The organism is Rhodoblastus sp. (genome assembly GCF_019449565.1).
In the GTDB taxonomy this organism is placed as follows: Bacteria; Pseudomonadota; Alphaproteobacteria; order Rhizobiales; family Beijerinckiaceae; genus Rhodoblastus.
Genome location: NZ_JAGRPM010000072.1, coordinates 1 through 56,944, shown reverse-complemented (window position 1 = coordinate 56,944; position 56,944 = coordinate 1). Strand labels below are relative to the sequence as shown.

The window sequence follows — 56,944 nt, the reverse complement described above, 5'->3', positions numbered from 1 at the left end:
CCCCGAGTTCCCAAGTTAGTGCAATCGGTATCGTGTCACCGTAATTACGCCAACGATTGAAACGGACCTCCGCCACGCCCAAATCATTTTAATCCCCTATCGCCGGAGCCCGCGTTATGGTCGCTCAATTCAATCACACCATCGTCTGGTGCTCAAACCAGAGCGCCTCAGCCAAGTTCCTGGCCGAGATGCTGGGCCGGGCGGCGCCGACCCGCTTCGGCCACTTTGACGTTGTCGAACTGGACAACGGCGTCTCGCTAGACTTTGCCGACGTCGAGGGCCCGATTCGGCCGCAGCACTACGCCTTCCTGATCAGCGAAGCAGATTTCGACGCCGTCTTCAGCCGCATCGAGGATCGCGGCCTAAAATACTGGGCTGATCCGAGGGGTAGCCGGCCCGGCGAGATCAACCACAACGACGGCGGGCGCGGCGTCTATTTTCGCGATCTGGACGGCCATTACCTCGAAGTAATCACCCGGCCTTACGGCAGCGGCTGAGCGGAGTTTCTATGACATTTTAGTCAACTCCCCGCAATTTCGGGCAGGAAGGGGCGGAAGCGCACCGTAACTCCAGAAAAATTTATGCAATTGGTATCATGTCAACGTAATAGGCACGCAAGCCACGACCGCCTATATGAGGCTCGCCGATTTGGGCGGACGCCCGGCGACTGCTTGATATAGCGCGTGGCCTTATGGGCGTGTCGCGGCGTTTTGGGCAGGCTGGAAATTCATGCAATTGGTATCATGTCACGGTAATTAACGGTAATTACGTCCACCCCATTATGGCAATTTGAAAAAGTTCAATATTTTGCAATCATATCTTTTCAAGTTTTCGAAGCACTACATGGATCGTGGAAAGGTAAAAATAGAACATCCAGCTCAGCCATAGCGCCTGATCGTAACCTGTTTTTTGTTTGTCGTTATGATGTCTTATGCCAAAGTTGTTTGCTATGTCAAAAAGGTCTCTCTCATCAGCTTTTGTAAGGGTAGCTTTCATTTTTGGACGGAGATTTTCTAGTACTCCGGCGAGATCGGTAACGGCATGCCTCCGATCATCGAGACTGGCTCCATGGCGACGAAATTTGGATATTGCGGCACTTATGAGCTTGTTGACACGTTTGTCAAAAGTAGGGATATCTGCTTGGAAAATAGTTTCAAATCCTTCGTCTGGTTTACTAAGGACTTCGCCATCTTGTGAAAGTTCGAATTTATTTACGTATAAATTAAGAAGTGCGTTAATTCTTGTCCGAAAGTATGATTCTCCATCAGATTTATTGAATGTTTCCCAGTGCATTCCGCAGTCGTCCCACGAATGCATGTAGCCATGAATTGGCTTTGAGACTGTAGTAAAAAGATATTCAATCATATCAAATAAATCATCTTCCACATAAAATTGGCATTTATTATGTATTGGCCATAATCCGTCCTTTCTCAATTTAACAAAAATGTCAAAACTTACATCTTTAATGTTTCCAGCGATAAATCCTTGGTCAACACAATGAAACCCGAAATTTTCTGAAAAATAACCATCGCTAATTAATTCGGCGTAAAGCCTTTCGAAGAGAACTAGTATTTCCTTTAATTGAAAACCGTTTGTGTTTTTATTTTTTCCTGTTCTGATGGAGTAAAATACCTTTTCCATGGGGCCTTGCTCTTGAAATAGGCGTTGCGCCGCCTCGTCGAGATTTTAGGATTAAAATTTATGTGAAAAACGAAAACGGCGGGCCTTAGCCCGCCGTCTTCAATCCCTGCCTTCGCCCTCAGCTACACCCCGTCGTGCTCCCGCACGTATCGCACTTCAAACACGTCCCGTTCCGCACCAGCGTAAAATTCGCGCATTCCGGGCAGGCTTCGCCGATATAGCCTTTCATCCGCGCTTCGGCGCGGCGGTCGAGGGCTTCGTCGGGCAGTTTGACCGGGGGCGTCCAGGTCAGGGTGTCGAGCAGGCTCGGCGCGGAGGGGTCCGCGAGGGCGTCGCTCTTCAGGGCCGTCGCGCCGACGCTGACCGCCGCCACGGTCGGCGTCTTGGACGGTTCGGCGGGCGCGAAGTTCTGGACCAGCATCAGCTTGTCGGACTTCGAGCGCACGAAACCGCGCGAGATGAATTTCGACGGCGTCGAAGGCTGGCCGGGCTGCGGCGCGCGGCTCTGGTCGTCGCCCTTGCCGAGCGCGTCATGGCCGATGTCGGAGGGGTCGACATGGGCGAGATCATTGCGGCCGAGATAGGAGATCGCCAACTCGCGGAACACATAGTCGAGGATCGACGTGGCGTTCTTGATCGCGTCATTGCCCTGCACGAAGCCCGCAGGTTCAAAGCGGGTGAAGGTGAAGGCGTCGACATATTCCTCCAGCGGCACGCCATATTGCAGGCCCACCGAGATCGCGATGGCGAAATTATTCATCAAGCTGCGGAAGGCGGCGCCTTCCTTGTGCATGTCGATGAAGATCTCGCCAATGCGGCCGTCCTGATATTCGCCGGTGCGCAGATAGACCTTGTGGCCGCCGACCACGGCTTTCTGGGTATAGCCCTTGCGGCGGTCGGGCAGCTTTTCGCGCTCGCGGCGGCGCTCGACGCGCTCGATGATGCGCTCGACGATGCGCTCGGCGACCTGGGTCGCGCGGGCCGGCTGGCTCTGCGCGATGAAGGCCTCGATCGCCTCATCCTCTTCATCGTCCTCATCGGCGATGAGCTGGGAGTTGAGCGGCTGCGACAGTTTCGAGCCGTCGCGATAGAGCGCATTGGCCTTGAGCGCGAGGCGCCAGGACAGCAGATAGGCCGCCTTGCATTCCTCGACCGTCGCCTCGTTCGGCATGTTGATGGTCTTCGAGATCGCACCCGAAATGAAGGGCTGCGCCGCCGCCATCATGCGGATGTGGCTCTCGACCGAGAGATAGCGCTTGCCCGTGCGCCCGCACGGATTGGCGCAGTCGAACACCGGCAAATGCTCGACTTTGAGATGCGGCGCGCCTTCCAGCGTCATGGCGCCGCAGACGTGAATATTGGCGGCGTCGATCTCGGCCTTGGTGAAGCCGAGGAAGGGCAGCAGCTCGAAGGACGGGTCGTCGAGCTTTTCCGGCGGCACCTTGAGCGTGTTGACCAGGAACTCCGCGCCCAGCGCGAATTTGTTGAACACGAATTTGATGTCGAAGGCGCCGGCGAGCGTGTCATGCAGCTCGGCGAGCTTCTCGGGCGTAAAGCCCCGCGCGGTGAGCGTCGCCTCATTGACGCCGGGCGCCTGCTTCAGGCTGGCGTGGCCGACGGCATAGGCCTCGATCTCGGCAAGCTGAGCCTCGCCATAGCCGAGCGCCCGCAAGCCTTCCGGCACGGCGCGGTTGATGATCTTGAAATAGCCGCCGCCCGCGAGCTTCTTGAACTTTACCAGGGCGAAGTCCGGCTCGATGCCAGTCGTGTCGCAATCCATCACCAGGCCGATGGTGCCGGTGGGGGCGACGACGGTGACCTGCGCATTGCGATAGCCGTGCTGCTGGCCAAGCTCCAGCGCCTTGTCCCAGGCCGCGTGGGCGTGGGCGACGAGGGTCTGGTCGGGGCAGGAGGCGCCGTCGAGCGGCACGGGCGCCACGGCGAGCTGCTCATAGCCTTCGTTCAGGCCGTAAGCCGCGCGGCGATGGTTGCGGATGACCCGCAACATGGCTTCCGAATTTTCCTCATAGCGGGCGAAGGCGCCGCGCTCGCCAGCCATCTCGGCCGAGGTCGCATAGCAGACGCCCGTCATGATCGCAGACAGAGCGCCGCAATAGGCGCGGCCGGCGGCGGAATCATAGGCAAGGCCCGAGGACATCAGCAACCCGCCGATATTGGCGAAGCCGAGGCCGAGGGTGCGGTAGTCGTAGGAGAGCTGGGCGATCTCGCGCGAGGGGAACTGCGCCATCAGCACCGAGATTTCCAGCACCACGGTCCACAGACGCACGGCGTGCTCATAGGCCTTGACGTCGAAGACCTTGGTCGTCGGATCGCGGAACTGCAACAGGTTCAGCGAGGCGAGATTGCAGGCCGTGTCGTCGAGGAACATATATTCCGAGCACGGATTGGAGGCGCGGATTTCGCCGCCCGCCGGGCAGGTGTGCCAGTCGTTGATGGTGGTGTGGAATTGCAGGCCGGGATCGGCCGAGGCCCAGGCGGCATAGCCGATTTTATCCCAGAGTTCGGCGGCGCGCAGGGTCTTGGCGACCGAGCCGTCGGTGCGGCGCGTGAGCTTCCAGTCACCGTCCTGTTCGACAGCCCGCAGGAAGCCATCGGTGATGCGGACGGAATTATTGGAGTTCTGGCCGGAGACGGTGAGATAGGCCTCGGAATCCCAGTCGGTGTTATATTCGGCGATGTCGAAATCGCGGAAGCCCTGCCGGGCGTATTGAATGACGCGCTTGATGAAGGAGTCAGGCGCCTGAGCGCGGCGGGCGAGCTTGATCTCGCGCTTCAGAGCCGGGTTCTTCTCCGGGTCGAAGCAATCGTCGCCGCTGCCTTCGCAATTCACGGCGGCCTTGAACACCGCCTTCATATGCTTGCGCAGGATCTTCGAGCCGGCGACCAGAGCCGCGACCTTTTCCTCTTCCCGCACCTTCCAGTCGATGAAGGATTCAATATCCGGATGGTCCGCGTCCACCACCACCATTTTGGCGGCGCGGCGGGTCGTGCCGCCCGATTTGATGGCGCCGGCGGCGCGGTCGCCGATCTTCAGGAAGGACATCAGGCCGGAGGATTTGCCGCCGCCCGAAAGGCGCTCGTTCTCGCCGCGCAGCGAGGAGAAATTGGCGCCCGTGCCGGAGCCATACTTGAACAGGCGCGCCTCGCGCACCCACAGATCCATGATGCCGCCTTCATTGACGAGATCGTCGCGGACCGACTGGATGAAACAGGCGTGCGGCTGCGGATGCTCATAGGCCGAATTGGAGGCCGTCAGCTCGCCGGTCTGGTAATCGACATAATAATGGCCCTGGCCGGGGCCATCGACGCCATAGGCCCAGTGCAGGCCGGTGTTGAACCATTGCGGCGAATTGGGCGCGGCGATCTGGCGCGCCAGCATGAAGCGCATTTCGTCATAAAAGGCGCGGGCGTCTTCCTCGCCGTCGAAATAGCCGCCCTTGAAACCCCAATAGGTCCAGGCGCCGGCGAGACGGTCGAAAACCTGCTTGGCGGAGATTTCGCCGACGATGCGTTCCTTTTCGGGCAGAAGGGCGAGGGCGTCTTCATCGGGGACCGAGCGCCACAGGAACGAGGGAACGGCGTTTTCCTCGACCCGCTTCAGGCGAGCCGGAACACCGGCCTTGCGGAAATATTTCTGCGCGAGAACGTCGCAGGCGACCTGGCTCCAGGCGGCCGGCACCTCGATCCCGCTCTGGGCGAACACGGTCGAACCGTCGGGATTGCGGATTTCGCTCTTGGTCTGCCGGAACTCAATGTCCTGATAAGGCGATTGATCCGCTTTGGTGTAATGCCGTTCGATCCGCATGTTCCGCCCCCCGATTGCGCCCTCGCGGCGCGCGCTATTCCAACGTCAGTTATCTGCGCCGAGGCGGAAGCGCCGCATGCGTCGGGAGGCGGGGAAAAGCTTCCCAGCCAGGCCAGACGAACGCGGCAAACGACACGCCAAGGAATGAAAAAAGCGCAAGACCGCCGCGCTGAAAGGCGCGCGTCCGTCACATCCCGGCGTGTCGCCGCTTTTTCCGCTGAACCCGCGAGGCTGAAATCGGTTGCGCCGATTCTTCAACCCGTGGGGAGCGCTGGCAGCGTCGCCGGGATGATTGAAGCTAACGCCGGCCCTATTGAGACGTCAAGATATAGTGTTGGATTTTATGCATCCCACTACAAATTGGGGATTCTGGGGACAAGTTCAATTAATTCTTAAGAAAATTTTGCATTTTGCCGCGACTTGGCCTAGCGGCCTCACAGCCCCAGCCAGGGCTGGAGAATCGGCAGAATGATGCTGGTCAGGGCGCCATTGAGTCCCATGGCGATTCCAGCAAAAGCGCCGGCCGTCGAATCGATATGAAAGGCGCGGGCGGCGCCAACGCCATGCGAGGCGAGCCCGGCGGCCATGCCAATGGCGGCAGGATCGTCGATTCGCATCAGCTTCATCAGCGGCGAGAGAATCATCGCGCCGAAAATGCCGGTCGCCATGACCAGCGCGGTGGTGAGGAAGGGCGCGCCGCCGAGTCGCTCCGACAGGCCCATGGCGATGGGCGAGGTGACCGATTTCGGCGCCAGCGACGCCGCGATCTCATGCGAGGCGCCGAGCAGCTTGGCGATGGCCACCACGCTGACGATCGCCACCACCGAGCCCACGCAGAGCGAGGCGGCTATGGGCAAGGCGGTCGCGCGCACGCGCTCGAAATTCCGGTAGAGCGGCACGGCGAGCGCGACGGTGGCCGGGCCGAGCAGGAAATGGATGAATTGCGCGCCGGCGAAATAGGTTTCGTAACTGGTGCCCGTCGCCTTGAGCGCGACAATGATGAGAAATGTGGCCAGAGCGACCAGATTGACCGCCGGATGGCGGTTGAACGCGATAGAAATGCGGTCGGCGACGATAAAGGCGACGAGGGTCAGCGTCAGCCAGGATAGCGGGCTGGTCGACAGATAGACCCAGACTTCCGGGTGGGGCGCGATGAGCGAGGGAATCATGAATTGGAGCCGGCGAGCAGGCGGAAGGTGAAGGCCGTCGCGGCCATGGCGAGAACCGTGGAGATCGACAGGGCGAGGATCAGGGTCAGCGCATTGGCGGCGAGCAGGTCGAAATAGCGCATCAGGCCAACCGAGGCCGGAACGAAGAGCAGCGACAAATGGCCGAGCAACCCATCCGCGGCGGCGCCGATTGGTTTAGGAACGTCGCCCGCGCCCTTGCCGCCCTCGCCGCCGCGCAGAACCAGAGCCAAGAACAGCAGGAACATGCCGAGCACGGGGCCGGGCAGGGGCAGGGCGAAGGCGCGGACGATGAACTCGCCCAGCAATTGGCAACCGAATATGCCGGCGAAAGCGACGATCATTTTTCCCTCCGGCGGCGGAATCAAATTTTGCTTGGGGCGGCGCCACTCTAGAACAATGAACGACTGGACAGAAGCGCCCGACGCGGCCATAGTCCGCCGCGATCGGAGTCAGGCCGGACTGAAACGGGATTTAGCGCGATGAAATGGCTCGTCCAAACATTCACCTGGTGGAATGAGCAGTCGCTCGGAACGCGGCTGCACACCTGGCGGCATGGCGAGCGCGTCGGCGAAGATCAGTTTGGCAATGTCTATTACCGCTGGCGCGACGGCAAGATCGATCCGGCGCTCGGCTTCAACCGCCGCTGGGTGATCTTCAACGGCGTGGCCGAAGGCTCCAAGGTTCCGCCCGGCTGGTACGGCTGGCTCCACCACATGACCGACGAACTGCCCACCGAGACGGATTACAAGCCGCGCGAGTGGGAAAAGCCCTATGTGTCCAACCAGACCGGCACGCCGAACGCCTGGCGCCCGCCGGGCTCGACCCTCGCAGCCGGCGCCCGGCCCCAGGCCACCGGCGATTATCAGGCCTGGTCGCCCGAGGCCTGATGCGCTTTTCCCGGTCCTTCGTTTCCCGGTCGCTTTTCTGCGCTCTGGGCGCGGCCCTGCTGGGGCCCGCCTGCGCGCGCGCGGATCAGGTGCGCCATCCGACCGCCATTTTCGCCGGGCTCGACAAGATCACGGGCCGCATCATTTCCTTTGACGTCGCGATCGACGAGACGGTGCAGTTCGGAACTCTGCAGATCACGCCGCGCGTCTGCCTGACGCGGCCGCAGACCGAGGCGCCGCTGACGGAAGGTTTCGTCGAGGTGGACGAGATCGACGCCGCCCGGACCTCGAAGCGGATCTTTTCCGGCTGGATGTTCGCCGCTAGCCCCGGCCTGCATGGCGTCGAGCATCCGGTCTATGACGTCTGGCTGAAGGATTGCAAAGGCGGCGTCGAAGTCACGGCCTCGCCGGCCAACGCGCAGCCCAATCCCAATGCGCCGCCGCCTGCCAACGCCGCTCCGGCGAAAGACGGCGCCGCCGCGAAAAAGCCCCGGCGCACGATCGAGCCGCAGGAGCCGGTCGAACCGACCATGGACAGCCTGCCGCCGACCAATCCCGACACGCCGCCGCCGCCCGCAGACGATCGCCCGGTCAATGGGAATGGTTCGCCGGAAGGTCTTGGCGCCCCGATCGAAGTGGGACCGCCGCCCGGCGCCCCGCGTACGAGGGCGCCCGCCAATGGCCAGAGCGCGCCCGCCGCGCCTGATCAGGGTTTTGGCGCCCCGGGCGACGCCCCGCCGCCTGCGCCCAAGCCGCCAAAGCCGAAACGCAAGCCGCCCGTTGATCCCAATGCCGCGCCCCCGGCCGGCGGAGCCGCCGCGCCGGCGGCCCCCTCTGCGGCTCCCGCGCCGCAGCCCCAGCAGCAAAAGCCGTCCGGCCCGCAAGAGCTGCTGGAGAAAATCCCCTTCTTCCGCTAACGATGGCGGCGCTCAGGCGCCATCGCGCACGAGGGTCAGCACCTGCTCGGGCGGAGCGAGCGGGTCAAGCCGCGCGAAATCGCCATGGATCATCAAGGCGACTTCGAGCTTGCGGCGATATTCGTCGCGGGAAATTTCCACCGCGCCGAGGCTCGCCAGATGCGGCGTGATGAATTGCGCGTCGAGCAGCGTAAAGCCCCCCAGACGCAACCGCGCGACCAGATAGGCGAGGCAGACCTTTGAGGCGTCCGTGACGCGGTGGAACATGCTTTCGCCGAAAAAGGCGCCGCCGAGCGCGAGGCCATAAAGGCCGCCGACCAGTTCGCCGTTGCACCAGGCTTCAACCGTATGGACGAAACCCAGCTCGAACAATTGGCCGAACAATTGGGCGATCGTCCCGTTGATCCAGGTGTTTTCGCGGCCCGGACGGCTTTCGGCGCAACCGGCCAGCACGCCGTTGAAATCATGATCGACCCTGATCTCGAATTTTTGCGCGCGAAGCGTCTTGGCGAGGCTTTTTGAGACGATCAGGCCGTCCAGCGGGAACACGCCGCGTTCCTTGGGGTCGAACCAGTACAGGGCGTCGTCGCCGGCATCTTCCGCCATGGGGAAGAGGCCCGCGGCATAGGCGCGCAGGAGAATGCGCGGCGTAATCGGTTCGGACTCGGGCTGGCGCGGGCGCATGGCCAAATTTAGGCCCCTCGAACGATTACGAACAAGCCTTTTCTTAACTGTGAAAATTATCACCTGAAAACGAGCGAGACGCGAGAGCCGCCATATTTTCTGTTCCCGTCATCTCCCACCGCGCCCCGTTTGGCGGCGGAAATTTTATAGTTCATTTTCCGGCCGCAGATTCCGATCCAGCCCGTTTCGGCTTCCGGGCTTAATGGCGGCTTATACGCGCCCTCAATTCGTTCCGCGTTACTTGCTTTCAGGCGCGGCCTGACCTTGGTGTGGAAAAAGAGATAGAAATCATGAGGCGTCGCCATTTCGCGGCAATTTTCTGGGGTTCCTAACGCCAAAAGGGCGGCTTCATACATATGCGCCGCGTGGTAATCATCCTCGGATTCGGCGGTTCCAGCTCCTTTGCGCAAGCTGAGCGAAATCTGTCTGATTTCGAGCGAGGGCGCATAGTCGATCGAAATCAGCTGAGGCGGTTCGGACTGCTCTGCAGAACGGATGTGATAGGCGACGCTGACAACGCCCTTGGCCTTCCCCCTCCCGGCGACGTCCCCGGTCAGGTATTTCTCAACGCTTCGTTGCGCCATATAGTAATCGGCAGAGCCAAGATATGGCCTTATCGCATCGAGGCAAGCCGTCACCGTCGCGCCAAGGCAGGCGTCAATGGCGAGGGCGGGCGATGCGAAAAATTGCGCGCCAAGGAACGCCAGCATGACGGCTAGAGCCAAACTCAACTTTCTCATTCGCGTCTCGAAAAAAGGGTGATGTTCGCGTTCGCTGGGACGGAGCGGTAGAGGTCGCAATCCTCTCAGGATATCGCCGTAGCCGCTTTTGTGTCATTGCCGCCATCGAAATTTGGGCGGGGAATTGATGTCGCGGGTCCGCTCCGCGGTCAGTTCGTCTTACTGATGTGGCCGTCGAGGAAAATGAGCTTGTCGGCGCCGTCGGCGCGCCAATAGACATAGGCGTCGGGCTGGCCCCAGCTCGGGCTCAGCCAACGGGCGCCCAGAACGCTCTCGTCATTGGGGCAGGGCGCGAATAGCGCGAAACCCTCCTGTTTCAGCCGCGCTTCCAGCGCGCCGGCGTCCGTGCCGAGCGGAAAATTCTTGCGCAAGGCCTCGCCCAGCGCGGCGGGCGGGCGAACGCCCTGTTTCCGTCGCGCGTCCTGTTCATAGAGCGAGCGCGCCGGACAGGGCGCGCCGCGCAGCCCGTCGTCGGGCAGACCGGCGATCAATGCTGGAACCGGCGCGTTCGCGGCGCGGAACAGCCAGAAGCCGGCGCCAGCCAGCGCGACAAGAGCGACGAGGGTCGCGATCAGGCGCACTCAGGTTTCCGGATCGTCCATGCCGCCGGCGGCGAGGAAGTGCTCCAGCCAATGGATGTCATAGGCGCCATCCTGGATATCGGCATTACGCACCAGGGTGCGGAACAGCGGCAGGGTCGTGTCGATGCCGTCGACGATGAATTCGTCCAGCGCGCGGCGCAGGCGCATCAGGGCCTCGATGCGGGTGCGGCCCTGGACGATCAGTTTGCCGAGCAGCGAATCGTAATAGGGCGGGATCGTATAGCCCTGATAGACCGCCGAATCGACGCGCACGCCGACGCCGCCGGGGGGATGATAATAGAGGATCTTGCCCGGCGAGGGTCGGAACGTGACCGGATTCTCGGCGTTGATGCGGCATTCGATGGCGTGGCCGCGCAGTTCGAGATCGGACTGAGCGAAGCCGAGCGGCGCCCCGGCGGCGATCTTGATTTGCTCCACCAGCAGATCCAGCCCGGAAATCGCTTCGGTGATGGGATGCTCGACCTGAATACGCGTGTTCATTTCGATGAAATAGAACTCGCCGTTTTCATATAGGAACTCGATGGTGCCGGCGCCGGAATAGCTCAATTTGCGCATGGCGTCGGCGCAGATCTCGCCGATGCGGTTGCGTTCGTCCTGGTTCAGCGCGGGCGAGGGGGTCTCCTCCAGCACCTTCTGGTGGCGGCGCTGGAGCGAACAGTCGCGCTCGCCGATATGGACCGCGTTGCCTTGGCCATCGCCGAGAATCTGAATTTCGATATGGCGCGGCTTTTCGAGATATTTCTCGAGATAGACCGCGTCGTCGCCGAAGGCCGCCTTGGCCTCCGTGCGGGCGACGGAAAGCGCATCGGGCAGATCGACAGCCGTGCGCGCGACCTTCATGCCGCGCCCGCCGCCGCCGGCGGCCGCCTTGACCAGCACCGGAAAGCCGATCTCCAGCGCGATCTTCATGGCCTCGTCGTCGTCGGTCACGCCGCCTTCCGAGCCGGGCACGCAGGGAATGCCGAGCGCCCGAGCGGTGCGCTTGGCCTCGATCTTGTCGCCCATGATCCGGATATGCTCGGCCTTGGGGCCGATGAAGGCGATGCCGTGATCGGCGAGGATTTCGGCGAATTTGGCGTTTTCCGACAGGAAGCCATAGCCGGGATGGACAGCGTCGGCCCCGGTGATTTCGCAGGCCGCCAGCAGGGCCGGAATGTTGAGATAGGATTCGCGCGCGGCGGGCGGACCGATGCACACCGACTCGTTCGCCAGCTTGACGTGCATGGCTTCCGAATCGGCGGTGGAATGCACCGCGACGGTGGCAATGCCCAGCTCCTTCGCGGCGCGAAGAATTCGAAGGGCGATTTCGCCGCGATTGGCGATCAGGATCTTTTCGAACATCTTGTTCTCATTTTTTCTCGCCGCCGCCCGGGCGATCTCCGCGAATCCCTCGCATCCTTGTCCCATTCCAATGCGGGCGCGCGGCCAGCGTCCTGGCTGCGCGCGGCCGTCAGGAAATGACGAGCAGCGGCTGGTTATATTCGACGGGCTGCGCGTCTTCGATCAGAATGGCGGTGATGGCGCCGGACTTGTGCGCGACAATGTCGTTGAAAGTCTTCATCGCCTCGATCAGCAGAACCTTCTGGCCCGCCGTCACATGCGTGCCGATCTCGATGAAGGGTTTGGAATCCGGGCTCGGCCGCAGATAGGCGGTGCCGACCATGGGCGATTTGAGCGCGTCGGCGTTGTCGGCGAGGGAGACCGGCGTCTCGGCGGGCGCGGCGGCCGGATGGCCGGGAGCCGCGACCGGCGCCGCCAAGGGCGCGGGCGCCGTCGCATAGACGGGAGCGGGGGCCGTGGCCTGACGCGCCACGCGAATGCGCAGATCGCCTTTTTCGACCTCGATTTCGGTGAGGTCGGATTCGCTCAGCAAGGTCGCTATTTCGCGGACGAGTTTGGCGTCGATCTTCTCGCCGGTCTCGCCGGAACGGGCGGGCTTGGTGGCGGAGGAGCTGGTTCTGCTCATTCTTAATCGGCCTTGGCTATGGGGCAGGTTTGAAATTTTGGCGCCACCAATCCGAAGCGCCGTCTCGGGCGGCCTCGGCGCGGGTCGGCCGGCCCCTGTTTCTATTCCTGGTTTCGATTCGCAGCTTCGTTTCGAAAATTGTGACGATTCTCAGCGCCCGGTCATAAGCTTTTTAGCATGGCTTTGAAAGAGTCATCGTTTCGGCGCCTTCCCGGCCGTAAATATCCCCATATTTCGGCGCCGCTTGTTTTTGCCGATGCGGCGCACTAGGTTTGCCGCAAGACGCGATCTGTCGCGCTCAATCGGGTTTCGAAAGGTTTTTGGTCATGGGCAGTTTCTCCTTGCCCCATCTGCTCCTTCTGGGTGTCGTTGTACTCATCCTGTTCGGCGGCAAGGGCAAAATCTCCGAAATCATGGGCGATGTCGCGAAGGGCATCAAATCCTTCAAGAAGGGGCTGTCCGACGAGGAGGCTCCAGCCAAGCCCGGCGAGCCGCCGCGCACCATCGAGCACCAGGCGCCCGCGACCGTCGACGCCTCGCGCGACGCCAACAAGGTCGGCTGAGCCATAGCGCCCCAGAGCCCCCCTCTTGAGGCGATCTCATGAGGCGATCTCTTGGAAAATCGTGTCAAACATTTGATTTGACGGTTATTTACCCCTGAGCGATCGGCAGGCGCCGCGCGATTGCCAGAGAGGGCTCGATGTTCGATTTCGATGTGGGCAAGCTACTGCTGATCGGCGTCGTGGCCCTGATTTTCATTCCACCCAAGGATCTTCCCAACGCCCTGCGGCAACTTGGCCGAATCATTGGGCAGGCGCGGCGCATGGCCTCGGATTTCCAGGGCCAGTTCAGCGAGGCCCTGCGCGAGGCGGAGCTGTCGCAAATCAAGGACGAATTGCACAATCTCAAGCAGAAGGCCTCCGTCGAGGACGCCTTCTCGCATGTCGCAGACATGCTGGAGACCAAGGTCGAGACCCCGGCGGCGCCTGAAGCGGCGGGACCGGAGGCGCCTGCCGTCGAGGCGGCGTCGCCGGAAACCGCGCCCACTTCGGCGCCAGTTCCCATGCCCCAGCTCGCGCCTTTGCCTGAGCCCTTGCCCTTGCCCGAAGCCTCCGAGCCCCAAGCCTCCAAGCCCGGTCCGGGGAGCGCGGCATGACCCAGGCCGATATCGACTCGACCAAGGCGCCGCTCATCGAGCATCTGATCGAATTGCGCGCGAGGCTGATCAAGGCGCTGCTCGCCTTCCTCGTCGCCTTCGCCTTCTGCTTTTATTTTTCCCACCACATCTACAACATCCTGCTCGGGCCTTATGTCTCGGTGGTCGGCGCGGAAAACGCCAAGCTGATCGCCACCCATTTCCTTGAGCAGTTCTTCACCCAGCTCAAATTGTCGATGTTTGGAGCGGCCTTCATCGCCTTTCCGATCATCGCCCTGCAAATCTATAAATTCGTGGCCCCGGGGCTCTATTCCCACGAGCGGCAGGCCTTCGCGCCTTATCTGCTGGCGACGCCCGCGTTTTTTTTCCTGGGCGCGCTGCTGGTCTATTACATGGTCATGCCCTTTCTCATCCGGTTCTCGGTGAGCTTCCAGCAGCTGGGCGTGAAGGGCGAGGCGACCATCGAGTTGTTGCCCAAGGTCAGCGAATATCTCTCGCTGATCATGACGCTGATCTTCGCCTTTGGCGCCGCGTTCCAGCTTCCCGTCATTCTCACGCTGCTCGGTCATATTGGCATCATCGACCGGGCGTTCCTGCGGGAAAAGCGCCGTTACGCCATTGTGCTGATCACGGTCGTCGCGGCCATCCTGACGCCGCCGGACCTGATTTCCATGTGCGCCCTTGTCGTTCCGATGCTGCTTCTTTACGAAGGGGCGATTTTCGTGGTGGGCCTGATCGAGAAAAATCGTCCGGCGCCTTCCGAAGATTAAATTTCTTGCCGTTATTTCCGACTTGTCGGTAATAACGGCGCCCGGCCGCGTCAGCGGCCGCCGCGCCAGTCGGCGTGGACGCCATAGGCCGTTTTCAATGTCCATTGGCGCGACCTTTTCGCTGGAATTTCGAGCCGACCATGCATGACATCAAAGCGATCCGCGACGACCGCGAGGGCTTTCGCGCCGATCTTCTGCGCCGCAAGCCTGACGAGATTGCCGCCGACGCGCTGCTGGACCGCCTGATCGCGCTGGACGACGCCCGTCGCGCCGCTATCGCCAAGGCGCAGAGCGCGCAGGAGCGCCGCAACGCCGCGTCGAAAGAAATCGGCGCTGCGATGAAGGCCAAGGACGCGGCCCTCGCCGATAGGCTCAAGCAGGAAGTCGCCGAGCTGAAAAGCTCGATGGGCGCGATCGAGGCCGAGGAGCGCAACGCGATTCTGGCGCTGGAGACGGAACTCGCGGCCATTCCCAACCGTCCGCTAGCCGAGGTCCCGCCCGGCGCCGATGAGGATGACAATGTCGAATTGCGTCGGGTCGGCGACAAGCCCGCCTTTCCCGAGGGCTTCAAGCCAAAGGAGCATTTCGAGATCGGCGAGGCGCTCGGCCTGATGGATTTCGAGGCGGCGGCCCGGATGTCGGGCGCGCGTTTCGTGGTTCTCAAGGGCAAGCTGGCGCGGCTGGAGCGCGCGCTCGCCCAGTTCATGCTGGACCTCCATACCGATGAGCACGGCTATCAGGAAGTCGCCCCACCCGTGCTCGTCCGGGACGCCGCCATGTTCGGCACGGCGCAATTGCCGAAATTCAAGGATGACCAATTCGCTGCGCTGGGACTGCCGGGCGTCGAAGGCCTGAAAGACGCCTTGGCCGGCGTCGAGGCCGTGGCAAAGGCGGGCGGCGATCTCGCGGCGCAGGTCGCGGCGACGCCCCCGGCGGATTCGTTCGAGATCGATCATTTCTGGCTCATCCCCACCGCCGAAGTGCCGTTGACCAATCTCGTCCGCGAGCAGATTCTCGATGAAACTGCTTTGCCGCTGCGTATGACGGCGGGCACTTTGTGCTTCCGCGCCGAAGCCGGCGCCGCGGGGCGCGATACGCGCGGCATCATCCGCCAGCATCAGTTTTCCAAGGTCGAGCTGGTCTCGATCACGACGCCGGAGCAATCCCTGGCGGAGCACGAGCGCATGACCGCCTGCGCCGAGGAAGTGCTGAAGCGGCTCGGGCTGCCTTATCGCGTCGTGGCGCTCTGCACGGGCGACATGGGCTTCGCCTCGCAGAAGACCTATGACATCGAGGTCTGGATGCCGGGACAGGATCGCTATCGCGAAATTTCCTCCTGCTCGGTCTGCGGCGATTTCCAGGCCCGGCGCATGAACGCGCGCTATCGCCCCGCCGAGGGCAAGGGCGCGCGCTTCGTCCATACGCTCAACGGCTCGGGCGTGGCGGTGGGCCGCGCTCTGGTGGCGGTGCTGGAGAATTACCAGAACCCGGATGGCTCGGTGAGCGTGCCGGAGGCTCTGAAGCCCTATATGGGCGGGCTGGAAAAGATTCTTCCCGCCTGAGCAGTGCAATGAAAAGGCTGTTTCCCCTGACCGCCCGCGTGATAAGCCGATGCGGCGGGGCTAAGAATCGGGCGGGCGGACATGCGCATTCTCATCACCAATGACGACGGCATTCACGCGCCGGGGCTCAAAGTGCTGGAGCGCATCGCCAAGGCTCTGTCCGACGACGTGGTGGTGGTGGCGCCGGAGACGGATCAATCCGGCGTCGCGCATTCGCTGTCGCTGTCCGATCCGCTGCGCCTGCGCAAGATCACCGACCGCCATTACGCCGTGAAGGGCACGCCGACCGATTGCGTCATTATGGGCGTGCGCAAGCTCATGATCGACAATCCGCCCGATCTCGTGCTGTCCGGCGTCAACAAAGGCCAGAACGTCGCCGAGGACGTGACCTATTCCGGCACCATCGCGGGCGCGATGGAGGGCACGCTGCTCGGCATCCCCTCGATCGCCCTGTCGCAGTGCTATTCGCCCGACGGCGTGTTTTGGGAATGCGCCGCGACCCATGCGCCCGGGCTGATCAAGAAAATCATGGCGCGTGGCCTGCCGACCGGCGTGCTGATGAACCTCAATTTTCCTGCCTGCGCGCCCGAAGAGGTGCAGGGCGTCGCGCTGGCGCGCCAAGGCCGGCGCGAGCAGGAATTGATGAAGATCGAGGCGCGCTTCGACGGTCGCGGCAATCCCTATTACTGGATCGCTTTCGAACGCCCGGCGTTCCTGCCGGGCGAAGGCACCGATCTCGAAGCGGTCGCCCAGAAGCGAATCTCGGCGACGCCGCTGCGCCTCGACCTGACCGACCGCGCCGCGCTCGATCATTTCGCAGAAACCTTCGCGTGAGGCGCTCATGGGGCCGCCTTCCGCCTCCTCTTCGGTGATACTGGCTTCGGCGCAGGCGCGGGCGGAGGCAAAGGCGCAATTGCTGCTGCGGCTTCGGGCGCAGGGCTATGCCGACCTGCCGCTGCTGCGGGCGCTGGAGAGCGCGCCGCGCGAGAATTTCGTCGGCCCGGCCTATATCGATCTCGCCTTGCGCGACGTCGCCGTCCCCCTCGCCTTCGGCCAGACCATGGAGGCGCCTTCCGCGCTCGCCCGGATGATCGCGGCTCTGGCGCCGCGTCCTGATAGCCGCATCCTCGAAATCGGCGCGGGATCAGGCTATTCGGCCAAGGCCCTGTCGCTGCTCGGGCGCGAGGTGGTGAGCCTGGAGTGTTTCGAGCGGCTGGCTCAGGAGGCCCGTGCGCGGCTGGAACGGCTCGGCGCGCGCAATGTCGCGGTCGTCTGGGCCGACGGCTTCGAGATTTCGCCGTCGCTGGGCCTGTTCGACCGCATTCTCGTCCACGGTGCGCTGGAAGAGGTTCCGCCCAATCTGTCCGGGGCGCTGGGCGAGGGCGGCGTGCTCGTCGCGCCGCGCCGCGCGGCGGGCGCCTGCGAACTGATCCGCCAGACCCGCGCGGGCGGGGAGGGCGTCCGGACCGAGCTTCTTGGCCCATGGCGCGCGCAGAACCTTTTGCGCGGCCTTTTTCCAAACCATTAGGCCTAATCAAAGCCTAACAGCCGGCAATTTTCTGAATATCGATTCATCTTAAACGCTCCTTTAACTCAGATTGTTTCTAATGCTCATGTTGGTTTCAGCGTGGGTGGGATGCGTGATGAGGGATAGGGTAAAATCTTCCGGAGGGGCGTTCCGGGTGGCCCTGATCGGCGTGGCCACGATCATGCTCGGCGGTTGCTCCGAGACTGGCCAGTTCGGCAATACATTCGGGTCGCCTATCAGCAGCAGCCCTCGGCTCGACAAGACCCCGACGGGGTCGGTCACGGCGGCGCCCGCGCCGCAGTCCTCGCAATTCGGCGATTTCTTCAAGGAAGCGTTCCGGCCCTTCGATGACAATTCCGCCGCGCAGCCGGCGCGCCCGCCCTATGCCGCGCGTCCCGCCGCCGCGCAGGCGCCGATTGTTCAGCGCCCGGTTCCTCCTGCGCCAATCGCCAGCGCGCCGCTCGCCCCGCCGAGCGCCCCGTCTTTTTCCGCGCCGGTCGCCGCCGCACCCGTCTTCGCGCCCTCGGCCCCCGCGGCTCCCAGGCCCGCGGCCGTCGCGCGCTCCGCGCCGAACTCGGTCGGCGGCTGGACCTCTGAAGGCGGCACGCCCGTCGTCGTCGCCCAGGGCGAGAATGCGGAAGCCATCGCCCAGCGCTTTGGCGTTCCGACTGACGCCTTGCTTTCGCTGAACGGCTATTCCTCGCGCTCGCAAGTTCAGCCGGGCGCCCGGCTCGTGATTCCCGTCTATCGCGCCAATGGCGCTCGGACCGCTGCCGCGCCGGCCATTTCGCGGCCCGCGCCGCAAGCTGTCGCCGCGCCAGTCGCGCCGCGTTTGGCCGCGAAATCGCTGGTCGGCGAGGAAGTGGACCAAGTCAAGCGCGCCGCCCCGACGCTCGCCGCGCCCAAGCTCGCCGCGCCGAAGCTGGACGCTGCGTCGCTTGCGGCTGAGAAGCGCGCCAAGCTGGCGCAGGCTCAGGCGCAACTTCAGGCTCAGGCCCAGGCCAAGGCTGAAAAGGCGGCGCTCGCCCAGGCGGAAGCCGCGAAACTCGCCGCTGCGGAAGCCGCGAAAAAAGCCGCCGCCAAGACGGCCGCCAAGACTGGGGCTGTTGCGCCGCTCGCCCAGGTGAAGGGGCTCCCGTCCGCCGCCACCGCCAAGACGGTCGCTGTCGCCACGGCCGCCGTCACACAGGCCAAGCCGGCCGCGCAGGCCGCCGTCGCACAGGCGGCGGTTGCACAAGCCAAGCCGACCGCAACTCAGGCTGCGGCGACTGCCGCCGCAGCCGTCGCTCCGGTCAAGGCAGAGACGACCAAGGTCGCCAAGGCGGAGCCCAAGGTCGACGCCGAAGCTACCGCCAGCCTGCAGCCCGCCTCGACGGCCGCAGCCGCGCCAAGCGACTCGGCCAATCCCGAATTCCGCTGGCCCGCTCGCGGCCGCGTCATTCAGGGCTTCGGTTCGAGCGGCAATGACGGCATCAATATCGCGGTGCCCGAAGGAACTCAGGTCAAGGCGGCTGAGAATGGCGTGGTCGCCTATGCGGGCAGCGAACTCAAGGGCTATGGCAATCTGGTCCTGATCCGCCATCCCAATGGCTTCGTGACGGCCTATGCCAATAATGGCGCGATCAACGTGAAGCGCGGCGACACCGTCAAGCGCGGCCAGACCATTGCTCTGTCGGGCCAGAGCGGCAACGTCTCCTCGCCGCAGCTTCACTTCGAACTGCGCAAGGGCTCGAAGCCGGTCGATCCCTCGTCCTATCTGGCTGGTCTTTAAGACTGACGCCGAGCTGACGCGAGGGTCGCGATCAAGGAAACAAGAGTTCTTTCCCTAACCGCGAGACACGGCCGGGAAAGCAACGGGGCGGCGGGGTCCAATGACAGGCCCACGCCGCCCCGATCTATTTCAGGGCAGATCTATTTTACGGAATGAGCCGCAGGATACGGATGAATTCGCCCTTCGCGCGGGCCGGGTCCTTGGCCTCGCGGATCAGCAGCGCCCCGGACGCGGACAGCGCCGAAGTGAGCGACGAATCCTGATCAGGCAGCGGCGTGGCGACGAAGCGGCCCTCGCCGTCGCGGTCCAGACTGGCGCGCACATATTCGCGCCGCGCGCCGCCTGCGGGCAAGGCCGCGCCCGCGAGCGCCGGTTCGCTGCGGTCGGCCCCCGCCAGCGGATCGCCGGAAAGCGCCCGGATCAGCGGCCGCAGGAACAATTCGACGCAAACAAAGGCGGAAGCCGGGTTGCCCGGCAGGCCGACCACCCGCATCGGGCCGATCTTGCCATGGATAAGGGGCTTGCCCGGCTTCATATTGACCTTCCAGAAGCTCAGGTCCATGCCCTCGCGTCCCAGCGCCTCGCGCACGAGGTCGCGATCGCCGACCGAGGCGCCGGCGATGGTGACGAGAATATCGGCGCTCTCGCGCCTCGCCCGCGCGACCGCCGCTTCGATCTCTTCCGTCCGGTCGGGGACGACGCCGAGATCGAACGCCTCGCCGCCCGCCTCGGCGACGAGGCCGAGCACGGCGAAGGCGTTGGACGCCACGATCTGGTCGTTTCCGCGCGGCGCGCCGGGCGCGACCAGCTCGTCGCCCGTCGAGAGCACCGCGACGCGCGGCTTGCGGGCGAGCGGCAGGGTCGCGTGATCGGCGGTGGCGGCAAGGGCGACGTCGGCGGGGCTGAGCCGGCGGCCGCGCCGTAGAAGCGTTTCGCCGGTGTGGAAATCCACGCCTTCCGCGCGGACATTGGCGCCAGCCCTGACGGGCCTTTCAGCTATGAGGCTGTCGCCCTCGCGGCGGGCGTCCTCCTGGATCAGCACGCTGTCGGCCCCCGCCGGCATGGGCGCGCCGGTGAAGATACGCACGGCTTCGCCGGGCCCGCAAAGTCCCGAAAAGCCGCGCCCGGCGACGGATTCGCCGACGATCCGCAAATGGCCGGCTGCGGCGTCAGAGGCGCGCAAGGCATAGCCGTCCATGGCGGACAGCGCCTTCGGTGGCTGCGTCCGTCGCGCCAGGACGTCCTGCGCCAAAGTCGCGCCAAAACAAACTGCGAGGGGAGCGTCGACGACGGCCAGGGGGCCATGCGCCTCGGACAGGATTTCGGCGAGGGCCTCATCGACGGAGAGGATCGGTTTCTTTTCACTCATCGGAGAAACTCAGTCGGCACGGAAATAATCGCCGGATTTTCCGCCGGTCTTTTCAGCCAGCAGGATTCCTTCGATCCGCATGGCGCGGTCGGCGGCCTTGAGCATGTCGTAGATCGTCAGGCAGGCCACGGAAACGGCGGTCAGCGCCTCCATTTCCACGCCGGTTTCGCCAAGCGCCTTGGCGCGCGCCGCGACGCGCAGGCCGGGCAGGGCTTCGTCCGGCGCGATCTCGACTTCGACCTGGGTCAGGTTGATCGGATGGCAGAGCGGGATGAGCTCATGGGTGCGCTTGGCCGCCATGATCCCGGCGATGCGGGCGGTGGCGAAGACGTCGCCTTTCTTGGCTTGCCCGGAGAGGCAGAGCGTAAGGGTCTCGGGCGCCATGACGACGTCGCCGCGTGCGACGGCGTGACGCTCGGTGCGCGCCTTGGCCGAGACATCGACCATATGCGCCTCTCCCGCCGCATTGATATGGGTAAGGCTCGCCTTTGGGGCTGTCATGCCGGCTGGGCGGCGGTGGCGCCGGTGAGCAGGCTGTGCGTCGCTTCGCGCAGATCGGGCTGCCGCATCAAAGATTCCCCGACGAGGAAGACATTGACGCCGGATTTCTGCAGGCGGGCGATGTCGGCATGCGAGCCGATGCCGCTTTCGGCGACGATCAGGCGGTCCTTCGGCGCCCGCGCGGCGAGCTTGACGCTGGTTTCGATCGAAACGCTGAAATCTCGCAGATTACGGTTGTTGATCCCGACGAGCCGGGTTTCCAGCGCCAAAGCGCGGTCGAGTTCGGCTTCGTCATGGGCCTCCACCAGCACGTCCATGTGCAGGTCGTGGGCGGCGGCGTTGAGCGCCTGGGCCTCGCGGTCGTTGACGCAGGCCAGGATGATGAGGATGCAATCCGCCCCGGCGGCGCGCGCCTCATAGACCTGATAGGGGTCGAACAGGAAATCCTTGCGCAAGGCCGGCAGATGGGTCGCGTCGCGCGCGGCGGTGAGATCGTCGAGCTTGCCCTGGAAGGACGGGCCGTCGGTGAGGACGGAAAGACAGGCGGCGCCGCCGGCTTCATAGGCGCGGGCGAGCGCGGGCGGGTCGAAATCGGCGCGGATCAGGCCCTTGGACGGGCTGGCCTTTTTCACCTCCGCGATGAGCGCGGGCAGGCCGGCCTCGACCTTGGCCTCGATCGCGCGCAGGAAGCCGCGCGGCGGGTCGCGGTCATGGGCCTTGCGCTCCAGCGTCGCAAAGGGCACGCGGACCTTGGCTTCGGAGATCTCGGTCCGCTTGTAGGCTTCAATTTTTTTCAAAATGTCCGACATGTTCCGACCTTAGCGTCTATTTCGGCGCCTGTGTACCTGCGCTTGCGCTCTCGTTGGAAATTCTTATCAGATTTTCCAGCGTGGCGCGCGCTTTGCCGCTGTCCAGCGCCGCTTCGGCGAGGGCGAGTCCGGCCTTGAGATCGGCGGCCTTGCCGGCCACCACCAGAGCGGCCGCTGCGTTGAGCGCGGCGATGTCCCGATAGGCGTTTTTCGCGCCGTCCAACACCTCCCGCAGGGCCGCGGCGTTATAGGCGGGATCTCCACCGCGTAATTCGCTGAGTGTAGAGGGCTTTATGCCGACTTCCTCAGGCGTGATCTCAAATTGGCGGAAAGCGCCGTGCTCCAGCGCCAGCACCTTGGTCGGTCCCGTCGTGCTGATCTCGTCGAGCCCATCGGCGCCATGAACGACCCAGACGACCTCTGCGCCGAGGCTTTTCATCGTCTCGGCGATTGGCGCCATCCAGGCTTCGGAATAGACGCCGATCAGCGCCCGGCGCACCCCGGCGGGGTTGGAGAGCGGGCCGAGCAGGTTGAACAAGGTGCGGGCGCCAAGTTCGCGGCGGACCGGCGCGACATGGGCCATGGCCGCGTGATGGGCCTGCGCGGTCATGAAGCCGATCTGCGCCTCGCGCAAGCTGCGCTCGACGATTTCCGGCGCGATGCCGATGCGGACGCCGAGTTCCGACAGCACGTCGCTCGCGCCTGAAAGCGAGGAGGCGGCGCGATTGCCATGCTTGGCGACGGGTACGCCGCAGGCGGCGGTGATGATCGCCGCGAGCGTGGAGATGTTATAGGTCTGTGCGCCGTCGCCGCCGGTGCCGACAATGTCGATCGCGCCTTCGGGCGCGCGAACCTTCAGCATCTTGGCCCGCATGGCCGCAACCGCGCCGGTCATTTCGTCAAGCGTTTCGCCGCGCGCGCGCAAGCCCATGAGAAAGGCGCCGGTCTGGGCCGGCGTGGACTGGCCGGACAGCAGCAGGTCAAAGGCGGCCTCAGCCTCTTCGCGCGTGAGGCGCGCGCCGGAGGCGATCTTGGCGAGGAAGGGCTTGAAGGCTTCCAGGTCAGTCACTTCTTCGGTCACTTCTGGCGTTTGGCCGCGTTCCAGCCTTTGGCCAGATCGAGGAAGTTGCGCAGCAGGGCGTGTCCATGTTCCGAGGCGATGCTCTCGGGGTGGAACTGGACGCCATGGGTGGGGCGGATGAGATGGCTGAGGCCCATGATCAGGCCATCGGCGGTGTGGGCGGTCACGGCGAGTTCGGTCGGCAGCGAGTCGCGGCGCACCACCAGCGAATGATAGCGGGTGGCCTTGAAGGGCGTCGGCAGGCCGTGAAAGACGGCCTCGCCCTCGTGGAAAATATCGGCGATCTTGCCGTGGATCGGAGAAGGCGCGCGGACGACCTCGCCGCCGAAGGCCTCGCCAATGGCCTGATGGCCCAGGCAGACGCCGAAGATCGGGATTTTCGCGCTGGCTTCCCGAATCAGGTCGAGGCAAACGCCCGCTTCATGAGGCGTGCAGGGGCCGGGCGACAGCACGATGCAATCCGGGTCCTCTCCGACGATCTCTTCGGCGCTCGCCTGGTCGTTGCGCAGAACCTTCACATTCGCGCCGAGCGCGCCGAAGTAATGCACCAGGTTGAAGGTGAAGGAGTCGTAATTGTCGATCAGGGTGACGGATGTCATAGCAAACCTCTGCCCGGAAGACCTTTGCCCGGTCCGGGCCTGATGCGCCCTGTATGGAGCGCGAGGCCCGGCGAAGTCAATGCGAGCCTTTAAACGCGGGGTGGGCGGTGTTATATCTTCCATTCAGTTATGTTTCGCCGGCGGTTCAGCCGGTTGAAAGGACATGCAATGGCCGTTCGCCCCCTGATGGAAATCACCGACGCCGCCGCCGCGCGAGTCAAGAAGCTGGTTGAAAACGCCGGCGGCAAGGCCATTGGCCTGCGCGTCGGGGTGAAGAATGGCGGCTGCGCGGGCATGTCCTATGTGGTTGAGTTGGCCGAGGAAGCGCGTCCCGGCGAGTCCGTGGTCGAGGACAAGGGCGCGAAAGTGCTGGTGGAGCCCAAGGCCGTGCTGTTCCTGATCGGCGCGCGCATGGATTTCGTGACGGACAAGCTGTCGGCCACCTTCACCTTCCAGAACCCGAACGAAACCGCCTCCTGCGGCTGCGGCGAATCGGTTTCCCTGACCGCCGCCGCGCCTGAAGTTCTTGAGGAATTCTCGGCCTGAGACAGTGGCTTTTTGTCAGGGCGTTTTTGTCATAAGGTTCCGCTAAAGCTTGGTGAATCGCTTAGCTTTACGGAGCCGCGTATGAGTCTGACCTTCCAGCCATCTATCTTGAGCCCTACGCCCGCAAACGGCCGTTCTGTCAGTTATGCAATCCGCTTCGAGAGCGATCCGGCCCCAGCCTTGACGCGTCTGGCGGAAGGGTTTGACCCCAGCTGGGGCGTCGTCGCCTACGGCGAACCGCTGGCTCTGGCGCTGGGCAAGAAAATTCCGGGCCTGCGCATGTTCCCGGCCATGGCGAGTGGCGCCGGAACCATTCCCTCGAACCAGCACGCCTTGTGGATTTTTTTGCGCGGCGCCAGCCGTGGCGAGATCTTTGACCTGTCGCAGAAGGTCGCGGCCCTGATCGGCGAGAGCTTCGAACTCGCGGACGCCATCGACACCTTCACCTATGCCGGCGGGCGCGACCTCACCGGCTATGAGGACGGCACCGAAAACCCGGGCCCGGACAAACGCACGGGCGTGGCCATAGCCGCTGCGGACAGCCCGACGCCTTTTTCCAGCTTTGTCGCGGTGCAGCGCTGGGCGCACGATCTGGCGCGGTTCAACGCCCATTCGCAAGACCATCGCGACAACGTGATCGGGCGCCGCCTCAAGGACAATGCGGAATTGCCCGATGCTCCCGCCAGCTCCCACGTCAAGCGCACGGCGCAGGAATCCTTCGATCCAGAAGCCTTCATGTGGCGCCGTTCGCAGCCCTGGGCCTCGAACGAGGGGCAGGGGCTGGAATTCATCGCCTATGGCGCTTCGCTCGATCCGTTCGAGCGGATGATGGAGCGCATGGCGGGTCTGGAGGACGGGATCGCGGACGCGCTCTTCACCTTCTCGCGTCCCGTCAATGGCGGCTATTACTGCTGTCCGCCTTTGAAAGGCGGACGCCTCGATCTCTCCCTGCTCGGCCTTTAATCCGCCCGCAGGCTTAGCAAGGCGACGCGGAACGTCGCCCTGAACGGGCCAGCGCGCGTCGCCAGCAGGCGGCGCAGCGCGCCCGTCCGCGCAGACGGCGCGCCTGGCCGCGACTTATGCGCGCCGGCGCTTTTCAGGGCGCGTAGGAAGGCCCGGGCGTCGGGATATGCGGCGGGAAAATCCGATATTTCGATATTCGCGCCGAGGCCCTTGGCGAAATCCTCCGGTGGGAAGTCCCAAAGTCCGTCTTCGATCCCCGCCGAGCGCGTGAAATCGCGCCATTCGAGCAGGCTTCCAGCAACCGGAACGGCGACGCAGAGCAGCCCGGCCGGCGCCAGATGGCCGCGCCAAAGCGCCAGCGCGTCGCGCGGCGCGTCCAGCCAATGCAGCATCATGCTTGATAGAATCAGGTCATAGCGCCCGACACCATCGAGACGCGCCGCATCGCGGCGGATTGTCGCGACATTTGGGAACCTGGCTCGGGGGAATTTGGCTCGCAACCGCGCCAGCATGGCCGGCGCGGCGTCGAGCGCGGTCAGTTTGGCGTGCGGCCATTGCTGCAAGGCCAGTTCGGTCACATGGCCAGTGCCCGCGCCCAGATCCAGAATGGCTTTCGGCACGGAAAACTCACCCGCCGCCCGCGCGACGAGGGCGCGCGCAACCTCGCGCTGGACTTGCGTCATCGCGTCATAGCTTTGCGCCGCGGCGTCGAAGGCCGCGACGATGGAGGCGTTGGCGGGGTCAGAACTCATGAGCGCGCAAAAACTCTCCGATCCGTGCGGCGCAGAAATCCGGCGCCGTCCAGGGCAGGCCATGGCCGCCCGTCGCACTCAAGGCCAGCGCGCCGCCCGATTGCGCGGCCAGATCGCGCGCGGCGGCGGGGGGCGCGAGAAAATCGTCCTCAGCGCCCAGCACGAGACAGGGCCTGCGGTCCAAAGAGGAGGTCGCGTCGAAGCCGCCCAGCAAATCGAGTCCTTCCATCAGGTGCTCCTTTTGCGCCGAGCCGCTCGCCGGCGCAATCCCGAGCGAGCGGCGAAAGGCGTCGGCGCAATCCTGCGGGTCGCGCTCAAGCGACAGGCGCATGGCGCGCAGCGCCGCCGGGCGGACGCAGCCGCGCCCCTGCGCGTCGAGGCAGAAGCGCGCGAAGGAATTGATCGAGACGACGCCCGCCCAATCGCGCTTCTCGCGCAAGCCCCAGAGCAGCCCAGCGGAATGGCCGACCAGAATGTCGCTCTCCTGCAAAGTGGGGATGTCCGCAGCGCCGAAATAGCCGAGATTGACCCGCGCCTGCGCGTATTCGCTGAGCCGGGAAGCCAATGCATCCCAGATTTCCGGCCCCAGCGCCCACCCGTGGACGAAAACCAGCCTCACGCCTCTGCCCCAGCGTAACGCGGAGCAAATTTGGCCAAGGTTGCGGCCAGCGCGTCAATGTCTTCCGGACGATGCGCCGCGCTGAGCGAAATCCGCAGGCGGCTGGAGCCTTGCGGCACCGTCGGCGGCCGGATCGCGCCGACGAGCATGCCCCGTCGCTCCAGTTCCGCCCCAAAGGCCAAAGTCTCGGCCTCGCCGCCAACAATGACGGGGATGATCTGGCTGGCGCTGGCCCCGCAATTCCAGCCCTGGGCCGTGAGCGCCTCACGCAGGCTTTGCGCGCGCGCCAAGAGGTCTTCGCGCTCTCGGGCCATATTCGGGACGAGAGTCAGCGCGGCGTCGATGGCGCCCAGCGCGGCGGGCGGCAGGCCGGTGCTGTAAACCAGCCCGCCGCAACGCTGGATCAGAAATTCCCGGATGTCGGCCGCGCAGGCGAGATAGGAGCCGAAGCCGCCGAGCGCCTTGCCGAAGGTGCCCATCGCGACATCGACCACATCGGCGAAATCTTCGCACAGGCCGAAGCCGCCCGCGCCGAACACGCCGGTCGCATGGGCCTCGTCCACATAGAGCAGGGCGTCGAATTCGCGCGCCAGCGCGCCGATGCGGCCAAGGTCGGCGAGGTCGCCATCCATGCCGAACACGCTTTCGGTGAGGATGACGAGGTAATCGCCCTTGGCGCTGCGGGCGCGCAACAGGCTTTCGAGATGATCGCAATCGTTGTGCTGGAAGCGCATCAGCCGCGCGCCGGAGAGCAGGGCGCCCTGCAGCAGCGAATGATGCGCCAGCCGGTCGGCTAAAATGCTCACCGGGCGTCCGGCGACCTCCTTGTCGGCCAAGGCGGCGACGGCGGTCAGGTTCGTTTGGTAGCCGGCGGCGAGCACGAGGGCGGAGGGCTGGTTCTTGGCGGCGGCGAGGCGGGCTTCCAGCGCGGCGAAGGCCGGGTTCTCGCCAGTCACCAGACGCGAGGCGGCGACGCCGGCGCCATATTTTCGCGCGAAAGAACAAGCAGCCTCGATCAAGGCCGGATGCTGGCTCAGGCCGAGATAATCATTGCTGGCGAAATTGACGAGTTCGCGTCCGCCGCGCCAAATGCGTCCGCCGGGCGCGAGAGTCGCGCCCTGCAACTGGCGCAGGCGGTTCTGCGCGGCGCGGGCTTCGCAATAGGCTCGGTAAATCTCTGTTTTTGCCATTTGCCGCCATTCTGATAAGAGAGCCGCAGGAAAAAGTCACGGGAACGTCATGACGTCCAATCCGCAAAATTCGCAAAAATCCGGACTCGATCGAGACCCTTGCCGCCACGACTGGAAGCAGGACGAGATCGAGGCTTTGTTCGCCTTGCCGCTGCTCGACCTCGTGCATCGCGCGCAAACGGTCCATCGTCAATATCACGACGACACCATCCAGCTTGCCAGCCTGCTCTCGATCAAGACCGGCGGCTGCGCGGAAGACTGCGGCTATTGCCCGCAAAGCGCCCACCACGCCAAAAAGACGGGCCAGGCCAAGGAGACGATGTTCGACGTCGATTACGTCCTCTCGCGCGCCCAAATCGCCAAGGAGGCGGGGGCTTCGCGCTTCTGCATGGGCGCCGCCTGGCGCTCGGTGCGCGACGGCAAGGAATTCGACTCGGTGGTCGATATGGTCAGGGGTGTCCGCGAAATGGGCATGGAGGCCTGCGTCACGCTTGGCATGTTGCAGCCGCATCAGGCCAAGCGCCTCGCCGAGGCTGGCCTGACCGCCTATAACCACAATCTCGACACCAGCCCGGAATTCTATGGCGAGATCATCTCGACCCGCACCTATGAGGACCGGCTTGAGACGCTGAGCCATGTCCGCGCCGCCGGCGTCGAACTTTGCTGCGGCGGCATTATCGGCATGGGCGAGAAGGAATTCGACCGCGCCTCGCTGTTGCGCGTGCTGTCCGAAATGAACCCCCATCCCGAAAGCGTGCCGGTCAATGCGCTGGTCGCCGTGCGCGGAACGCCGATGGAAGGCCGCCCCGCCGTGGACGCCTTCGACATGGTGCGCATGATCGCCGTGGCGCGCATCGTCATGCCGCAATCGCGCGTGCGGCTTTCAGCCGGCCGCGCCGAAATGAGCGCCGAGGCTCAGGCCCTGTGCTTCATGGCCGGCGCCAATTCGATCTTCTATGGCGAAAAGCTGCTGACCACGGCCAATAATGACGCCGAGGCCGACCGCGAGTTGATCGACCGCCTGGGCCTCAAGGTCCAGGAGATCCTGGAGCGTCCGGCTCATTTTGATCTGGAAAGCCAGCCCGGCAGCGTCGAAGAGATCGAAGAAGTCAGGGCGGCGAGCTGATCCTCACGGATCGTGAAAGCCGGCGTCAGATAAACGATGTCGCCGAACGGACGGATCCAGAAACCCTGTTCGGCGAAATTCTGGCGCAAGGCGGCGGAATCGCCCAATGACGCGCATTGCACCACGCCGATCGCGCCTTTGACCCGGACGTCCAGCACGCCCGGGATTTTTTTGCACGGCGCGAGACCTTCGCCGAGCTGCGACTCGATCCGCGCGACCTGCTCCAGCCTTGGCTCGCTCTCGAACAGGTCGAGCGAGGCGTTGGCTGCGGCGCAGGCGAGCGGATTGGCCATGAAGGTCGGTCCATGCATCAGCGCGCGGCTCGCGTCGTCGGACAGGAAGGCCTCATAGACATGGGGGCGGGCAAGGGTGGCCGCCAGCGACACGGCCCCGCCGGTCAAGCCCTTGCCGAGGCACAGAATATCGGGCGTCACGCCGGCCTGTTCGCAGGCGAACAGAGTTCCCGTCCGGCCGAACCCGACGAAGATTTCATCGGCGATCAGCAGGATTTCGTGGCGACGACAGGAGTCCGCGACGCGGCGCAATGTCTCGGGCGCATGGAATTTCATGCCGCCCGCGCCCTGCGCCAAAGGCTCGATCAACACGGCGGCAATATTGTGCTTTTCGCGTGTAAGCAGGGCGTCGAAGGCCTGCTCCGACGTGGCGTCCACCGGCAGTTCGGCCAAGAGTTGTTTCGGCAGATAGTCCTTGAATAGGGCGTGCATCGATTCGTCGGGGTCGCAGACCGACATGCAGGCCATGGTGTCGCCGTGATAGCCGTTGCGGAACGAGACCATGCGGCTGCGGCCGGACTGGCCCTTGTTGAGCCAATATTGCACGGCCATTTTCATCGCCACTTCCACGGCCACCGAGCCGCTGTCGACGAAAAAGACATGGTTCAGATCGCCCGGCGTCTTGGCCGCCAGCCGCTCGGCGAGTTTCAGGGCGGGCTCATGGACGAGGCCGCCGAACATCACATGTGGCATCTTCTCAAGCTGCGCCGTCATCGCCGCCTGAATATGGGGGTGGTTATAGCCGTGACAGGCGGTCCACCAGCTGGCGATGCCGTCGATCAATTCGCGGCCATCCGCGAGACGGATCAGCGACCCTTGGGTTGAGACGGCGGCCAAGGGCTGGCGGGCAGTCTGCATCTGGGTGTAAGGCAGCCAGATATGTTGCAGCAGATCGTTCGGGGGCGGGGATTTGGCCATTTCTTATTTTATCACCTCGACCGGGACCGGAATCGGCAAGACCTATGTCACCACGGCGCTGATCCGGCTGGCGCGGTCCAAAAACATGAAGGTCGCCGCCTTTAAGCCAGTCATCTCGGGCTTCGACAAGCAGGAAATCGCGGCCAGCGACACCGGCGAAATCCTCGCCGCGCTGGGCGAGGCGCCAACGGACGAGGCTCTGGCCAAAATCTCGCCCTGGCGGTTCAAAGCGCCGGTGGCGCCGAACATGGCGGCGCGGGCGGAAGGGCGGACGCTCGACTGCGACGCTCTTTTTTCTTTTTCACGCAATGTGTTGCGGGAAGATGCTGACGTGACGCTAATCGAAGGCGTTGGCGGCGTCATGGTCCCACTCGATGACGAAAAGACCGTGCTGGACTGGATCGTCGCGGCGGGTGCGCCGATCGTTCTGGTCGTCGGCGACTATCTCGGCACTATCAGCCATACGCTGACCGCAGTGGAGGTTTTGCGGGCGAAAGGGGCGGCGATTGCGGCCATCGTCGTCAACGAAGGCCAAGGAAAGGGCGACGTCGCGAGCGTTCCTTTCGCGGAGACGCTCGCGGAAATCGCGCAATGGATCGCGCCCATTCCTGTCGTCGCCATGCGGCGCGGCGGCGACGGCGAGGTTTTGACGCCTTTACTGGATAGATGAAACCAATCCTTGCGGGCGTCGCCCGCAAGGAAATCCTCAATCTACGTCTTCGACCTTGTCGGGGCCGCCGCCGTGGACGCGCTGGGCGAGCGAGGCTTCCATGAAGGGGTCGAGATCGCCGTCCAGGACTTCATCCGGCGTGCCGGAGACGTAGCCAGTGCGCAGGTCCTTGACCATCTGGTAGGGCTGCAGCACGTAAGAGCGGATCTGGTGGCCCCAGCCGATTTCGGACTTGGTGGCGTTGATCTTGTTGGCCTCGGCCTCGCGGCGCTCCAGTTCCTGCTCGTAGAGGCGGGCGCGCAGCATGTTCCAGGCCGTGGCGCGGTTTTTGTGCTGCGACCGCTCCATCTGGCAAGCGACGACGATGCCCGACGGGATATGGGTGATGCGCACCGCGGAATCGGTGGTGTTGATGTGCTGGCCGCCCGCGCCCTGGGCGCGATAGGTGTCGATGCGGCAATCGCTTTCATTGACCTGGATGTCGATCTTGTCGTCGATGACCGGATAGACCCAGGCTGAGGCGAAGCTGGTGTGGCGGCGGGCGTTGGAATCGAAGGGCGAGATGCGCACCAGGCGATGCACGCCGGATTCGGTCTTGGCCCATCCGTGGGCGTTATGGCCCTTGATGAGCAAAGTGGCCGATTTGATGCCGGCCTCGTCGCCCGGGGTTTCTTCGATCAGCTCGACCTTGAACTTGTGGCGCTCGCCCCAGCGCGAATACATGCGCAGCAAGATGCGCGCCCAGTCGCAGCTTTCGGTGCCGCCGGCGCCGGAATGGATTTCGATGAAGGTGTCGTTGGCGTCAGCCTCGCCCGAAAGCAGGGCCTCGACCTGCCTGCGCTCGGCCTCGGCCTTGACGCCTTTCAGCAGCGCAACGCCTTCCTGCGCGGCCTCTTCGTCGCCCTCCATCTCGCCGAGTTCGACGAGCGTGATGGCGTCTTCCAGCTCGCGCTCGAATTTTTCGAGCGAGCCGAGACGGTCTTCGAGCTCCGTGCGCTCGCGCATAAGCTTCTGGGCGACTTCGGCGTCGTTCCAGAAATTCGGGTCTTCGGATTTGGCGTTCAGTTCCGCGAGGCGGCGCGTCGAGGATTCGACGTCAAAGATGCCTCCTCAGCAGCCCGACTGACTGCTTGATCTGCTCGACGAGCGAAACGGCTTCCGCGCGCATGGGTGATTCCTGACGTTAAATTCGGAGGGGCACAGATAAGGGGCGAAGGGCCGCCTGTAAACCTCTTGGCGGCGCTTCGCGGCGCTGGCGGTCAGTAAAGACCGCCCGTGCCGGAGCCGATCTGCTGATCCGTGCCGGGGCCATGGGCCGCCGCCGGCGCGCCGCCGCCATACGAGTCAGACGGTGAGGTGCCGGGCTTGAAGGCTTCCATGATCGAACCGGCGCCGGTCGAGCGCATGCCGGATTTCGCATCGACCGAAATCAGCTTGATGCCCGGCGGCACGCGGAAGGGCGTATCGGGCTTGTTGGCCAGCGCCATCTTCATGAAGTCACGGAAGATCGGCGCGGCATAGAGCGCGGCCTGGGCGGAATCGCCCATCGAGCGCGGCTTGTCATAGCCGAGATAAACGCCCACCGCGAGGTCCGGCGAGAAGCCGACGAACCAGAGGTCCTTGGCGTCATTAGTGGTGCCGGTCTTGCCTGCGAGATGCTTGCCGACCTCCCGGATCGAGACGCCGGTGCCGCGCTGAATCACGCCTTCCATGATCGAAGTGATCTGATAGGCGGTTAGCGGGTCGAGCACCTGTTCGGCATTGTCCACCAGCTTGGGCTCGCTGTCGGCCTCAAATTTCGGCGCCTCGCAGCCCAGGCATTGGCGCTCGTCGTGGCGGTAGATGGTATGGCCCCAGCGGTCCTGGATGCGGTCGATCAGGGTCGGCTTGATGCGCTTGCCGCCATTGGCCAGCATGGAATAGGCCGTAACCATGCGCATCAGCGTCGTCTCGCCCGCGCCGAGCGCCATGGGCAGATAGGTCGCCATGTCGTCGTAAACGCCAAAGCGGCGGGCATATTCGGCGATCAGCGGCATGCCGACGTCGCGGGCGAGGCGCACGGTCATCAGGTTCTTGGAATGCTCGATGCCGTAGCGCAGGGTATGCGGGCCGTAATTGCCGGATTCGAAGTTTTCCGGCCGCCAGACCTCGCCATTGGACTGCACGATTTCGATCGGCTCGTCGAGAATGATCGAGGAGGGCGTATAGCCATTGTCGAGCGCCGCCGAATAGACGAAGGGCTTGAAGGACGACCCCGGCTGGCGCAGCGCCTGCGTCGCGCGGTTGAAGGACGACTGGTCGAAGGAGAATCCGCCAGCCATGGCGAAAACGCGGCCCGTATAGGGGTCCATCGCGACAAGCGCGCCGGAGATTTCCGGAATCTGGCGCAGGCGATACTGGCCGGGCTTGCCTTCGAGCGGTTCGACATAGATGACGTCGCCCGGCGCGAAGGCCTGCCGGAAGCGCTTGCGCAGGAAGCGGGCGCCATCGGCGGTGATCGTTCCCGTCTCGCGGACGCGCGAGGTTTCGCCGGATTTTTCGCGCGGCGGCTGCAGGCCGATGCGCGCGCTCATGTCGTTGACGTCCAGCACCACGGCAAGCCGCCAGGGCGCGACGTCGCCGAGCGCCGGCACCTGGGCCAGAGCCTGGCCCCAGTCGGAACCAATGTCGATCTGTTTCACGGGGCCCCGGAAGCCGTGAGCTTCGTCGAAGCGGATCAGGCCGTCGGCGAGCGCCTTGCGGGCCATCATCTGCATCTTCGGATCGAGCGTGGCGCGCACCGACAGGCCGCCCTCATAGAGCTTCTTGTCGCCATAGCGGTCGTTCAACTCGCGGCGAACCTCCTCGGCGAAATAGCCGGCGGCGATGGAATTGGGCGAGAGCGCGCGCGGATTGACATTCAGGGGCTCGGCCTTGGCGGCGTCGCCGTCCGCGCGCGAGACATAGCCGTTCTCGACCATGCGTTCGATGACGTAATTGCGGCGGGCGATTGCGGCCTCGCGGTTGCGCCAGGGATTGTAATTGTTCGGTCCCTTGGGCAGGCCGGCGAGATAGGCGGTTTCGGCCAGAGTCAGCTCGTGCACCGACTTGTCGAAATAATTGAGCGCGGCTGCGGCGATGCCGTAATTGCCGAGACCGAGATAGATCTCGTTGAGATAGAGTTCGAGGATGCGCTCTTTCGAATAGGTCTGCTCGATGCGCATCGACAGCAGAGCTTCCTTGATCTTGCGGTCGAAGGAGCGCTCGTTGGTGAGCAGGAAGTTCTTGGCCACCTGCTGAGTGATGGTCGAGGCGCCCTGCATGTGCTTGGAGCCCTGTATCAGCACCATCGCCGCGCGGGCCATGCCCTCGGGGTCGATGCCGTGATGGCTGTAGAAATTCTTGTCCTCGGCCGAGATGAAGGCCTGCTTCACTTGGTTCGGAATGGCGTTCGAAGGCAGGAAGAGGCGGCGCTCATGCGAATATTCGGCGAGGATCGACCCGTCGCCGGCGTGAACGCGGGTCATGACCGGCGGCTCGTAATTCTTGAGCTGCGTATAGTCCGGCAGATCCTTGGAATAGATATAGATCAGCCCGCCGACGGCGAGGGCGCCGCCGACGAAGACAATCGCGCCCGTCGCGAAGAGAAAGCCAAGAAACCGGGCGATGAAACGCATCTAATCACCTTTCGCGACGCCGGGGCGGTTGGCCAGCAATTGTCTCGCGGAATCGACCGCTTCCAGCGCGCCTATAGCATCCCCGCATATCGTGGGTCACGCCAAAATTCCCGCTGGTTTCCGGCCTTGGCCGGCGGCGCGTCGGGACGAGTCGCACTTTCGTGTTAGTTGCCCGTGCTTTGTGTCGCTTTGAGGGCGGGTGCGTCGGGCGTTGGGGCCAAGTTCTCAGGCTGGTTCTCAGGTTGGATCTCGGGCTGCTTTTCAGGCTGCCGCTGGGCGAAAAAGGCGTCGATCGCCTTCGCCGCCTGCTCGGTGGCCTTTTCGCGCCAGGCCGGCGACGTCAGGTCGGCGACGTCTTCCTCGTTGGAGAGATAGCCGAGTTCGAGCAGGATGGAAGGTACGTCCGGCGCCTTGAGGACCACGAAGCCGGCCGAGCGGCGCGGATTCTTGTTCAGGCGCGCCGCGACCTTCCAATAATTGGTGAGCGAACGGGCGACGACATGGGAATAGGCCCGGGTCTCGCGCCGCGTCAGTTCGAACAGGATGTCATTAACGTCGCTGGCGTCTTCCTTCGCCTCTTCTCCGGCGGCGGAATCGGCCTTGTTTTCATGTTCGGCGACACGGGCGGCCTCGGCGTCGGAGGCGCGGTCGGAGACGGTATAGACCGTCGCGCCCTGCACCTCGTCGCCGTCCCGGGCGAGCGCGTCGGCATGGACCGAGACGAAAAGCGCTGCGTTGAGATTGCGGGCGATGCGCACACGCTGGCCGAGCGACACGAAACTGTCGTCCTCGCGGGTGAAGACCACCCGATAACTTCCGCGAGCGCGCAATTTGGCGCCGAGCGCCTTGGCGAAATCGAGCACGACATATTTTTCGATGGCGTGTTCGCGGCCCAACGCCCCCGTGTCCACGCCGCCATGGCCGGGGTCGAGCACGATGACGGGCTTTTGCGCGCCGGCCGAGGGGGGCAGGGGCGCGGGAGGCGCGCTTTGGACCGTGGCGCGAGCCTGCTTCTCGGAGCCCGCGCGGGCTGCGGCCTTGAACGCAGCCTCGGAGGCGGGCGCAAGGGTTAAAGTCAGTTCGAAGGCGCCCGGCGATGGCGCGCAGGAGGTTGAAACAATCGACGCCGGTCCGGTCAGATCCACCACGACGCGCGACTTTCCGGGCGCAAGACGGCCGAAACGGTAGGAGGCGATGAGGCCGGCGCCGGCGGCGGGGCCGGGCGTCGCCTTGGCGCTGTCTGTCTCCTTGGCGGACGCCCTGTGTCGATGCTTCTGGGGCTTGGGCGCGGGTTCGGGTAGGCCCTCGCGGGGATCGATCTGGAAATTGACCTCGGGAAGGTCGAGGATCGCGCGGTTCGGGGTCTCCAGCAGATAGGATTCCGCCTGGACGCAGGATTGCAGCGTGAAGGTCAGGCGGCTTTCATGGCCTTGAACCTCGCTACGAACCGCAATGGCGAGGGGTGGCGCGGGTTGGGCGCGCAAACCGGTGAAAGGCGCGAGGGCAAGCAAGGCGGCGAAAGCCGGGATCAGGCCAAGGCGGCGACCTGGCTGACGCCGCGCGGCAAAGCTTGCGTATTTCCGCTCCGGGCGTCCCATTGTCATGATTTTCCGAATGTTTCCGACTTTCAGCACGCTTGGCGAGCCCTTGCCCAACGGCGACGGCGCCACTCACTCACATCATGAAAATGTTAAGAGGCGTTTACCTTGATAAGCACTCGCCGCGCTCTCAGCTGTGGCAATGAGGCAACAGGCGTGGGAAACTTGCCAAAGTGGCGTTCCTTCGTCTAGAAAGAAAGAGGTCCGGTTCGGGCGCGGCGAGATTCGCGCCAAACGAATGGGGAAGGCCCTTCCAGCCTTGGCGCGCCGCTGCAGCAGCGGCATTCATTCGCGCCGACGCGCGGCTTGCGCCACAACCCTTTCGGCAGCCGATCCGGGACATTATTCCGGCGCATTATGACGCCGGAGGCTAGGTGAAGAATTTTGCTAGGGTTCGCAATTGATCTTCGCAGCGGATTTTTAGGCCGCGCGAAGGCTGTCATCGGGAAATTGTTCGGCGCGGCAAAGCGCCGGGACGCTGCGCGTTTCCCTGCGATCCCGTTTTCGCCGGCCTTCGTCGCCACGATCCTCCGGCCGGGCAGCGCCCGCATGGTTTTACGCCGCGTCGTTTCGCGGCCTGTCGCCCATCCACAACTTCGTTCAACCTTCACTCGCAAGGCGCGCCCCGAGCGGCGCGTCGCGGCTTGCGCATTTTCGCCGGACCGGTCCGATCGGGCCGGCGCGTTCGCGGCAGCCGACGCGGCGTTCAGCCGCGCCTTGCCAACAAGAGTTCACAATGGCCAACAAAATGATCATCGACGCCTCCCACCCCGAAGAGACGCGGGTGGTGGTGCTGCGCGGCAATAGGGTCGAGGAGTTCGATTTCGAGTCCGCCTCCAAGAAGCAGCTGCGGGGCAATATCTATCTGGCGAAAGTGACGCGCGTCGAACCGTCGCTTCAAGCCGCTTTCGTTGAATATGGCGGCAATCGCCACGGCTTTCTCGCCTTTTCGGAAATTCACCCCGATTATTACCAGATTCCGCATTCGGATCGGGCCGCCCTGCTTGAAGAAGAGAGCCGCGCCCACCGAGAGGAAGACGACGAGGATTCCAGCCGTCGCCGCAGCCGCCGTAATCGGCGTGGATCCGAGCGCCGCCGCCCCAGCGACGACGAGCGGGTGACCGGCGAGATTTCCAACGAAAGCGAACAGGCCGCGCTCGACGCCGAGACGAATGGCCAGTCCGAGGAAGTCTATTCGGTTGACGAAAACGCGGTCGCGCAGACCGAAACCGCCGAATTGTCGCCGACTGAAGAATTTGCGCCCGCGCCGGTCGAAGCAGTTAGCGCGGAAACGGACTCCGCCGCCGAAGCTCCCGTCGAGCCCCTGGCGGAGGCTGAGCCGCAGCCGCATGCCGAGCGGCATGAGCTGGCCAGCGATCCCGAAGGCTTCGCCATTGTCGAGGAAGACGCCGCCGAAGAGCCGCAGGCCGTCCAAGGCGCGGCGGAAGCGAGCGAAGAGCGTTCCGAAACCGAGGCGCCGGCTTTCGCTCAGCACGAGGGCGACGCGCCGGATCATGACCATTCGCAGGATTCGTCCGCCGAATATGCTGCGGAAGATGACGAAGCGCGCGCCAGCGATTTCCTGAACCGCGAGCAGGAAAGCGACCGCGCCGCCCCCGATCATGACGGGGAAAATGCCGAGAACGAGAACGGCGAGCAGGACGAAGAAGAGATCGTCGAGCAGCTCGGCGGCGACGCCATGGACGAGACGCCCTATCGGGCGCCGCGCATGCGCCGCCAGTACAAGATTCAGGAAGTCATCAAGCGCCGCCAGGTGCTGCTCATCCAGGTCGTCAAGGAAGAGCGCGGCAACAAGGGCGCCGCCCTCACCACTTATCTTTCGCTCGCCGGCCGCTATTCGGTGCTGATGCCCAACACCGCGCGCGGCGGCGGCATTTCGCGCAAGATCACGGAAGCGAATGATCGCAAGCGTCTCAAGGAAATCGCCCAGGACCTGGAAGTTCCGGAAGGCATGGGCGTCATCCTGCGCACGGCGGGCGCTTCGCGCACCAAGCAGGAAATCCAGCGCGACTTCGAATATCTGATGCGCATGTGGGAGCAGGTGCGGGCGTTGACCTTGTCGTCCAGCGCGCCGGCCCTGGTCTATGAGGAAGGCTCGCTGATCAAGCGCGCCATCCGGGACCTGTACAGCAAGGAAATCGACGAGGTCGTCGTCGCAGGCGACGCCGGCTATCGCGAGGCGCGCGACTTCATGCGCCTGCTGATGCCGAGTCATGTCAAAAATGTCCAATGCTACCGCGATCCGCAGCCTGTTTTCGCCAAATGGGGCGCGGAGGCCCAGCTCGACGCCCTGTTCCACAATCAGGTCACGTTGAAATCCGGCGGCTATCTGGTCATCAACCAGACCGAAGCCCTCGTCGCCATCGACGTGAACTCGGGCCGCTCGACGCGCGAGCACAATATCGAAGACACCGCGCTGCGCACCAATCTTGAAGCGGCGGACGAAGTCGCGCGGCAGCTGCGCTTGCGCGATCTCGCTGGATTGATCGTGGTCGATTTCATCGACATGGAAGAGGGCCGCAACAATCGCGCGGTCGAGCGCCGCATCAAGGAGGCGCTCAAGGACGATCGCGCCCGCATCCAGGTCGGCCGCATCTCGCATTTCGGCCTGCTCGAAATGTCGCGCCAGCGCATCCGCACGGGCGTGCTCGAAGGGTCGTCCGTGGTCTGCCCGCATTGCGCCGGCGTCGGCACGGTGCGTTCGACCGCCTCGGTCGCCGTCCATGTCATGCGTGTGCTCGAGGACGCGCTGATCAAGAGCGCCTCGCACGACATCATCCTGCGCACCCGCACCGATATCGCGCTTTACATCCTCAACCAGAAGCGGTCTCTGCTGCGCCTGATCGAAGAGCGTTTCGGCGTTTCGGTCATTGTCATGGCCGACGACTCGCTCACCGGCGGCGCGTATCATGCGCTTGAGCGCGGCGAACCCGCCGCGGGCCCGTCCGATCCGCTGCGCCGGTTCGATCCGCGCCGTCCGGTGGAAGACATCGAGCCGATCGGCGAAGCAGAGCTTGAAGTCGAATTCGAGGAGGAGGCCGAGATCGAGGCCGCCGACGTCGCCGAAGGCGAGACCGCCGAGGAGCGCGCCGACAGCGAAAGCCGTCGCCGCCGGCGTCGTCGTCGTGGGCGGGGCCGCAATTTCGAGCGCGATGGCGCGGGCGTTGACGCCAGCGCGCCGCAACCTTCCGATGAAGGTTTGGAAACCGTCGCGGAGATCAGCGGCGACCTCATGGCTCCTGTCGGCGAAGACGAGAGCGATGAGGAGGGCGCGCGGGAGGGCCCGGAGGGCCGTCGTCGCGGTCGCGGCAACTGGCGCCGCCGTAATCGCAGCCGGTCCGGTGGCGAAACCCTGGAAAACGCCGGCGATTGGCGGCCGTCCGAGGAAGCCGGAGCTGAAACGGCGGAAGGCGGCGACGCCTTGATCGAGACGCTGTCGGAAGACGCGCAATTCGCGCCGCTGCCGGTTTGGTCGGCCGGTTCGGAAACCGTCGCGACGGAGACCGAGGTCGAGACGGAGAGGCTGGAGATCGGCGAAATCCCGCCCGTTCCCGAACTTGTTCAGCCTTCGCCTGTCCAGCGGGCTCCCGTTCAGGAATCCTACGTCCAATCGGCCAATGGTCATGAAGCGAAAGCTGAAGCTGTGGCCGAGCCTGCGCCCACTGAGACGGCGCCGGCCGAGCCTGCGCCTGTCGAGGCTTTGTCGCCTGCGCCGGAGCTGGCGCCTGCGCCGCATCAGCCGGACTTGCCAGTGATCACCGAGGCCGATCCGAACCAGCCCAAGCGTTCTGGCTGGTGGGCTCGCGCCAAGGCCAATCTGACCGGCCACTGAGAGCGGAAATGAATTTGAGAAAGGCCGCGTCGAAAGATGCGGCCTTTTTTTATTCGCTCCGACGGTTGAGCGATTTGACCGCGAGCTCGGTGCGGCTGCGGGCGTTGGACTTTTCCATGATGCGGCTGACGTAATTCTTGACCGTGCCTTCGGCGAGTTTGAGCGTCGAGGCGATCGCCCTGTTGCCCTTGCCTTCGACGATCAGCTGGAGGATGTCCTTTTCGCGCTCGGTCAGCGCCTCCTCGGGGGCGCAATAGGGCACACCGTCGCCGCGCGCCGCATGGCAGATGCGCCGGAACTCGTCGATCAGCCTGCGCGTGAGGGCAGGCGCGAGACGCGACTGGCCAAGCGCAACGGCGCGGATCGTATCGAGGATTTCACTGTCGGCGGCGTCATGGGGCAGATAGGCCTGCGCGCCGGCGCAGATGAAATCGAACATATGATCGTCGTCGCCGGGACCGGCCCGGACAATCACCTGCGCGTCTGGGCGCTCGCGCAGGATCCGCCGCACCGCCGCGCCCGCGCCATCGAGCGCCGGCGCCTCATGGTCCAGCAAGACGATGTGTGGCGCGTCACGCTGCGCGCGGTCGCCGGGTGGCCGGATGACTTCAAATCCAGGGGTTCCGTCGATTATGGACGCGAAGGAGCGCCGAGCGGGCGTCTCGTTTTCGGCAATGAAAATCCGAATTGGCTTTTCCGGTGGCAATGAAACACTCCCGCCGTAAAACACGGCGCGACGACTGAACGGGATCGCCTTGGGCGGAAACTAAAGACGTTCAATTCCGAAATGCTTCATCGGATGTGACGTCTATATCGTAAAAAAGTTTCATCGCCGCGGGCAATTGACTTCTGGAGTCACCCGCAAGAGACTTCGACCTGACGGCGACGCGACCCCAATGCGCGCGAATTAGCTCGGGGGCCGAAAAGGACTGAACAGAAGGCGCTGGGGCGTTGTCGGATCAGGCCGAAGTTATTGCAGGAAAAATTCTAACGAATTTCTTTTCAATTTGCAATTTGCTTTAAAATCAACATGTTATGAGCAGTTTCTCGCCGATGTTGCTTGCTGGCGATGAATGTAAGAGTCCACACTGAGTCGGAATAACGCGCGAAAACTGGCGGTAGCGCCGTTAACACTTGTGGCGAAACTGTAAAACGGGGCCGGGCATGGCGGCTTGCGCGGGCCATTCACGCCCGCGCAAGCTTCCTGTGGCGCTCAGGCCATGTCGTGGTCCTGATCGTTACGCTGCGCCTCGACGACAGCCACGGCGGTCATGTTGGCGATGCCGCGCGCGGTGATCGAGGGGGTCAGAATATGCGCCGGCCGCGCCGAGCCGAGCAGGATCGGCCCGACCGGCAGCGCATCGGTCATCATCTTGGTCATCTGATAGGCGATATTGGCCGAGGACAGATCGGGCATGATCAGCACATTGGCCTCGCCCTTGAGCCTTGAGCCGGGCAGGACGAGATTGCGGACGTCTTGAGAAAGCGCGGAGTCGGCCGCCATTTCTCCGTCGACCTCGAGTTCGGGCGCATTCTGGCGAATGATCTCCACAGCTTCTCGCATTTTCGCCGCAACAGGTGAGAAATTGTCCGAGCCGAAGTCGGAATGGGACAGCAAAGCGATCTTGGGCTTGAGGCCGAAACGGCGCACATGGACGGCGCAGAGCAGCGCGGTTTCAGCGATTTCCGCTGCGGTCGGGTCGCGCCGGACATGGGTGTCGGCCATGAAGAACGCGCCCTTGCTGCTGATCAGAAGGCTCATCGAGGAATATTCGGAGACGCCCGGCGCGACGCCGACAATGTCGCGCAAATAGGCGAGCCGCGAGCCGAACCGGCCTTCGAGGCCGCAAAGCAAAGCGTCGGCCTCGCCGCGCGCCAGCGCGAGGGCGCCGATGACCGTGGCGTTGGTGCGCACCAGGGTCCGCGCCGTATTGGGATTGATGCCGCGGCGTCCGGCGATCGACAGCAGGGTCGCCACGTAATCATTGTAGCGCGGGTCGTCCTGCGGATCGACCAGCGTGAAATCGCGATCGACGGCGATGGAAAGGCCGAACGCCTTGATGCGCTTTTCGACCACCGCGCGGCGGCCGATCAGGATCGGCTGGGCGATGCCTTCCTCGACCACGGACTGGACGGCGCGCAGCACGCGCTCGTCCTCGCCCTCGGAATAGACCACGCGCTTGGGCGCGGCCTTGGCCGCCAGCATCAGCGGCTTCATGATGAAGCCCGAGCGATAGACCGTGCGCTCCAGCTTTTCCTGATAGGCGACGAAATCCTCGATGGGCTTCTTCGCGACGCCGCTCTCCATCGCCGCGCGGGCCACGGCTGGCGCGATGCGCAGGATCAGGCGAGGGTCGAAAGGCGAGGGGATCAACGAATCCTTGCCATAGACCGGCGCGACGCCGCCATAGGCGCGGGCCACCACGTCCGACGGCGTCTCGCGCGCCAAAGCCGAAATGGCCTCGACGACGGCGAGCTTCATCGCCTCGTTGATCGTGGTGGCGTGAACATCCAGCGCGCCCCGGAAGATATAGGGGAAGCAGAGGACGTTATTGACCTGGTTGGGATAATCCGAGCGACCCGTGCACAGCATGGCGTCGGGGCGGGCGGCCAGAGCGTCCTCGGGCAGGATTTCGGGATAGGGATTGGCCAGAGCGAGGATGAGCGGCGTCGGCGCCATGGTCTTGACCATTTCCGGCTTCAGCACGCCGCCAGCGGACAGCCCGAGGAAGACGTCGGCGTCCGGAATGATGTCCGCGAGGGTGCGGGCGGAAGTGTCCTGCGCGAAGGTCTCCTTGAGCGGGTCCATCAGCTTGTTGCGGCCCTTATAGACCACGCCTTCGATGTCCGAGACATAGATGTTCTGGCGGCGGGCGCCGAGCGCGACCAGCAGCTCCAGGCAGGCCAGCGCAGCCGCGCCAGCGCCTGACGCCACGATCTTGGCTTCAGAAATCTTCTTGCCGGCGAGATTGAGTCCATTCCGCACGGCGGCGCCGACGATGATCGCGGTGCCATGCTGGTCGTCATGGAAGACCGGGATCGACATTCTTTCGCGCAGGCGGCGTTCGACTTCGAAGCACTCGGGCGCCTTGATATCCTCGAGATTGATGCCGCCGAAGGTCGGCTCCATCGACGCGATGGCGTCCACCAGCTTGTCGACGTCAAGCTCCGCGATCTCGATGTCGAACACGTCAATGCCGGCGAATTTCTTGAACAGGACCGCCTTGCCCTCCATGACTGGCTTGGCGGCGAGCGGGCCGATGTCGCCCAGGCCGAGCACGGCGGTGCCATTGGTGATGACGGCGACGAGGTTCTGGCGGATGGTATAATCGGCGGCCTTGCCGGGATCGGCGGCGATTTCGAGGCAGGGGGCGGCGACGCCGGGCGAATAGGCCAGCGCAAGGTCGCGCTGGTTGCCGAGCGGCTTGGTGGCGCGGATCTCCATTTTGCCGGGGCGCGGATGGGCGTGATAGATGAGAGCGCCCGATTGCAGATCAGACGAGATGCGTTCAGTCATTGCGGACCCCCTACGGTCGTGAACCGTCGTGTCGCGCGATTGAGCTGCGCGATTCGCGTCGGCGTTTCCTTCAACTCAAGCTAAACGTCCCGCTCGCGCGGGGCAGTCCCATCGAGAGGGACGCCTCAGAGCCTGGTTCCGGAAGCGGGTTTGGCGGGAGCGGACGGGCCGGGCGCGCTCGTGACATCCAGGCGATTCAAAAAGGCGGCCAAGTCTTCGATATGAGCGAAATCGTCGAGTTTCAAGGGCGAATCCTTGCCCTTGATCCGAAGTGTCAAGGTTTTCGGATCGCTGATGAATTTGTCCATCGCATGGGCGGCGACCGCGATCACCGGGGCGCCGGAAAACAGCAGCGGCGCCTGCGAAACAATCGCCCGCCATTCGGCCTTGACGGCCTCCGGCGGCTTGCGCTGGCTGATCGAGACAAAAGCGACGACCTTGTCGAACAGCCCGGCGTTGCTCACATCGATTTGCGCCCAGTCGACGAAGGCGTCGCGCGCGGCTTTTTCCCGGACATCCTTCTCTCCAGTGAAAAACACCTTCGGCACCCCCGAAAACTGGGCGCTGAAGGCGATCCGTCCGGCGTTCTTGATGTCGAGGCCGTAGGTTTTCAGCCGATAGATTTTCGCCGCCGGGTCATAGGCGCCGGAGTAAAGGAACTCGCCCGAAAGTTCGGGATAGCCGAAGGCCGCGAGCGACTCGCCGCCCTTGGATTTCGGCGGCATTTTCAAGGTGATCCCGGTCAGGCTCGCCGCGCCTTCGAGCGGTGCGCCATCGGGATCGAAGCTCTGCTCGATGGTCGCGGGTCCGGCGTGGAGCAGAACCCGGTTGCCGCCCGGCGCGCCGGCGGGCGTGCCCTTGTCCACGGCGGAAAGATCGCCGCTCTCAAGGACCAGACGCGAGAAGCGGAAGGCCGCGACGCCGGGGTCGCCCGCGCGAAGCGCCGCCGCGAGGCCGGGCATGGAAATATGCTCGATCCGCAGCGCGCCGAGCCGAACGCTCGTGTCTCCGCTGTCGTCCGGCAGGACGCCGTCCGCCGAGGCGAAGGACAGGCCTTGCGCGCCGCCATGTACGATGGAGTCGGCCACGATGTTGTGGAGCGTGAAATGATCGCCGCTCTCGGTCAGGATTTCGGCCTCGGGGATGGTGACGTGGCTGGCCTGCATCCGCTCCAGCATCGCGCCGAGATCCTCGCGCGACAGCGCGCCGGTGAAGAGGCTGGTCGCTTCCGCCTGGGACAGGTTGCTGTCCTTGATCGTGATGTTCCGGAAGGTGATCTTGCTCGTGGGCCCTTTCGCCAGCACGGCCTCGGCGATCGCGACGTCCTCGGCCCAGGCTGGCGCGACGGCGAAAGTCCCGGCGACCAGGACCAGGGCGGCGCGTAACGAAAAGGACATGGAGAACCTCCGGGAGGGCAGCTTCGGCGGATTCGCGCCGCTTGCCAAGCAAGACTTTCCAATCAGAACCCGCCAATCAGAGCCCGCCAATCAGGCTTTGCCAAGCGGGAGCTGACGAGCGCGAATTGCGGCGCCGCGTAACAGACCTCGCGGCTGCGTCAAAATTCTGGCATGGAACTGGTATTGTCGGCGAAACCAATTATTTTGCGCACATGAATGTCACGGTTTTGGAGAGAGACGATGGTCGAAGTGGTTACGCGCGACGAACTCAAGAAAGGCTTGGCCGACGGATCGATCGCGCTCATCGACGTGCGTGAGCCGAATGAATATGCGGCGGGCCATATCCCGGGCGCGCTCACCATGCCGCTCTCGCGCTTCGACCCGGCGCAGCTGCCGCGCGATCCCGCCAAGCGCATCGTGTTCAACTGCCGTTCGGGCAAGCGCACGCTGCAGGCGATAGAAATGGCGCGGCTTGGCGGCCGTCGCGACGCCATCGCCCACTACGAAGGCTCCATGCAGGATTGGCTGGCGGCCGGCGAGCCGGTCGAAGTCTGAGCGGTTTTCAGCCGCCTGCTGCGGCCTTGCGGGCCGCGGTAGGTTCGATCATTGGCTCGGGCAGAGCCAGCGTGACGAGCTTCGGCGGCCCCGCGCGTTCGGCTTCGAGCAGGCCCCAATGAATGAGTTCGAGCCGGCCATCGAAATGTTCGGCGATGGCGGTGCAGGATTCGACGAAATCGCCGGTGTTGACATAGGTCACGCCATCGATCTGGCGAATGACGGCATGATGGATGTGACCGCAGATCACGCCATCGACGCCGCGTTTGCGCGCTTCGGCGGCGAGAGCCTCCTCGAAATCGCCGATGAAATTCACAGCGTTCTTGACCTTGAGCTTAGCCCATTTGGAAAAGGACCAATAGGGCAGGCCGAGCTTGCGGCGGGCGGCGTTGAACCAGCTATTGGTCCAGATCGCGAAATCATAGGCCCAGTCCCCGAGGTGAGCGAGCCAGCGGGCGTGATTCACCACGATGTCGAATTGGTCGCCGTGGACGACCAGCATCTTCTTGCCGTCCGCCGTTTCGTGGACGGCATGGTCGATCACCTCGACGCCGCCGAACTCCATGCCGAGGAACTCGCGCGCGAATTCGTCGTGATTGCCGGGGATAAACACGACGCGGGTTCCCTTGCGCACCCGGCGCAGCAGTTTCTGCACGACGTCATTATGGGCCTGCGGCCAATGCCAGCCGCTCTTGAGCCGCCAGCCGTCGATAATGTCGCCGACGAGGAAAAGCTCCTCGGATTCGTTATGTTTGAGAAAGTCCAGCAACAGGCCGGCCTGGCAGCCTCTCGTGCCGAGATGAATATCGGAAATGAACAAGGTGCGGTATTGCTGCGGCGCGTGAGATTCGGCGTTGATGTCGTGCCTGGCTGTCATGGTCGTGCCCGCTGATGCGTCCTTCCTGTTTTTGCTGCCAGTTTATTATTGCGAGACGATGACGATGTTGGCTTTGGTCACAAAATGACGCTCCTGGTCACAAAATGACGCTTGGAATTCTTCTCAAGATCCTCTCGACCCTTGCCTTCACCGCCATGGCGATCGGCGTGCGAATCGCGGCGCCACGGATTCCGGTCTCCGAAATTGTGTTCTTTCGCTCGATCGTGGCGCTGGGCCTGCTGTTCGCCTGGCTGTGGTGGACGGGCGGCTTTCCCGGCCATCTGACCACGCGGCGACCGCTTGGCCATCTTGGCCGGGGCCTCTCGGGGACGGCGGGCATGTTCGCCAATTTTATCAGCCTTGCGCTGCTGCCGCTTGCCGACGCCACCGCCTATTTCTACGCTTCGCCGATTTTCGTGACGCTTATCGCCGCCTTCGCCCTGCGTGAAAACGTCCACGCCAGCCGCTGGCTCGCGGTGATGATCGGTTTCGGCGGCGTGCTCGCAATGCTGTCGGACCATATCGGCGGCGTCCAATCCTTGGCCGATTTCAGCCGGACCATTGGCCAGGAGGGAACGGGCGCCGCCGTGGCTCTGGCCGGCGCCGCCTTCGCCGCCATTTCCATTATCCAGACGCGACGGCTCGCGGCGTCCGAACATACTGCGGCCATCGTGTTCTATTTCGCCTGCCTGACCACAGCCGTCGGCGTGGGGGCGCTGTTCGTGGCGCAATTCGCGCCGTCGCTGCTGCCGTCGCAGGCCTATGTGGCGCCGAATGGCGCGGAATGGGCGGCGCTGATTGGCGCCGGCGCCATGGGCGGCTGCGCACAGATATTGGTCACGACGTCCTACCGTTACGCCGACGCCTCGCTGCTCGCGTCCTATGATTATCTCGCCATGATCTGGGCCTTGGCCGCGAGCCTGCTGGTCTTCGGGCAATGGCCTTCGCTGGCCGTCTTCGCGGGCGCCGCGGCCATCGCGGGATCTGGCCTGCTCGCCATTCTGGGCGAGCGCGCCTTCACGCGTCCGGCGCGTTCGATCTGAAAAAGCGTTCGATATTCCAAACAAAATTGGATATTATGTCAAACGATAGAGGGTAAACGGTTTTCATTCATGGGCGTTGAGGGTCGCGACAAACAGAAGGCGCTGGAGGCGGGCGCCGTGGCGCTGTCCGGGCAGCTGGGCAAGACCGTTCAGCGCCTGCGCAAGGCCTATAGCCTCTCGCTGTCCGAACTGTCCGAACAATCTGGCGTCGCCAAATCGATTATCAGCCAGATCGAGCGCAACGAAACCAATCCGACCTTGGCCACGATCTGGCGGCTCGCGCAGGCGCTCGACGTCTCCATCGAGCGCGTGTTGCAGGACCGCGACGATTCAGCCTTCATCGAGAAGGTCTCCAGGGGCGACACGCCTATTCTCGTCTCGGACGACGGCAAGTGCCGCCTTGCCATCACCGGCTGGATCAAGACGGTGGAATGGCTGCAATGCTATGATTTCCTCGCCGAACCGGGCGGGACGCTGGAGTCGGAAGCCCATCAGCGCGGCGCCGTGGAATGTCTGACCGTCATCCAGGGCGAATTGCAGGTCGAGGTCGCGGGCGAGACGGAAATCGTGCGCACGGATGAGACGCTGCGCTATCGCGCCGACCGCCGCCACGTCATCCGCAATGCCGGAACCTCGCCGGCGCGCGCGGAAATGATCTGCATTCTCAAGGCCGCCGTGATGGAGTGATCCCCCTCATCCGGCGCTATCGCGCCACCTTCTCCCGCCATAGGGCGTCCGCAAGGACGCCCGTCTCGCGACGGGCTATGGGGAGAAGGGCAACACGCTATCAGCCCCAGAGCGCGCTTTCGGGCGGGAAGACCGTCGAGCCGTCAAACCTCAATCCATGCGGCCTGTCCTGCGCCAGCAAGAGCGGACCATCGAGGTCGACGAAGCGTGCGCGGCCCGTGAGCAGCAGGGCCGGGGCCATTGCCAGCGACGACGCCACCATGCAGCCGACAAACAGGCCGAAGCCGAGGCGTTCCGCCTCGTCCGCCAGCGCCAGCGCCTCGGTCAGGCCGCCGGTCTTGTCCAGCTTGATATTGACGAGGTCGTAGCGCGTTCGGAGCGCGGCAAGCCCTTCGCGGTCATGGACGCTTTCATCGGCGCAGACCGCCACAGGCCAGCGCCGCCCGGCCAGGGCGTCGTCGGCGCCAGCGGGCAGGGGCTGTTCGACCAGCGAAACGCCCGCGGCCGCGCAAGCGGCGAAATTTTCGTCGAGGTTTTCCGGCCGCCAGGCCTCGTTGGCGTCCACGATCAGCTCCGAGTCCGGCGCGCCGGCGCGCACGGCGGCGAGACGAGCCGCGTCGCCCTCGCCCGCGAGCTTCACTTTCAGCACAGGGCGCTCGGCGGCGGACCTTGCCGCTTGCGCCATCTCGTCCGGCGTGCCGACCGAGAGCGTGAAGGCCGTGACGCAAGGCGCGATCCGGCTCAGCCCCGCGATCTGATATGCAGGGAGGCCGCAGAGCTTGGCTTCGAGGTCCCAAAGCGCGCAATCGAGCGCATTGCGCGCGGCCCCGGCGGGCAGAAGCTGTTGCAGGGCGAACCGGTCGGCGCCTGATTCGATTTCCGCGCGGATCGATTCGATTGCGGCGGCCACGCTCTCCACGCTCTCGCCATAGCGCGCATAAGGCGTGCATTCGCCGCGACCGGCCAGGGCGCCCTGTGCGATGGTGGCGACGACGACAACGGCCTCCGTTTTGGCGCCGCGCGAGATGACGAAGGGGTTTTTCAGGGCGAAACGCTCCACGCTCAGCGTGAGACGTCTTTTTTCCGGGGGAATCATTCTGTTGCGCCAATGCAAGCGTGGTCTTGGAAGCGAATGTTTTTCGCAATTCGCTTTTGCGTAATCAGGCGTGCGAGGGTATTCAAGATTAACCTTCTGACAAGCGGAAACGCGCCGAATGTCGAGTTCCCCATCCGCCGAGCCGGATTTTTCCATTGAGCGAAACGGCGCGGACATCCGCATCGCGCTGAGCGGCGCCTGGACCATTGCGGGTTCGCGGGCGCTGGAAAAGGCGGCGGAGGCTTTGGGCGCGGCGGGCAAGGGCGCGGCGAATGTCGCCATTGATTTCGCCGGCGTGGGCCGGGTCGACACCGCCGGCGCCTGGTTGATCGACAAGGCGCGCGCCCAGATCGCGGCGGCGGGCGCGGCCACGGAATATCAAAGCCTCGATGCCGACCAGACCATCCTGCTGCGCGAGGCGGCTTTTTGCGAGCGGGAGCCGGCGCGCGTGCGCAAGGTCAACATTCTGCTGCATATCCTGACCCAGCTTGGCGGCTGGAGCGTGATGATCGGCGGCAATGTCATGACAGGCGTGGCATTTCTGGGCGAGCTGGCCATGGCGGCGCTGCGCGTCACGCTCAATCCGAGTCAGATGCGGCCGACCTCGATGGTGTTCCATATGGAGCACTTCGCCTTGCGCGCGGTGCCGATCATCGTGACGATCAATTTCCTGGTCGGCTGCATCGTCACGCAACAGAGCATTTTCCAGCTCCGGCGCTTCGGCGCCTCGACCTACGCCATTGATCTCATCGGCGTGCTCGTCCTGCGCGAACTCGGCGTGCTGCTCACCTCCATCATGATTGCCGGCCGTTCGGGCTCGGCGATCACCGCCGAACTCGGCTCGATGAAGATGCGCGAGGAAATCGACGCGCTTCGCGTCATGGGCATGGCGCCGATGGACGTGCTGGTGCTGCCGCGCATCATGGCGCTGGTGTTTTCTTTGCCGCTGCTGACCTTCGTCGGCGATATCGCGGCCTTGGGCGGCGGCATGCTCACGGCCTATCTCTATGACGGGATCAGCGCCGAATCCTTTCTGGTGCGTCTGCAGGACGCCATTGGGCTCAACACTTTCCTTGTCGGCCTCATCAAATCTCCTTTCATGGCGTTGGTGATCGGCATGATCGCCTGCATCGAGGGCTTCCGCGTCCAAGGCTCCGCGGAATCGCTGGGGCGGCAGGTCACCATCGCCGTGGTAAACGCCATATTCATGGTTATCTTCGTCGACGGCCTGTTCGCGGTCTTCTTCGCGGGCGTGCATTATTGAGAGGCGCGATGGAGTCTTCCGAAAAGAAGCCGATCATTCGGGTGCGCGGACTGTGCGTGAGCTTCGGGACCAAGGCCATTCTCAAGGGCCTCGATCTGGACGTTCAGCCCGGAGAAGTTACTGGTTTCGTCGGCGGCTCCGGCCAGGGCAAGTCGGTCCTGACACGTACTATTCTCGGGCTTGTGAAGAAACAGGCAGGCGAAATCGAGGTTTTTGGCGAGAATATCGACAGGCTTTCGCCTCTCGAACATCGCGTGCTGGAGCGGCGTTGGGGCGTGATGTTCCAGGGCGGCGCGCTGTTCTCTGGCCTGACCGTCAAGCAGAACATCCAGGCCCCGATGCGCGAATATCTTTCGCTCAGCCAAAGCGTGATGGACGAGCTGGCCCTGCTGAAGATCAAGCTGGTCGGGCTTGACGCGGATGCGGCGGACAAGTTCCCATCCGAGCTTTCGGGCGGCATGGTCAAGCGCGCCGCGCTCGCCCGCGCGCTGGCGCTCGATCCCGAACTCGTTTTCCTCGACGAGCCGACCTCCGGGCTCGATCCCATTGGCGCGGCCGATTTCGACGAGCTGATCGCGACCTTGCGCAAGACTTTGGGCCTCACCGTCTTCATGGTGACGCATGATCTCGACTCGCTCTATTCGATATGCGACACAATTGCCGCGCTCGCGGACGGCAAGGTTATTGCGGCCGGGCCGCTTTCGACCATGCTGGCTTCCGATCATCCTTGGCTGCGCGCCTATTTCCATGGGCGGCGCTCGCGCGCGATCGTGAAGCCGGATTTTGATTTCGTTGGATTGGGCGCGCCGGAGACGGCGGCGTCATGACCCGATCCGCTGTATTGCGCGCCGCGTTCAACGCGCGGCGCTAGAAGGAGACGAACAATGGAGACGCGCGCCAATTATGCGCTGATCGGCCTGTTCACCCTGGCAGTGATTCTCGGCGTGTTCGGCTTCATCTACTGGTTCAAGACATTTGGCCAGCAGACGATCCGGACAAGCTATGTTGTGCATTTCAACGGCTCCGTGTCCGGCCTGCTCAATGGCGCGAATGTGCTGTTCAACGGCCTCAAGGTCGGCGAAGTCACGGAGCTGGGACTCATCCCCGAGGACCCGAACCGGGTTTTCGCGCGCATTTCCGTCGATTCCCGCGCGCCGATCAAGACCGACACTTCCGCCGCGCTCGAATTCGGCGGACTGACGGGCGTGGCGTCGGTCGCCCTGACGGGCGGCAGCGCGGGTGCGGAGCGTCTGCCCGCGAGCGGCGTGATCAACGCCGCGCCGTCCCAATTGCAGAACCTCATGCAGATGGCGACAAAGCTCGGCACGAAAGCCGACGAGGTGCTGGGAAATGTCAACAAGCTGCTCGTTGACACCGGGCCGGGACTGAAGGCCTCGGTCGCCAATATTCAGGACCTTACGGGCGCGCTGGCCGACAAGAATGGCAATTTTCTTCAGGCGCTGAACAGCCTCGAACCGGGCAAGATCCGCAACATCATCACCAATGCCGACCAGGCCATGGCCAAGGTCAACAGCTTGCTCGGCGATGGCGCGGGCAAGACCATGATCGCCGATATTTCGGAGGCGGCGCGCTCGATCCGCAAGCTGGCGGACAATCTCACGCGCTTCTCCAATACCGGCCTGCGGCAATATGAGGGTCTTGCGGTTGATGGCAGGAAGACGCTTCAGAACGTCGACCGTGCGGTCAAGCAGATCGAGAATAACCCGCAAAGCATTATTTTCGGGCCGAAGCCCGCGCTGCCTGATTATAATGGCCGATGAATCAACGGAACGGGACGTCGGCCCGACAGGCGTCTAGCCATTTGTCGGCGGCTCTGTTTTTGCATTGCAGCGATCTTGTCGTTTGAGCGAAGGAATAGGGGCGGCGTGACCATTATGCGCGGAACCAGCCGGTTTCGAAAGAAGCCGACCTCTCTGATCGTGACCGCCGTCGCGTTCGCGCTTGGTCTTTCGGGCTGCGCAAGCCTTGCGCCGCAGCCGCAGAGCTTTGACCTGCATGCAGCCCAGGCCCGGGCCCGGAGCACGAGCGGCAGGATTTTCGTCACCACGGCTTCGGCCATTCCACCGCTCGACGGCGACCTGATCGTTGTGCGCGGCGCCGACGGCAGTCTGAGCCGGGTCCCCGACGCGCGTTGGGTGGATCGCCTTCCCCCGCTGCTTCAAAGCCGGCTCGCGCAGACCTTTGAGAACGCTGGTCTCGCGCGCCAGGTCTCCCTGTCTGGCGAAGGCGCGCAATATAGCTTGGCGATGGAAATCCGGCGCTTCGACATCGATTCCGCGACGCGGACGGCCCATGTGGAACTGACGGCGCGCCTCGCGCAAGCCGGCGGCCAGACAGTCGCCGCCAAGGTCTTTTCAGCAACGGAGCCGGTCGCCGATATCGCCGGCGCGGCGTCGGCGCATGCGCTCGATGGCGCCTTGGGAATTGTTCTCGCGCAGATCGTCGGCTGGGCCGCCGCCTCGTCAAGATAAACGTCGTTCGACGCCGAATGAAAAAACGCCCGGATTACTCCGGGCGTTTTTCGTTTCCGCGCTATCGCCGCCTCAGCCGAGGCGGCCAGAGGCGTGCGCGAGCAGGCTATAGACCTTGCCGGTCTCCGAGGCGAGGTAGGAGCGGGTCAGCAGACCATCGCGGTCGTCGCGGCTGACTTCGCCCAGCAGGCGCTCGAATTCCTGCAGGTAGCGGTCGACGGTCAGGCGGAAGTCGTTATCTTCCGCATAACGCTGGCGCACGTCCTCGAAGGTCTTCTGGCCCGGCGCGGTATAGAGGCGACGGCTGAAGGCCGTGCGGTCGCCGCGCCGGAAGCGGTCCCAGGCGGCGATCAAAGCATTCTCGTCCACCACGCGGGCGATTTCCGCCGACAGGCTGTCGAGCGATTCGACGGGCGCCGCGGCGCTGCGGCTCGGCGCCGGCTCATCTGCCGAGGCGCGCGCGAGCAAATCGCTCATCCAGCCGCCGCGCTGCTCCTTCGGTCGCGCCGGAGCGGGTGCGGGAGCCGGGGCGGGGACGGGGGCGGCGGGGCGGGTCGCCGCGGGCCGCAACTCGAATCGGGGCGTCTCGCGCGCAGGTTCGCTCCAGCTTTCGCGACGCGGGGCGGGCTCGCGTTGCGGGGCCGCCTGGGGGCGCGACTCGTTGCGGGACTGTTCATGGCGCGCCGGTTCTTGGCGAGCCGGCGGCTCGTGCCGCACAGGCTCTGCAGGCTCGGCGACGTCATAGGCGCGGCCGGACCTCGTGACCAGTTCGGTCAGTTCGTTCAGCGCCTTCATCTGGTCGGCGACGACACGACGCATCGCGGCGGCCTGTTCGCCGGTTTCGCGTGGCAGATCCACCGCGCCGCGGCGCAATTCCTGTCGGGTCGCCTCCAGCTCGCGCTGAATTTCGCTCGTCATGGCGCGCAGTTCCTGGGAAACGCCCTTGTAGCGTTCGGAGCTGTGCTGGAACAGTTCGTTCATCTGGGCGAGCGTCTGCTCATAGGCCGTGGTCAGCTCCGCGACGGTGCGCTCGCGTTCGCGCGCTGCGCTCTGGCGCAGTTCCTCGTGCTGGTCGGTGAGAACGCCAGCGGTGGACGAGGCGGCTTCGGACAGGAAGGCGCCGACCTCGCGCGCCCGGTTCTCGGCCTGCGCCAAAGTCCGCGCGATGGTCCCAGAGAAGGCTTCGAGACGCGCCTCATATTCGGACTGCCGGCGCTGGGCTTCTTCATACAGGGCCTGGAGGCCGTGGAGGCGGGCTTCGAGCCCGGCATCGACGTCTTCCTGGCTCTTGGCGAGTTCGGCCAGCCGCAGCTGCACCGATTCTTCGATCTGGTTCTGGCTCCGCGCCATTTCCTGCATGCGGGCGCTGAAGACCCGGTCGATCTGGGCGCCGACCGCCGACATTTCGCGCAACGACGCCTGGAGGGACTGGGTCTGCTCCTGAACGGCCCGGGCGGATTCGGCGACGCCTTCGCCGGTTTGCCGGGCGACGGCGTCGAGACGATCCACTTCGCCATGCAGCGTCTCGACCGTGCCGCCGAGGGCGTCGATCTTCGGCGCCAGCGCGGTGTCGACGCGCTGCAAGCCGGATTCCGCATTGTCGATGGTGGCGAGCAGGGCGCGATGGGTCTCGGTCATGTTCGAGATCAGGCCGCCGACATCCTGTTTCATCCGGCGATTGGCTTCATCCAGCACGCCGCTCATTTCGGCCTGCCGCTGGCCCAGCGTCTCGATCAGATCGTTGGAGCGTCCGGCCAGGGCGCCGACAGCGCTCTCGCTGAAGGCCACGATCTGCGAAACGACCTCGCCGCCGCGCGCTGTGAGCAGGTCCACCAGCTTCAGGCCGCGCGCATCGTACCATTCGTGCAGTTCGGTCGTGCGGAGGCGCAATTCGTCGGACAGGGCGCGTCCGCGGCCTTCGACAGTCTGCTCGATCTCGCCGATGCGGCGGTCCAGTTCCGTGCCGACCTCGCCGAGGCGCGCGACGACATTCTGCTCGAACTGGTCGATATGGCCGCCGAGGTTCGCCGCGATTTCGCTGGCGCGGTTTCCGAGCGTCGCGTCGATGCGTTCGGCCTTGGCCGAAAGCTCCTCCGTGACCGCATTGGAGCGGAGCAGGATGATCTCGTCGATCTCGCGGGCCTTGCCCGAGATTTCCTCGCCGAATTCGCCGAGGCGGGCGACGACGTTCTTTTCGAAGAACGCGACATGGCCGCCGAGATTGGTGGTGATTTGATCGGCGCGGCCGCCGAGCGAGGCGTCGATTTCCGCCGCCTTGGCCGAGATTTCCTCGCCGACCTCGCCAAGGCGAGCGACGATATTCTTCTCGAAGAACTCGATATGGCCGCCGAGATTGGCGGCGATTTCATTGGCGCGGCCGCCCAGCGTCGCGTCGATTTCCGCCGCCTTGGCGGAAATTTCCTCGCCGACCTCGCCGAGGCGGGCGACGACGTTCTTTTCGAAGAAGTCGATGTGGCCGCCGAGATTGGCGGCGATTTCATCGGCGCGGCCGCCGAGCGTCGCGTCGATCTCCGCGGCCTTGGCGGAGAGCTCTTCGGTGAGGGCGGTGGAGCGGGCGAGAATGATCTCGTCCAGTTCGCGCGCCTTGGAGTCGAGCGCCCTTCCGACCTCGCGGCCGCCTTCGCCAAGCACCTTGGCGATGTCGATGGCGCGTCCGGCCAAAGCGTCGTTGAGTTGGCGCGAACGGTCGCCGAGGCTGGTTTCGGCCTTGACGATGAGATCGTCCATGATGCGGACGACGTCCTCGGTCTTGTCCGTCGTGCGGTTCTCGAACTTGTCGAGCTGCTGCTGCAACAGGCCAGCGGTCTCCTCGGCGCGGCGGCCGAGGCGCGATTCGAGCTGCGCGCCGTGGATGTTGATCGCCATTTCGATCCCGGCGAGGCGGGAAGCGATGGCGGCGGAGAGCGTTTCGGACTGTTCGCCGATCCGCGCGGTGGCCGCGCCGCCGGCCTCTTCGATGGTCCTGTCAAAGGAGCCGAGCGTCTCCTCGAGCATGGCGCGCAGGCCTTCGGTCTGGGCCTTGATATGTTCGGCGGAGCCTTCGCCGCCCGAGCGCATGAGCTGATCGAGCGCGGCGAATTGCGCAACGAAATCGGCCTTGAGGCGCTCGGCGTGGTCGGTGAGGCGCGTCTGGGTGTCGGCGACGCCAGCGGCCATGCGGGCCTCGAAGCTGTCGAGATGGGACGCGATTTCCTGCGACATCCGGCTGGCGTGATGGCCGAGGCTGCCCGAGGCCTCCTCGCCGCCGCGCAAAAGAACCTGCTCGAAAGCGTCGAGACGCTCGGCAAGCGTTTCCGCCACGCGATCGCCGTGCATGCCGATCGCCGCCACGGCCTCGGCCGCGACCTGGGCGAAGCCCTTCTGGGTGTCGGCGACGCGGCGCGCGATGGATTCGGCGGTCTGGCTGGCGGTCGCGGCGAAATTCCGGTCGACGGTCGCCGTCTGCGCCAGCAAGGCGTTGAGCGTGGAATCGGCGGCGGCCTGGAACCGCGCCTGCGTGTCCGCGACATTCTGGCTCAGCGTCTCGCCAACCGCGTGGCTGACGTCGGCGAGAGCAGCGCGCAGGCCCTGCGCCCGCTCCTCGGCCAGTTTCGTCGCGTTCGCCGAAACCTGGGAGAAATGATCCTGGAAGGATTCGGCGTGATGGGTGAGCGCCGCGAGCTGGCTCTCGGTGGCCGTGGCGACGCCCTTTTCCAGCCGTTCGCTCTGCGCGGCGACGGCGTCGATGGCCTTCTGGGCGCTTTGTTCGACGCGTTGCTCGAAGGCTTCGGTCTGGTTCGCCAAAGCTGCGAGCGGCATTTCGGTGGCGGCGGCGACGCTCTTCTCCAGGCGTTCGGTATGGGCCGCGAGGGCTTCGACCGTCTGCAAGGCGGTTTCGCCGAAGCGCTGTTCAAACGCCTCGGTGTGGCTGAGCAGCGAGGCCAGCGGGGCGTCCGTGGCGGCGGCGACGCTCGTTTCCAGTCGCTCGGTATGGGCGGCGAGAGCGTCGACGGTGTGCTGGGCGGTTTCGCTGAAGCGCTGCTCGAACGCCTCGGTATGGCTGAGCAGGGCGGCGAGCGGCGTTTCCGTGGCGGCGACGACATTCCTTTCGAACTGCTCGGTATGAGCGGCGAGGGCCTCGACCGTGTGCTGGGCGGTTTCGCCGAAGCGCTGTTCGAACGCCTCGGTATGGCTGAGCAGGGCGGCCAGCGGCGTTTCGGTAGCGGCTGCGAC

At 64.3% G+C, this 56,944-nt stretch carries 47 protein-coding genes and 2 pseudogenes; 22 read left to right on the top strand and 27 right to left on the bottom strand.

Going from position 1 to position 56,944, the window contains the following annotated elements; all coding sequences use genetic code 11:
• Positions 1 to 116 precede the first annotated feature (116 nt).
• Positions 117 to 497, top strand: coding sequence for a VOC family protein (locus tag QZ409_RS16580; protein ID WP_296713494.1), 381 nt, complete (start codon positions 117 to 119; stop codon positions 495 to 497).
• A gap of 316 nt (positions 498 to 813) precedes the next feature.
• Here the strand turns inward: QZ409_RS16580 and QZ409_RS16575 are convergent, their stop codons facing one another.
• The 4 genes from QZ409_RS16575 to QZ409_RS16560 all read right to left on the bottom strand — a co-directional run bounded on the left by QZ409_RS16575 (position 814) and on the right by QZ409_RS16560 (position 6,998).
• Positions 814 to 1,641 (bottom strand): hypothetical protein, encoded by an 828-nt coding sequence (locus QZ409_RS16575; protein WP_296713492.1) that lies wholly within the window; start codon positions 1,639 to 1,641, stop codon positions 814 to 816.
• Positions 1,642 to 1,759: 118 nt separating this feature from the next.
• A complete protein-coding gene (locus tag QZ409_RS16570; RefSeq protein WP_296713491.1) occupies positions 1,760 to 5,467 on the bottom strand; it encodes a vitamin B12-dependent ribonucleotide reductase in 3,708 nt (1,235 codons plus the stop codon).
• Between the two features lie 434 nt (positions 5,468 to 5,901).
• The gene (locus QZ409_RS16565; RefSeq protein ID WP_296713489.1) at positions 5,902 to 6,636 is read right to left on the bottom strand and encodes an LrgB family protein; all 735 of its coding nucleotides are present in this window, start codon (positions 6,634 to 6,636) and stop codon (positions 5,902 to 5,904) included.
• Positions 6,633 to 6,998: a CidA/LrgA family protein gene (locus QZ409_RS16560; protein WP_296713488.1), complete on the bottom strand. Its 366-nt coding sequence runs from the start codon at positions 6,996 to 6,998 to the stop codon at positions 6,633 to 6,635. The genes QZ409_RS16565 and QZ409_RS16560 overlap by 4 nt, the downstream gene beginning before the upstream one ends.
• Positions 6,999 to 7,136: 138 nt before the next feature.
• Here QZ409_RS16560 and QZ409_RS16555 point away from each other — a divergent pair, with 138 nt between their 5' ends.
• Together QZ409_RS16555 and QZ409_RS16550 are read left to right on the top strand one after the other, a co-directional pair.
• Positions 7,137 to 7,544, top strand: coding sequence for an NADH:ubiquinone oxidoreductase subunit NDUFA12 (locus QZ409_RS16555; RefSeq protein ID WP_296713486.1), 408 nt, complete (start codon positions 7,137 to 7,139; stop codon positions 7,542 to 7,544).
• Positions 7,544 to 8,059 (top strand): annotated as a pseudogene (locus QZ409_RS16550) (DUF2155 domain-containing protein); the annotation flags it as partial. The gene QZ409_RS16555 and the pseudogene QZ409_RS16550, both read left to right, overlap by 1 nt.
• A gap of 414 nt (positions 8,060 to 8,473) precedes the next feature.
• Here QZ409_RS16550 and aat read toward each other — a convergent pair.
• The 5 genes from aat to accB all read right to left on the bottom strand — a co-directional run bounded on the left by aat (position 8,474) and on the right by accB (position 12,453).
• Positions 8,474 to 9,145 (bottom strand): leucyl/phenylalanyl-tRNA--protein transferase, encoded by a 672-nt coding sequence (gene aat, locus QZ409_RS16545; protein WP_296713517.1) that lies wholly within the window; start codon positions 9,143 to 9,145, stop codon positions 8,474 to 8,476.
• Between the two features lie 59 nt (positions 9,146 to 9,204).
• On the bottom strand, positions 9,205 to 9,729 hold the full coding sequence (locus tag QZ409_RS16540) for a hypothetical protein (protein WP_296713485.1): 525 nt from the start codon (positions 9,727 to 9,729) through the stop codon (positions 9,205 to 9,207).
• Positions 9,730 to 10,034: 305 nt separating this feature from the next.
• On the bottom strand, positions 10,035 to 10,466 hold the full coding sequence (locus tag QZ409_RS16535) for a hypothetical protein (RefSeq protein WP_296713483.1): 432 nt from the start codon (positions 10,464 to 10,466) through the stop codon (positions 10,035 to 10,037).
• On the bottom strand, positions 10,467 to 11,828 hold the full coding sequence (gene accC / locus QZ409_RS16530; protein WP_296713481.1) for an acetyl-CoA carboxylase biotin carboxylase subunit: 1,362 nt from the start codon (positions 11,826 to 11,828) through the stop codon (positions 10,467 to 10,469).
• A gap of 109 nt (positions 11,829 to 11,937) precedes the next feature.
• Positions 11,938 to 12,453, bottom strand: a complete 516-nt coding sequence (gene accB / locus QZ409_RS16525; RefSeq protein WP_296713479.1) for an acetyl-CoA carboxylase biotin carboxyl carrier protein — start codon at positions 12,451 to 12,453, stop codon at positions 11,938 to 11,940.
• 326 nt (positions 12,454 to 12,779) lie between these two features.
• Between accB and QZ409_RS16520 the strand changes: the two genes are divergently transcribed.
• The 7 genes from QZ409_RS16520 (at position 12,780) to QZ409_RS16490 (ending at position 19,240) form a co-directional block, all read left to right on the top strand.
• Complete coding sequence (locus tag QZ409_RS16520; protein ID WP_296713477.1) at positions 12,780 to 13,016, top strand: twin-arginine translocase TatA/TatE family subunit; 237 nt, start codon at positions 12,780 to 12,782, stop codon at positions 13,014 to 13,016.
• 137 nt (positions 13,017 to 13,153) lie between these two features.
• Entirely contained in the window at positions 13,154 to 13,609 is a 456-nt protein-coding gene (gene tatB, locus QZ409_RS16515) for a Sec-independent protein translocase protein TatB (protein WP_296713475.1), read from the top strand.
• Positions 13,606 to 14,379 carry a twin-arginine translocase subunit TatC gene (gene tatC, locus QZ409_RS16510; RefSeq protein WP_296713473.1) on the top strand — a complete coding sequence of 258 codons (774 nt, stop codon included), beginning with the start codon at positions 13,606 to 13,608 and terminating at the stop codon, positions 14,377 to 14,379. Before tatB ends, tatC begins: the two co-directional genes overlap by 4 nt.
• Before the next feature lie 140 nt (positions 14,380 to 14,519).
• Positions 14,520 to 15,941, top strand: a complete 1,422-nt coding sequence (serS, locus tag QZ409_RS16505; RefSeq protein ID WP_296713472.1) for a serine--tRNA ligase — start codon at positions 14,520 to 14,522, stop codon at positions 15,939 to 15,941.
• 81 nt (positions 15,942 to 16,022) lie between these two features.
• On the top strand, positions 16,023 to 16,775 hold the full coding sequence (surE, locus tag QZ409_RS16500) for a 5'/3'-nucleotidase SurE (protein WP_296713470.1): 753 nt from the start codon (positions 16,023 to 16,025) through the stop codon (positions 16,773 to 16,775).
• Positions 16,776 to 16,782: 7 nt separating this feature from the next.
• A complete protein-coding gene (locus QZ409_RS16495; protein WP_296713468.1) occupies positions 16,783 to 17,469 on the top strand; it encodes a protein-L-isoaspartate O-methyltransferase in 687 nt (228 codons plus the stop codon).
• 115 nt (positions 17,470 to 17,584) lie between these two features.
• The gene (locus tag QZ409_RS16490) at positions 17,585 to 19,240 is read left to right on the top strand and encodes a LysM peptidoglycan-binding domain-containing M23 family metallopeptidase (RefSeq protein ID WP_296713467.1); all 1,656 of its coding nucleotides are present in this window, start codon (positions 17,585 to 17,587) and stop codon (positions 19,238 to 19,240) included.
• Between the two features lie 145 nt (positions 19,241 to 19,385).
• Here the strand turns inward: QZ409_RS16490 and glp are convergent, their stop codons facing one another.
• The 5 genes from glp to QZ409_RS16465 are packed head-to-tail and all read right to left on the bottom strand — an operon-like array spanning position 19,386 to position 23,599.
• Positions 19,386 to 20,609, bottom strand: coding sequence for a gephyrin-like molybdotransferase Glp (glp, locus tag QZ409_RS16485; protein WP_296713465.1), 1,224 nt, complete (start codon positions 20,607 to 20,609; stop codon positions 19,386 to 19,388).
• Between the two features lie 9 nt (positions 20,610 to 20,618).
• The gene (moaC, locus tag QZ409_RS16480) at positions 20,619 to 21,110 is read right to left on the bottom strand and encodes a cyclic pyranopterin monophosphate synthase MoaC (RefSeq protein ID WP_296713463.1); all 492 of its coding nucleotides are present in this window, start codon (positions 21,108 to 21,110) and stop codon (positions 20,619 to 20,621) included.
• Positions 21,107 to 21,919: an indole-3-glycerol phosphate synthase TrpC gene (trpC, locus tag QZ409_RS16475; protein WP_296713461.1), complete on the bottom strand. Its 813-nt coding sequence runs from the start codon at positions 21,917 to 21,919 to the stop codon at positions 21,107 to 21,109. The genes moaC and trpC overlap by 4 nt, the downstream gene beginning before the upstream one ends.
• Positions 21,920 to 21,935: 16 nt before the next feature.
• Positions 21,936 to 22,979 (bottom strand): anthranilate phosphoribosyltransferase, encoded by a 1,044-nt coding sequence (trpD, locus tag QZ409_RS16470; protein ID WP_296713515.1) that lies wholly within the window; start codon positions 22,977 to 22,979, stop codon positions 21,936 to 21,938.
• 17 nt (positions 22,980 to 22,996) lie between these two features.
• On the bottom strand, positions 22,997 to 23,599 hold the full coding sequence (locus tag QZ409_RS16465; protein WP_296713459.1) for an aminodeoxychorismate/anthranilate synthase component II: 603 nt from the start codon (positions 23,597 to 23,599) through the stop codon (positions 22,997 to 22,999).
• Positions 23,600 to 23,767: 168 nt separating this feature from the next.
• Between QZ409_RS16465 and QZ409_RS16460 the strand changes: the two genes are divergently transcribed.
• Positions 23,768 to 24,145: an iron-sulfur cluster assembly accessory protein gene (locus QZ409_RS16460; protein WP_296713457.1), complete on the top strand. Its 378-nt coding sequence runs from the start codon at positions 23,768 to 23,770 to the stop codon at positions 24,143 to 24,145.
• 180 nt (positions 24,146 to 24,325) lie between these two features.
• A complete protein-coding gene (locus tag QZ409_RS16455) occupies positions 24,326 to 25,108 on the top strand; it encodes a Dyp-type peroxidase (protein ID WP_296713455.1) in 783 nt (260 codons plus the stop codon).
• Here the strand turns inward: QZ409_RS16455 and QZ409_RS16450 are convergent.
• From QZ409_RS16450 to QZ409_RS16440, 3 genes are read right to left on the bottom strand one after another with little or no spacing between them, the layout of a single operon-like run.
• On the bottom strand, positions 25,105 to 25,860 hold the full coding sequence (locus QZ409_RS16450; protein WP_296713453.1) for a methyltransferase: 756 nt from the start codon (positions 25,858 to 25,860) through the stop codon (positions 25,105 to 25,107). The genes QZ409_RS16455 and QZ409_RS16450 overlap by 4 nt on opposite strands.
• Complete coding sequence (locus QZ409_RS16445; RefSeq protein ID WP_296713451.1) at positions 25,850 to 26,479, bottom strand: alpha/beta hydrolase; 630 nt, start codon at positions 26,477 to 26,479, stop codon at positions 25,850 to 25,852. The genes QZ409_RS16450 and QZ409_RS16445 overlap by 11 nt, the downstream gene beginning before the upstream one ends.
• Positions 26,476 to 27,669, bottom strand: a complete 1,194-nt coding sequence (locus QZ409_RS16440) for an 8-amino-7-oxononanoate synthase (protein ID WP_296713449.1) — start codon at positions 27,667 to 27,669, stop codon at positions 26,476 to 26,478. Before QZ409_RS16440 ends, QZ409_RS16445 begins: the two co-directional genes overlap by 4 nt.
• A 49-nt stretch (positions 27,670 to 27,718) precedes the next feature.
• Here QZ409_RS16440 and bioB point away from each other — a divergent pair.
• Positions 27,719 to 28,711: pseudogene (gene bioB, locus QZ409_RS16435) on the top strand (biotin synthase BioB); the annotation flags it as partial.
• 17 nt (positions 28,712 to 28,728) lie between these two features.
• On the opposite strand, the gene QZ409_RS16430 reads toward bioB, so the two are convergent.
• Entirely contained in the window at positions 28,729 to 30,006 is a 1,278-nt protein-coding gene (locus QZ409_RS16430) for an adenosylmethionine--8-amino-7-oxononanoate transaminase (protein WP_296713446.1), read from the bottom strand.
• Between QZ409_RS16430 and bioD the strand changes: the two genes are divergently transcribed.
• On the top strand, positions 29,999 to 30,676 hold the full coding sequence (gene bioD, locus QZ409_RS16425; RefSeq protein ID WP_296713443.1) for a dethiobiotin synthase: 678 nt from the start codon (positions 29,999 to 30,001) through the stop codon (positions 30,674 to 30,676). The genes QZ409_RS16430 and bioD overlap by 8 nt on opposite strands.
• A gap of 36 nt (positions 30,677 to 30,712) precedes the next feature.
• Here the strand turns inward: bioD and prfB are convergent.
• From prfB to QZ409_RS16410, 3 genes are all read right to left on the bottom strand, one after another.
• A protein-coding gene (prfB, locus tag QZ409_RS16420) for a peptide chain release factor 2 (protein ID WP_296713442.1) occupies positions 30,713 to 31,844 on the bottom strand; the annotation gives its coding sequence in 2 pieces (ribosomal slippage) (positions 30,713 to 31,774 and positions 31,776 to 31,844; 1,131 coding nt in all).
• A gap of 91 nt (positions 31,845 to 31,935) precedes the next feature.
• Positions 31,936 to 34,332, bottom strand: a complete 2,397-nt coding sequence (locus QZ409_RS16415; RefSeq protein ID WP_296713439.1) for a penicillin-binding protein 1A — start codon at positions 34,330 to 34,332, stop codon at positions 31,936 to 31,938.
• A gap of 164 nt (positions 34,333 to 34,496) precedes the next feature.
• Positions 34,497 to 35,936 carry an N-acetylmuramoyl-L-alanine amidase gene (locus tag QZ409_RS16410; RefSeq protein ID WP_296713437.1) on the bottom strand — a complete coding sequence of 480 codons (1,440 nt, stop codon included), beginning with the start codon at positions 35,934 to 35,936 and terminating at the stop codon, positions 34,497 to 34,499.
• Between the two features lie 730 nt (positions 35,937 to 36,666).
• On the opposite strand from QZ409_RS16410, the gene QZ409_RS16405 reads away from it, so the two are divergent.
• Positions 36,667 to 39,783 (top strand): Rne/Rng family ribonuclease, encoded by a 3,117-nt coding sequence (locus QZ409_RS16405; protein WP_296713434.1) that lies wholly within the window; start codon positions 36,667 to 36,669, stop codon positions 39,781 to 39,783.
• Positions 39,784 to 39,832: 49 nt separating this feature from the next.
• Here QZ409_RS16405 and QZ409_RS16400 read toward each other — a convergent pair whose 3' ends face one another.
• The 3 genes from QZ409_RS16400 to QZ409_RS16390 all read right to left on the bottom strand — a co-directional run bounded on the left by QZ409_RS16400 (position 39,833) and on the right by QZ409_RS16390 (position 44,697).
• The gene (locus QZ409_RS16400) at positions 39,833 to 40,489 is read right to left on the bottom strand and encodes a response regulator transcription factor (protein ID WP_296713432.1); all 657 of its coding nucleotides are present in this window, start codon (positions 40,487 to 40,489) and stop codon (positions 39,833 to 39,835) included.
• A gap of 507 nt (positions 40,490 to 40,996) precedes the next feature.
• A complete protein-coding gene (locus QZ409_RS16395; protein WP_296713430.1) occupies positions 40,997 to 43,300 on the bottom strand; it encodes an NADP-dependent malic enzyme in 2,304 nt (767 codons plus the stop codon).
• A gap of 125 nt (positions 43,301 to 43,425) precedes the next feature.
• Positions 43,426 to 44,697 (bottom strand): hypothetical protein, encoded by a 1,272-nt coding sequence (locus QZ409_RS16390; RefSeq protein WP_296713428.1) that lies wholly within the window; start codon positions 44,695 to 44,697, stop codon positions 43,426 to 43,428.
• Between the two features lie 240 nt (positions 44,698 to 44,937).
• Here QZ409_RS16390 and QZ409_RS16385 point away from each other — a divergent pair, with 240 nt between their 5' ends.
• Positions 44,938 to 45,252: a rhodanese-like domain-containing protein gene (locus QZ409_RS16385; protein ID WP_296713425.1), complete on the top strand. Its 315-nt coding sequence runs from the start codon at positions 44,938 to 44,940 to the stop codon at positions 45,250 to 45,252.
• Between the two features lie 7 nt (positions 45,253 to 45,259).
• Here QZ409_RS16385 and QZ409_RS16380 read toward each other — a convergent pair whose 3' ends face one another.
• Complete coding sequence (locus QZ409_RS16380; protein WP_296713423.1) at positions 45,260 to 46,129, bottom strand: UDP-2,3-diacylglucosamine diphosphatase; 870 nt, start codon at positions 46,127 to 46,129, stop codon at positions 45,260 to 45,262.
• A 104-nt stretch (positions 46,130 to 46,233) separates the two neighbouring features.
• On the opposite strand from QZ409_RS16380, the gene QZ409_RS16375 reads away from it, so the two are divergent.
• A complete protein-coding gene (locus QZ409_RS16375) occupies positions 46,234 to 47,172 on the top strand; it encodes a DMT family transporter (RefSeq protein WP_296713421.1) in 939 nt (312 codons plus the stop codon).
• A gap of 69 nt (positions 47,173 to 47,241) precedes the next feature.
• The gene (locus QZ409_RS16370) at positions 47,242 to 47,859 is read left to right on the top strand and encodes an XRE family transcriptional regulator (RefSeq protein ID WP_296713419.1); all 618 of its coding nucleotides are present in this window, start codon (positions 47,242 to 47,244) and stop codon (positions 47,857 to 47,859) included.
• A gap of 100 nt (positions 47,860 to 47,959) precedes the next feature.
• Here QZ409_RS16370 and dgcA read toward each other — a convergent pair whose 3' ends face one another.
• Positions 47,960 to 48,955 carry an N-acetyl-D-Glu racemase DgcA gene (gene dgcA / locus QZ409_RS16365; protein ID WP_296713417.1) on the bottom strand — a complete coding sequence of 332 codons (996 nt, stop codon included), beginning with the start codon at positions 48,953 to 48,955 and terminating at the stop codon, positions 47,960 to 47,962.
• Positions 48,956 to 49,073: 118 nt separating this feature from the next.
• Here dgcA and QZ409_RS16360 point away from each other — a divergent pair, with 118 nt between their 5' ends.
• The 4 genes from QZ409_RS16360 to QZ409_RS16345 all read left to right on the top strand — a co-directional run bounded on the left by QZ409_RS16360 (position 49,074) and on the right by QZ409_RS16345 (position 52,711).
• Entirely contained in the window at positions 49,074 to 50,219 is a 1,146-nt protein-coding gene (locus QZ409_RS16360; protein WP_296713415.1) for an ABC transporter permease, read from the top strand.
• 8 nt (positions 50,220 to 50,227) lie between these two features.
• Entirely contained in the window at positions 50,228 to 51,046 is an 819-nt protein-coding gene (locus tag QZ409_RS16355; RefSeq protein WP_296713413.1) for an ABC transporter ATP-binding protein, read from the top strand.
• A 57-nt stretch (positions 51,047 to 51,103) separates the two neighbouring features.
• Positions 51,104 to 52,000: an MlaD family protein gene (locus QZ409_RS16350; RefSeq protein ID WP_296713411.1), complete on the top strand. Its 897-nt coding sequence runs from the start codon at positions 51,104 to 51,106 to the stop codon at positions 51,998 to 52,000.
• Positions 52,001 to 52,114: 114 nt separating this feature from the next.
• Positions 52,115 to 52,711, top strand: a complete 597-nt coding sequence (locus QZ409_RS16345; protein ID WP_296713510.1) for an ABC-type transport auxiliary lipoprotein family protein — start codon at positions 52,115 to 52,117, stop codon at positions 52,709 to 52,711.
• A gap of 72 nt (positions 52,712 to 52,783) precedes the next feature.
• Here QZ409_RS16345 and QZ409_RS16340 read toward each other — a convergent pair.
• Positions 52,784 to 56,944, bottom strand: a 4,161-nt coding sequence (locus QZ409_RS16340) for a hypothetical protein (protein WP_296713410.1), incomplete at its 5' end; no start/stop codon positions are given.

Excerpts from the sequence above, each read along its gene's own strand:
- QZ409_RS16575 (WP_296713492.1), bottom strand. The coding sequence starts at position 1,641 with ATGGAAAAGGTATTTTACTCCATCAGAACAGGAAAAAATAAAAACACA.
- QZ409_RS16385 (WP_296713425.1), top strand. The coding sequence starts at position 44,938 with ATGGTCGAAGTGGTTACGCGCGACGAACTCAAGAAAGGCTTGGCCGAC.
- QZ409_RS16460 (WP_296713457.1), top strand. The coding sequence starts at position 23,768 with ATGGCCGTTCGCCCCCTGATGGAAATCACCGACGCCGCCGCCGCGCGA.
- QZ409_RS16580 (WP_296713494.1), top strand. The coding sequence starts at position 117 with ATGGTCGCTCAATTCAATCACACCATCGTCTGGTGCTCAAACCAGAGC.
- QZ409_RS16390 (WP_296713428.1), bottom strand. The coding sequence starts at position 44,697 with ATGTCCTTTTCGTTACGCGCCGCCCTGGTCCTGGTCGCCGGGACTTTC.
- glp (WP_296713465.1), bottom strand. The coding sequence starts at position 20,609 with ATGAGTGAAAAGAAACCGATCCTCTCCGTCGATGAGGCCCTCGCCGAA.
- tatC (WP_296713473.1), top strand. The coding sequence starts at position 13,606 with ATGACCCAGGCCGATATCGACTCGACCAAGGCGCCGCTCATCGAGCAT.
- serS (WP_296713472.1), top strand. The coding sequence starts at position 14,520 with ATGCATGACATCAAAGCGATCCGCGACGACCGCGAGGGCTTTCGCGCC.
- QZ409_RS16395 (WP_296713430.1), bottom strand. The coding sequence starts at position 43,300 with ATGACTGAACGCATCTCGTCTGATCTGCAATCGGGCGCTCTCATCTAT.
- QZ409_RS16520 (WP_296713477.1), top strand. The coding sequence starts at position 12,780 with ATGGGCAGTTTCTCCTTGCCCCATCTGCTCCTTCTGGGTGTCGTTGTA.
- dgcA (WP_296713417.1), bottom strand. The coding sequence starts at position 48,955 with ATGATTCCCCCGGAAAAAAGACGTCTCACGCTGAGCGTGGAGCGTTTC.
- trpC (WP_296713461.1), bottom strand. The coding sequence starts at position 21,919 with ATGTCGGACATTTTGAAAAAAATTGAAGCCTACAAGCGGACCGAGATC.
- QZ409_RS16405 (WP_296713434.1), top strand. The coding sequence starts at position 36,667 with ATGGCCAACAAAATGATCATCGACGCCTCCCACCCCGAAGAGACGCGG.
- QZ409_RS16490 (WP_296713467.1), top strand. The coding sequence starts at position 17,585 with ATGAGGGATAGGGTAAAATCTTCCGGAGGGGCGTTCCGGGTGGCCCTG.
- QZ409_RS16345 (WP_296713510.1), top strand. The coding sequence starts at position 52,115 with ATGCGCGGAACCAGCCGGTTTCGAAAGAAGCCGACCTCTCTGATCGTG.
- QZ409_RS16565 (WP_296713489.1), bottom strand. The coding sequence starts at position 6,636 with ATGATTCCCTCGCTCATCGCGCCCCACCCGGAAGTCTGGGTCTATCTG.
- QZ409_RS16370 (WP_296713419.1), top strand. The coding sequence starts at position 47,242 with ATGGGCGTTGAGGGTCGCGACAAACAGAAGGCGCTGGAGGCGGGCGCC.
- tatB (WP_296713475.1), top strand. The coding sequence starts at position 13,154 with ATGTTCGATTTCGATGTGGGCAAGCTACTGCTGATCGGCGTCGTGGCC.
- moaC (WP_296713463.1), bottom strand. The coding sequence starts at position 21,110 with ATGACAGCCCCAAAGGCGAGCCTTACCCATATCAATGCGGCGGGAGAG.
- QZ409_RS16380 (WP_296713423.1), bottom strand. The coding sequence starts at position 46,129 with ATGACAGCCAGGCACGACATCAACGCCGAATCTCACGCGCCGCAGCAA.
- QZ409_RS16410 (WP_296713437.1), bottom strand. The coding sequence starts at position 35,936 with ATGACAATGGGACGCCCGGAGCGGAAATACGCAAGCTTTGCCGCGCGG.
- accB (WP_296713479.1), bottom strand. The coding sequence starts at position 12,453 with ATGAGCAGAACCAGCTCCTCCGCCACCAAGCCCGCCCGTTCCGGCGAG.
- surE (WP_296713470.1), top strand. The coding sequence starts at position 16,023 with ATGCGCATTCTCATCACCAATGACGACGGCATTCACGCGCCGGGGCTC.
- QZ409_RS16350 (WP_296713411.1), top strand. The coding sequence starts at position 51,104 with ATGGAGACGCGCGCCAATTATGCGCTGATCGGCCTGTTCACCCTGGCA.
- QZ409_RS16465 (WP_296713459.1), bottom strand. The coding sequence starts at position 23,599 with ATGACATCCGTCACCCTGATCGACAATTACGACTCCTTCACCTTCAAC.
- QZ409_RS16415 (WP_296713439.1), bottom strand. The coding sequence starts at position 34,332 with ATGCGTTTCATCGCCCGGTTTCTTGGCTTTCTCTTCGCGACGGGCGCG.
- QZ409_RS16555 (WP_296713486.1), top strand. The coding sequence starts at position 7,137 with ATGAAATGGCTCGTCCAAACATTCACCTGGTGGAATGAGCAGTCGCTC.
- aat (WP_296713517.1), bottom strand. The coding sequence starts at position 9,145 with ATGCGCCCGCGCCAGCCCGAGTCCGAACCGATTACGCCGCGCATTCTC.
- QZ409_RS16355 (WP_296713413.1), top strand. The coding sequence starts at position 50,228 with ATGGAGTCTTCCGAAAAGAAGCCGATCATTCGGGTGCGCGGACTGTGC.
- QZ409_RS16375 (WP_296713421.1), top strand. The coding sequence starts at position 46,234 with ATGACGCTTGGAATTCTTCTCAAGATCCTCTCGACCCTTGCCTTCACC.
- QZ409_RS16450 (WP_296713453.1), bottom strand. The coding sequence starts at position 25,860 with ATGAGTTCTGACCCCGCCAACGCCTCCATCGTCGCGGCCTTCGACGCC.
- QZ409_RS16360 (WP_296713415.1), top strand. The coding sequence starts at position 49,074 with ATGTCGAGTTCCCCATCCGCCGAGCCGGATTTTTCCATTGAGCGAAAC.
- QZ409_RS16560 (WP_296713488.1), bottom strand. The coding sequence starts at position 6,998 with ATGATCGTCGCTTTCGCCGGCATATTCGGTTGCCAATTGCTGGGCGAG.
- QZ409_RS16540 (WP_296713485.1), bottom strand. The coding sequence starts at position 9,729 with ATGGCGCAACGAAGCGTTGAGAAATACCTGACCGGGGACGTCGCCGGG.
- accC (WP_296713481.1), bottom strand. The coding sequence starts at position 11,828 with ATGTTCGAAAAGATCCTGATCGCCAATCGCGGCGAAATCGCCCTTCGA.
- QZ409_RS16495 (WP_296713468.1), top strand. The coding sequence starts at position 16,783 with ATGGGGCCGCCTTCCGCCTCCTCTTCGGTGATACTGGCTTCGGCGCAG.
- QZ409_RS16570 (WP_296713491.1), bottom strand. The coding sequence starts at position 5,467 with ATGCGGATCGAACGGCATTACACCAAAGCGGATCAATCGCCTTATCAG.
- QZ409_RS16430 (WP_296713446.1), bottom strand. The coding sequence starts at position 30,006 with ATGGCCAAATCCCCGCCCCCGAACGATCTGCTGCAACATATCTGGCTG.
- QZ409_RS16440 (WP_296713449.1), bottom strand. The coding sequence starts at position 27,669 with ATGGCAAAAACAGAGATTTACCGAGCCTATTGCGAAGCCCGCGCCGCG.